Here is a 55,848-nt window from a genome sequence, read left to right on the forward strand (position 1 = left end):
ATTGTGAACCAGATAGATGCCATAGGGCGCATTGACAAAAAATGGCTGCGCCTCAGAGGCGCTGAGCGAACCTGCCGTGGGGTAGCGGACATGGCCGATGCCAACCTTGCCGCGCAGGGTTTCCGCGTCGCTGGCGCTAAAGACATCCTTGACCAGACCATTGGCCTTGCGTTCGCGAAAGAACTCGCCCGTGTAGGTCACAATGCCAGAGGCGTCTTGTCCACGATGTTGCAGCATCAGCAACCCGTCATAAAGTTCCGCAAAAACCTCGTCCTGTCGGCTCGCGATCCCCAAAATCCCGCACATTGAATGGCTCCAATTTCACTGTAGCGTTGCTGTCGGTTGCTTAAGCACCAGATCGCTCTGGCCTCTTCAGGGGCTTCCTAGCTTGGATGGCCAGTGGAATACAGAAGAAAGCTGGGTTTTTCCTGCGTCATTTTTTGTTCTGCCCCGTCGGCTGCAGCCTAGGCGCGAAAATCGGGCTGTTTTCTCACCAAACCGAGCTTTGCAGCAGGTGAAATACACGAGGGGCAGGGGATGCCAAGGCAGAGAACCAAAGAGCCGGGTTGAACCTATGGAATCAGGCGGCCTTGGGGCCTTCGAGCAGCTCTTTCAGCAGATCAGGATAGCGGGCGTCCTCGTCCTCAATGGCGGTCAGCGCTAGGGCACGGCCCTCTTCGCTGGCCAGAATTTGACGGGTTTCAGACAGGGAAAGCTCTTTGAAGGCACCATCAGGGCCGCCGGTCTCGGCCTGCATCAGCATGCCGCTTTCAGCCCAGATCAGCTCTTCTTCTTCGCATTCGATGTGAATGCGACCCAGACGTTCGGGGCTCAGGGCTTTAATGCCATTGTGACCGGCCAAAGAAATCAGTTTAACCACAACCAGGGGCAGGCCAAACAGGCGCTCAACCGCGTCGAGTTCCAGCGCGACCATCTGATCTGCGGGAAGCTGTAGATCGCAATCATTGCCAAGGGCACCAGCAGGCACATGCATCATAGTGGTCAGGCGTGGCACCGCGTGACGAACGGTTTTTACTTCCTGGCAGCCGCCATCAAAGGTGTAGACCATGTCACCGGGCTTGACGTCACGGGCCTGAACAAAGCCGCGATCGGTTTCCACCAGGGTCTGGGGCAAAAAGCCACCAGTCTTGCTGCGCTGTGGGGTGGGCTGAACAGGCTCAGGGCGCGCCATGGGGAAGTCCAACAGAAGGCCCACCGGCTGAAAATCGGCGAAAGTGTTGAAATGATCCAGGAGCATGATGTCGATCCTTCTGAGCGAGAGTGCCTGTTCGTCTTTGTTGATCCTATGTGGCCCCCGAATTGGGACGGAAATGGGGCAGGGGTGCGGCCAATTCCGAGCCTGGGCACATTTTTGGCGACAAAAGTGGATTTTTCGGGGGTTTGTTAACCTTTGCAGCGGGCTGCTTGAGGATTTTTTTTATAATCGGGCGCAAATTCCGAGTCGCGGCAGGCCAGCTCAGAGAAATGATTCTTAATGGTTAACAGAGTGTTAAGAGTTAACCTGGCGCGTTAAGATATCGTAAGTTACCCTGTGGATAAATCTGTGAAGCCTTTGCAGATCCATAGAAAAAGGGCGCCATTAAGGCGCCCTGTAAAACTCTGTCTTGGTTTACCTTGGTAAACAGATGGCGGATCAGTTGCCGCAGGCGCCAATCAGCGCTTCATATTGCTGCGTAACCCAGCCCAGAGCCTGCTCTGGGTTGCGGTCTTCGATCTTGCCAATCATCCGCTCAAACACCACCGAAGAGCGGCTCTCGTCAACGATTGTAAAGTTCTGGCCGGTCATCACCACATTATAAAGGAAGAAGGCGATCGCCACGAGCAGGATGCCGCGTAGCACTCCAAAGAAGAAGCCAGCCCCCTGGTCCAGCCCTCCCAGTGCAGAACGTTGCACCAGGGATGAAAACAGCGGGGTGAAGAAGGAGACCACAATCAGCGCCAGCGCAAAGACTGCGGCAAAGGCGGCAATGATCGACAATTCACAGCTGTCAGAAATGAATTCCCCAATCACGGGGATCTCTGCCATCAGCGGCTCAACCTGAGGCGCAAACATAAAGGCCAGGATGCCAGCGGCGATCCAGCCGGCAATGGCCATGGCCTCGCGGACAAAACCACGCGAATAGGCCAGAAGCGCCGATAATACGATGACCAGGGCCACAACCCCGTCAATAATAGTGAAACCTTCCATGACCCTCGCCCGTTAACCCGCGATAAAATTTCGGCAACTCTAGCCGGCTCCAAAGAATTCGCCAACAAATCCCGCAAGATCGGAGGTTTGGCGCAGGCCAAGACCTTTGATCGAAACAGATTTGCCACCGCTTGGAGCTATTGCAGAGGTGAAACCAAGTTTTTGCGCTTCTTTCAACCGGTTTTCTGTCTGCGGGGCGGGTCGCAGGGCACCAGAGAGCGATATTTCTCCAAAAACTGCGGTATCTGCCGGCAGAGCGACGTCTTCGCGGGCGCTGAGCAGGGCTGCGGCCACGGCCAGGTCGGCGGCCGGTTCGGTGATTTTCATGCCACCGGCCACGTTGAGGTAGACGTCGAGCCCGGCAAAGGGGATGCCACAGCGCGCTTCCAGCACCGCAAGAATCATCGCCAAGCGCGAACTATCCCAGCCCACCACGGCTCGGCGCGGCTGGGAATGCGGTGAGGGCGCGACCAGCGCCTGCATCTCCACCAGCACCGGGCGGGTGCCTTCGATACCGGCAAAGACCACGGAGCCGGGCGAGGGTTCGCCCCGGTCCGACAGGAACAGAGCAGAGGGGTTGGTGACCTCAGATAGGCCTGCACCGGTCATCTCAAAGACGCCAATCTCATCAGCAGGGCCAAAACGGTTCTTCACCGCGCGCAGAATGCGGAACTGATGGCCGCGCTCGCCTTCAAAATAGAGCACAGTATCCACCATATGTTCGACCACCCGCGGCCCGGCGATCTGGCCCTCCTTGGTGACATGGCCGACCATGATGATCGAAATGCCCTGTGCCTTGGCAAAGGTTGTCAGCTCATGGGCGGCAGCGCGCACCTGACTGACCGATCCTGGCGCACTGTCCACATGATCCGCCCACATGGTTTGGATCGAATCGATAATGGCGAGCTGCGGCTTTTCCGCCTCCAGCGTGGTGAGGATATCGCGCAGATTGGTCTCGGCCGCCAGTTTAACCGGCGCCTGCGCCAGCCCGAGGCGTTGGGCCCGCATCCGCACCTGGGCCGAGGCCTCTTCGCCGCTGACATAGATGGTTTTTACCCCTGCTTCGGCAAAACGTGCCGCAGCCTGCAGCAGCAGCGTTGATTTGCCGATGCCGGGGTCGCCGCCCACCAAAATTGCTGAGGCGGCCACCAACCCGCCGCCCAGCACCCGGTCCAGTTCACCCACACCACAGGTGGCGCGCGGTGGCGGCGTCTCTTCGGTGGACAGATCTGACAGTGGAATTGTTTTGCCACGCCGGGTGCCAAGAGACTTTTTTGCAGGACCAGCCGAGGACAGCCCTTTGTCTTCGACAATAGTGTTCCATTCACCGCAGCCTTCGCAGCGCCCGGACCATTTGGAAAAGCTCGCACCACAGGCCGAGCAGGAGAATGTGTTTGATTTAGCCATGGGGTCTTTTGCCCCATGTTCTCACTTTGTTCAAGAGATGCAAGCCTCTGCCTCGCGCACCGGGATGTTTTTAGCCAAATGAAGAGGGCAGTTGGGTTTCATTTGGCCACAAATATCCTGGGGGTGAACGCCAAAGGCGTGAGGGGGCAAAGCCACCTCAGTCTGTGCGAATTAGGGAGCGCTCAGTGATCAGGCTGAGGATCAGGGAGGCAATGATACAGGTGGTGAACAAATAGAGGCCCCAAGCCACCTCGATCGTGGCATAGCCGATGCCCTTGGCCAGGGTGATGTAGAGGGCGATGAGAAAGACATCTGCCATGGCGAGTTTGCCCAAGACTTGTAGGACAGGCTGTGCGCGCGGATCCAGCAGGTTCCATTGCACCAGGGCGAGGCCGATGGTTTTGAGGGTGGGGGCAAAGATGGCAAACAAGGTGACCGTGAGGGCGAGGATGACATCGCTGCCCCAGAGGCTTTGCAACCCGGTGATCACAGAAATTTCGCTCAGACCAAAGATTGGCAGCAGCCCTGCACGCATCAGGGGTGCAAACCAGGCGATGGGATAGAGGATCAAAAGCGAAAGGGTGAGGAGGCGAAGGATCATAGCGGCTTGTTCCCGTGGGTAAGCAAATACTTGTGCATTGCGAACCGGATTTGAAAGGGGGAAACGATAGGTCTTGTCAACATGACAGGGCACTTGCGGTTCGGCCGGGGCCCGTTTTGCTCCTAGGGAAGACGCTCTGCAGCAACACGGCCACCTGAGCCGGTCTGATACGGGAAGGGTAAATCAGAGATGTTGCAGGAAACAGGAGAGGAATGTGACACTTCGTCAGGAATTAGGTGTTTTATCGACGGCCTGCTTCCAGAATGGGAATATTTGCCTCCGTCGGGACATAGATCACTTGGTGAATGGAACCATCTTTAAGAGCGTCCGCAAAGGCACCGATGAACTCCTGATTGCGATATTCCGGGAAATCTTTGGCGGCTTGACCAATAATACGGATGGCTTCAGCCCTGATTTTTGATGCCTCGCGTTCGCCTTCCGCTTTTAGAATTGCTACTTGCCGCTGTGCTTCGGCTTGCTCCACTAGGATCTGCCTGTTTTGCTGGGCTTCTCTCAGGTCGGCAATGCCGCGTCTTTCTTGTGTCCAAGGCCCCATGACCGGAGTCCAAAGGAGGGCCAGTGTGATCAAGCCCAGTGCGATTGTTCCCAAAAATACGCCTGCGAATAGTCGATCCATGAAATCACCTTAGTGCAAAGTTGGAAGTGTAAATCTGCGTTTCTTTTTGGCTTACCTAACAGCCTCGATCGGCCCCTCGGCGCGGCCGTGGATGAATTGATCCAGATAGGGATCACCGGATTGATCCATGTCGGCCACCGGGCCGGTCCATTGGATCACACCGTCGTGCAGCATGGCGACGTTGTCGGCGATGGCGCGCACAGATGACATGTCATGGGTGATGGTCATGGCGGTGGCGCCCATTTCGACGACGATCTCGCGGATCAGGTCGTTGATAACCCCAGACATGATTGGGTCCAGACCCGTGGTGGGTTCGTCAAAAAAGATGATCTCGGGCTCGGCGGCGATGGCACGGGCGAGGCCAACGCGTTTTTGCATGCCACCAGAGAGCTCGGCCGGCAGGCGGTCTGCCACATCCGGTTTCAAGCCGACGCGGCGGAGTTTTTCGATAGCGATCTCGCGCGCTTCATGAGCGGGGCGTTTCAGGGCGCCGCGCATCAGGCGAAAGGCGACATTCTGCCAGACCGGCAGGGAATCAAACAGGGCACCGCCCTGAAACAACATGCCAAAGCGGGCGAGGAATTTGTCGCGGTCGCCAGAGCCTGCAGGCTTACCATCGACATAGATCTCGCCACTGTCCGGCGTGATCAGCCCCAGCACGCTTTTGAGCGCGACGGATTTGCCGGTGCCGGAGCCGCCAATGATCACCATGGAGGAGCCCTTTGGGATCTCTAGATCCATGCCGCGCAGCACGCGGTTGTTGCCAAAGGCCTTATGGACATTGTCCAGCTTAATCATCGGTCACCTCAAAATCATAGGGGCGAAAGCCGCGGTGCCAGGGCACGTCTCCGTCAAAATGACGGGCATCGGCATAGATTTGGTCGGGGCTCTCGATCACCTCGGCAACCAGCGAGAGGGAGAAGCTGTTCTTGTTGGCGCGCCGGTCGGCAAAGACCTTGTCCTGCGGTGAGGCAGTACCAAAGAGGATATCAGCGGTGCTTTGTTTGGTCTGATTGAAATAGACGCAGGTGATGCCCTGGCAGTCAAAGCCGTCAGCCTGCAGATAGGACAGGGCTTGGCTGCGGGACATGCCGTGGATCCGGGCAAAGGTCACGGTTTGCAGCCGCTCATCCGGTGTCTCTTCGGGGCCACTATGAGCGTAATAGGCCTGGAGGACCTCATAGGGTGCGGGCTGAGCACAAGAGGCGAGCGCAGCGCAGATGACTATGGCCCAGATCGCCCTCATAGCGAAAAGAACACCCCGGTGAGGAGGAAATTGGTGGCCAGGATCTGAACAGCTGCGGCCTCGACCGAGGATTTGGTGGCGCGGCCCACGCCCTGGGCGCCGCGGCCGGATTGCATGCCGTAGTAGCAGCCCATGGTGGCGGCGATGACACCAAAGAAGGCGCCTTTGACCAGTGAGGAAATCACATCCAGCGGCTCCAGAAAATCGACGGTGTTTTTCAGATAGGCGGCGGAGTTGAAATCGAGATTGTGCACGGAGACGGTATAGCCACCGGCAATGCCGATGATATCACCAATGCCGACCAGCAAGGGTACGGTCACCAGAGCGGCCAGCACCCGCGGGGCCACCAAGTATTGCATCGGATTGGTGGAGAGCGTCACCAGCGCGTCGATCTGTTCGGTCACCTTCATGGTGGCAATCTCGGCTGCAATCGACGAGGTCACGCGGGCGGCAATCATCAGCCCGACCAGCACGGGCCCCAGTTCGCGCACCATGCCAATGGCAACAATCTGCGGCACCACGGCCTCGGCATTGAAACGTGCGCCGCCTGCGTAGATCTGCAGCGCCAAAGCGCCGCCGGTAAACACCGCCGTCAGGCCCACAACCGGCAGCGACAGCCAGCCGATCTGCAGCAGCGCCAGGAAAAACTCACGCGGGTAATAGGGCGGTCGCAGCATATGAGTGAAGGCGCTGACCGTGAACAGGGCAACCCGGCCAACGGAGGCCAAGGCCTGCATTGCCATACGCCCCAGCGGGGCTAATAAAGCAAATGGCGTCATCCGTGATAGGTCCGTGCATAGCGATGGCCCAGCGAGGTGAGGATCTCGTAGCCGATGGTGCCGGCGGCCTCGGCCAGGTGGTCAACCCTCTGTGTCTCATTGAGCAGCGACAGGCTGGCAGGCGCCTCGGTCAGGCCGGTAACGTCAACGGTAATCAGATCCATCGAGACACGGCCCACAACCGGACAGCGGGTCTCACCGGCAAAAAGATCAATGCCGCCATTCATCAGGGCGCGCAACAACCCGTCGGCATAGCCGGCGGCCACGGTGGCGATACGGCTGGGCTGCTGCGCCACCCAGGCATTGCCATAGCCGACGCTTTCGCCGGTATCGACATCGCGGGTCTGGATCACGGGCAGATCCAGCTGCACCACTGGCAGCGCGTCCGAGTAAGGCGCGCCACCATAAAGACCAACGCCCGGACGGCAGAGGTCAAAATGGTAATCGCGTCCCAGCAGGATCCCCCCGGTGGCCGAGAGCGAACGCGGCACGTCGAGGCCATCGGTCATCGCATGGAAGGTCTTGAGCTGCTGCGCATTCATCGCATGGCCGGGCTCATCGCTACAGGCCAGATGCGACATCAGTAGCACAGGGCGTTGCCCCAGAGCGATCTCGCGGACTGCGGCCCATTCGGCGGGCTCCATACCTAGACGGTTCATGCCTGAATCCAGCTGCACCCCAAAGGTATGGCCGGGTAGGGTCTCAAAATGGCGCAGCATCTGATCCAACGAGTTCAGCATCGGCGCCAGCTGGAATTCCTTCAGCAGCCTGGTGTCGCCTTCCATATGGCCAGAGAACACTGAAATGCCGGGGCCGGGGCCGAGGGCGCGGCGCAGGGCGACGCCTTCCTCGGCGGCTGCCACAAAGAAATTGCGCGCGCCGCCCTTGGCCAGCGCCTTGGCCACACGGCCTGCATCCAGCCCATAGCCGTTTGCCTTGACCACAGCTGCGGTTTCGCAGTTGGTCATGGCGTTCAGATTCTGCCAGTTGGTCACCAGCGCATCGAGATTGATTGTCAGTCTAGCCGTGCTCATGCGCTGTTCATGACATGCGCGGGGCAGGGGTCAAGCAAAATTCGCGGGGAATTTTGCAGGCTGGTGGAGGGATTGGCATCAATTGGCCGGTTTGGGCATTTTGTAATCTGCCAGACCAGCACAGGGGGCTTTGTCAAAGGGCCCTCATCCGGGGGAGGTGTTCAAGCGCGGCCATGTTATGACGGCTCAAGATCCCGAAGTGGCCCTGGCAGGTGCCAAGCCTGGTCTTTGTTTGCGAAATAGAGGATTATTTCTTTAGGGCTGCTCTCTTCTGTGATCGCCACGTCGCGCTGGATATTGCGCCCAAGGCTGGCACAGAATTCCAGTACAGGGTCGAGATCTTCTTGCGAGTTGATTTCGCTGGGATCAAGAGACAATTCAATTTCATCGACAACAAAAAAACTCGCGTAGATGACTGGGCCACCAAGGTTGGTCTTCATGCAATGCGTATGCTTGCTGTGATCAAAAAGCGAGTTGGTTTTGGAAGGGAAAGGGGCTTTTTCACTGTCGCAAAGATATGTGACCTGACCAAGCGCATGTGACAAAGAGATCAGCCGATCCCAATCCGAAAGCGTTGTGTTTGATACGAAGATGTCACGATGCGAGCCTTCTTCTTCAAAGTATGCGGAAGCATTATTCCATCGCATGGGAAATCCTCTTGGCAGATGCCTTCAAAACGTAGCACCTCCGCCGGGTGGATGCCTATCCAGTTTGCAGCTCTGGGTAAGTTTAACGTGAAGGGGAGGTCTGCAGTGGCTTGGTTTAGGGTGGCTGCTCTGCCGACACATAGGTCTTGCCCGTGATGGGGCCAGGTGCTGTTTTGGCGACCTGATACGGTTTGATCCAATTAGCTGCTCTTATCAGCGACCAATCTTTCACCGCCAGTGAGGCGCAGGAGCGCAAAGGCGAGAAACCCGGCAGGACCGAAGAGAAAGGTCAGTGGCAGGCAGGGGATGACCAGCCAAAACCGAACACCTTCACGCCTGGCTGTTCGGCAGATCCAGGCCCCGATCACGAGATCAAATGCCAGGAAATGAACCCAGCCGGCCAGCATCGCCGCAGGCTGCGAGAAGAGGGTGATGACGGCATCAAGGCTCTCAAACCCGCCATCGCCAGGCGCGGGAAAGACCACAATGAGCAGAACATATCCGGCAGAGAGAACCGAGGGAAGAATGAACCCGGCAATCCGGTCAGACCAGAGCGGCATGAGGGGAGAGGCAAGCAGGGTAAGCCACCCCGCCATGGCCAGGATCCCGGCGGCCGAGAAAATCAGTTCATAATCCATGTCCACATCCTTTGCAGGCCAAGAGAATAGGTTGTCTATTGCAAGAAGCTTGCATCTGCAAGTGATTCGGATACAATACCCCTATGGAAGACCTATGCCTCAAAACCACCCTGCGCCTTTTGCAATCTGCGGATCAGATCAGAGCCCGCCTCTCTGGAGACTTCTCCTCGGTTCATGGGCTCTCCGTGAACGAGGTCTTCCTGTTGATGCATCTGGAGCGGGCGCCGCTGCACCGGTTGTCGCGGATCGAGCTTGCCCGGCGCATGCATATAAGTGCCTCCACGATAACCCGCATGGCGGCTCCGCTTGAAAAAATTGGCGTTGTCTCCCGACAGGTTGATAGCCGCGACGCCAGGCTGGCCTTTGTCGTGCTGACCGAGGTGGGGCTCGAAAAGCTTGGAGAGGCGCGGGCCACTTTTGCCAAGCAGTCTGGCTATGTGTTTCGGGATCGTTGGACAGAAGGCGAGTTGGAACAGCTTTCCGATTTGCTGCACAGATTGACCGCCGATGCCCCTGGGGATCTGACCTGAGGGAGGAAGTTTAGTTGATTTGTTAGGGCATTGCGCCATCACTGCAACGCGGAATATCAGGTCGGATATCGATGCCTTTAGTGTTCCTTGGCCCCCTTCGCCCCAAGCGGCAAAATGCTCAGCTCTATTGGATCTGGTCGACAGAGCCTAAAATGGTGACTTCTGGCTGGTTTGGATCACCAAAGCTATCCAATGTCCAAGATAAGGGCCAAAATGCCATTGAACCGCTTCAGGAAACCACCGCCTCCGAACCGAGGAACCACCGCGTCCGAACCGAGGGGGGAAGCGAAGCGCCCGCCCCGTGGGGGCGGTTCGGGCGATGCTTTGGCAGTACACAGGTTATTTGGATCAGCCCGAATGGCAGCTTAGCGGACGAAGCTGCCATTCATAGAGCCTCGGCTCTGGTGAAACCGTGTAGAGTGTTGATAGGATTGAGGGTATCATTGACTGGGTTGAAATGCACCATGATTACGGAACGGATCACAGATCCCACCACAATCGAAACTGCGGAAATTGAGACGATACTAGAGTCCGGACGTTCGGCGACGATATAGTTCTCTAAGGCAGATTATTCGCCAGAGCTGCTTACGGCAGTGAATGAGCTTTGTCGAGCTCTCGGCCCACGCATTGAAGTACGTTTCTTCGGCCACTACTCTGAATGCTTTGACGCGTCTGTTGTCTCGTATCTTCCAAATGTCAGATGGTTGGCAATCGATAGCTTGACACATGTCCGCAATGAAGACGCACTTTGGCGGCTACCGTTGCTGGAACGCCTTTCATTTGGCGTGTTTGAATTCGATAACCCGAATTTCTTGGACAAAGCACCACTGGAGCAGCTTACACATCTCTCCCTCACCGAGAATAGGAAACGAAATTTCAATCTGGCATCTCTCGGACGCTGCGGGAGCCTTTGCAACTTGTTTGTCCAAGGACACACCAAGGGCATCAGTACCTTAGCCAAAGCACCTCAACTTGAGCACGTTCGCCTCAGCAGCATACCGAAACGACAGGATCTCTCGTTTGTGAATGACATCCAGAAGCTCAAGTCTCTTGAGGTGCTTTTGGGTGGCAGGCAGACCATCGATGAAATTCATCATCCAACCTTGGAGGAACTGCGCATCGTCAGAGTGCGTGGTCTCGAAACCCTGGGGTCTTTGGTGAGGTTCCCTGCGCTGCGTGTACTTCAGATTGAGGATCAATTGCAAATGCACGATATCTCCGTCTTGGGCTCTCAACTGCACGAACTGTGCGCACTGAACTGCAAGAATCTCGAACAGATTATTGGGTTGTCAGAGCAGGACAAATTAATGCGCTTTCGTGCGTACAAAACTCGGCTTGATCTTGACGCGCTGGTGCAGCTCGATTGGCCTTCCTCCTTGGAGGTCTTGGCTCTCTACTCTGGCAACGAGAAATGGAACAAAAAAGCGCGGCAAGAATTGGACAAACGCGGGTATCGCGAGTTTGGCTAGCTCGGCAATAGCGGCTCTTTGGTGCAACGCACGCGATTGGCAGTTTGGGCTCACAGCCGACATTGGTCAAAGGGCAAGTTTAGGAGAGGTGCATCGCTTTTAGTGTGTCAATTGGCAGACAGGAAGGAGAGGTGCGCTCGGGGAATCTCCCCCCCCCGGCGGAACGCCGGGCAGCGCCCGACCCTCCCACTATGCAAACCAGAGGTTTGCCTGCAACTTCGGGGGGGGGCGCTTTGCAACCAGCCAGGGACGGGCGTTGCCTTTTGATTTGTGATCATCCCGGGGCTGATCTGCCTTAATACTCGTCTTCGCGCGGGCCGTTTTGCCACTCCTTGGCGAGGTTGCCAAAGCGGGTGAATTCGGCGGTGAAGGACAGCTCGACCGTGCCGATGGGGCCGTGACGTTGTTTGCCAACGATGACTTCGGCCTTGGCGTGAAGGCGTTCCATCGCGGTTTTCCACTCTTCCATCTTATCCAGCTCGTGATCGCCGGGCTTTTCGCGTTCCTTGTAGTATTCCTCGCGGAACACAAACATCACCACGTCGGCATCCTGTTCGATTGAGCCGGATTCCCGCAAGTCAGACAGTTGTGGGCGTTTGTCGTCTCGGTTTTCCACCTGACGCGACAGCTGTGACAGGGCAATCACCGGGATTTGCAGCTCCTTGGCGATGGCCTTCATCCCCATGGAGATCTCGGCAATCTCGTTCACCCGGTTTTCCGCCATACCCCGGCAGAGCTGCAGGTAGTCGATGACCAGAACATCCAACCCATGGGTCCGCTTCAGGCGGCGCGCACGGGCAGCCAGCTGCGAGATCGGCAGGGCAGGGGTGTCATCGATAAAGAGTGGGCAGCTTTCCAGATCTTTAGCGGCCTGAACAAAGCGGCGGAACTCGCCCTCTGTCATGTCACCCTGACGGATCTTGTGAGAGGAAATCTCGGAAGCCTCAGCCAGAACCCGGCCTGCAAGCTGTTCGGCGGACATCTCGAGTGAGAAAAAGCCAACCACGCCGCCGTCAATGGCGCCCTCGGTGCCATCGGGCTTGGTGCCTTTCTTATAGGCCTTGGCCACATTAAAGGCGATGTTGGTGGCCAGGGAGGTTTTCCCCATCGAGGGACGCCCAGCAAGGATCAGCAAATCCGAGGGGTGCAAGCCGCCAAGCTGTTTGTCGAGATCGGCCAGGCCGGTGGAGACACCCGCCATGCCGCCGCCCCGCTGATAGGCCTCGTTGGTGACATTGACCGCTTCGGTCACGGCCTTGAGGAAGGACTTAAAACCGCTTTCGGTCTGGCCTTGCTCGGCCAGCTGATAGAGCGATTGTTCGGCCTCGACGATTTGCTCCTTGGGTTCCGAGGCGACATCGACGCGACGGGCCTTGTCGGCGATGCTTTGGCCGAGCGCAATGAGCTCGCGCCGGATCGCCAGATCATAAATCATCTGTGCGTAGTCGCGTACCGCAAAGGCAGAAATAGACGCGCCCGCCAGTTTGGCCAGATAGGCGGGACCACCGAGTTCTTTGAGGCCTTCGTCATCCTCCATAAAGGCCTTGAGCGTCACTGGGGAGGCCAGGGCGTTTTTGGAGATCCGCGCCGCAGCGATTTCGTAGATGCGGGTATGGACCGGATCATAGAAATGAGTGGCATTGATGATCGAGGCAATGCGGTCATAGACGTCATTGTTAGTCAGAATCGCACCCAAAAGCTGCTGTTCGGCCTCAACCGAATGGGGCAGCTCGATCGCGGCTTCCGTCGTCGTGGCAGTGGCCACCGCCATGCCGCCCTGCGCAACCGGCGCCAGGGCCTGGCCCACCGGGACAGAATCCGCAGCCATGTCATGGCCCATCTCATCCGGCATTTCGCTGGAGATATGGTCTGGCATTTCATCCGGCAGGGGCGCGCTGGGGGGAATATCGTTCATTGCTGCTCTCTTTGGTTTGAGCGCAAGTTGTAAAGCGCTTTGCCCGGTTTTGGTATCGGGAAATTTTGTGGATAAAGCGGTGCTGCCTGTGGGTGGTTTGCGGGATCTTTGCGCAAGCGGCGCTGCTGTCACAAAAAAGGCCGCCCATCGGTGTGGGCGACCTGAGATAACCCAATCAAGGGATCGGCGGATTTTTGCGGCCTAGGTCTTTTTGTTGGCCTCTTGCCAGGCGCGAGGGTCTTTGAGGAAGCTTTCCACCTCTGCCAGGGTTTCTGCGTCAAAGGATTTTTGTGCCTTGGCCTCGGCCAGAACATCCCACCAGGTGCAGAGGTAGTGCAGCTCTACCCCGTGATCACCGAGGCGTTTGGTGGTTTCGGGGAAGATGTCATAAAAGAAGATCACCGCCGTGTGGCCGCAACTGGCGCCGGTCTCGCGGATGGCATCGACAAACGACAGTTTGGAACCTCCATCGGTGGTCATGTCTTCCACCAGAAGCACCCGCTGGTCCTCAGTCATCGCGCCTTCGATGCGGGCATTGCGACCGTAGCCTTTGGGCTTTTTGCGCACATAGGTCATGGGCAGGGCCATGCGCTCGGCCACCAGGGCGCCAAAGGGAATGCCGGCGGTTTCACCTCCGGCGATATTGTCAAAGGCCTCAAAGCCTGCGTTGCGCATCACGGTGACGGTGAGGAAATCCATCAGGGTGGTGCGGATGCGCGGGAAGGAAATTAGTTTACGGCAGTCGACGTAGCTCGGCGAGGGCAGGCCGGAGGCCAGGGTATAGGGCTCTCGTGCGTTGAAGTTCACGGCGCCGATTTCCAACAGCATCCGGGCCGAGAGGCGGGCGATTTCTTGGGCGGTGGGGTAGGAGGTCGGGATCATGGTCTGTCCTTCGTGAGCCTGGGCGCTGGAGGCAGGGGCAGATGCCTCCGGCGGGAATATTTGGGGAAAGATGATATCAGGCAGCTGCGCCCCTCAGGCCGTGGACCAGTAGATGGGGAAGCCGGGGTCAAAGACCGTGACCGGTCCTTCGTCGCTGTGGATTTTGGAGGGGAAACTGCTGGGCTGGTCAGATTTGACCAGAGTGAGTTTGGCCTGGTTTTCCGGCAGGCCGTAGAATGCCGGGCCGTTTTTGCTGGCAAAACCTTCGAGCTGGTCCAGGGCGCCTTCTTCTTCAAAGACATGGGCCAGCAGCGCCATCGTGTTGGTGGCAGTGAAACAGCCGGCGCAGCCGCAGCCGCTTTCTTTGTTGGGGTCGGCATGGGGCGCAGAATCGGTGCCGAGGAAAAACCGGGCATCACCGGAGGTGGCGGCAGCACGCAGGGCCAGGCGGTGCTCTTCGCGTTTCGCCACTGGCAGGCAGTAATAATGCGGCTTGATGCCACCGACCAGGATATGGTTGCGATTGATGATCAAGTGATGGGTGGTGATGGTGGCGCCCAGATCCTGAGGGTTGGATTTCACATAGTCGACACCGTCGCGGGTGGTGATGTGCTCCATCACCACTTTTAGGCCAGGGGTGGCCCGGCGGATCGGATCCAGCACCCGATCGATGAAGACAGCTTCGCGGTCGAAGATGTCGATATCGGCATCGGTGACTTCGCCGTGGACGCAGAGCGGCAGGCCAATCTCGGCCATTTTCTCTAGCACTGGGCGGACATTGTCAAAATTGCTGACACCGCTGCTGGAATTGGTGGTGGCACCGGCGGGGTAGAGTTTAACTGCTTTGACCAGACCGGAAGCATGGGCGGCTGCCACATCTGCCGGATCGGTGTCTTCGGTGAGGTAGAGGGTCATCAGCGGGTCAAAATCCATGCCTGTGGGCAGGGCGGCGAGGATGCGATCCCGGTATTCTGCTGCCTGAGCGCCGGTCAAAACCGGGGGTACCAGGTTGGGCATGATGATGGCGCGGCCAAAATCACGGGCAGTTTCGGGCAATACGGCCTTGAGCATTGCGCCATCGCGCAGGTGCAGATGCCAGTCATCGGGGCGGGTCAGGGTCAGCGTCTGGGTCATGGCGCCGCGTTAGCACAGCTGCACCAAAAGGGAAAGCAGCCGGGGGGAGCGACAAATGGTTGCTTTGGAGTCCTTGCCGCCGACCGAGACCTAAGCAGGGACCTCGCCTAGAGCGCGGAGGGCAGTTCGAACTCGCCCTCAGCGGCCCGTTGCTCCAGGTTTTGCAGCCGACGGCGGAACCGCGGCGCGCGCCCTTGAGCCAGGACATAGCGGCACAGCAAGACCTGCAGAAAGGGGCGATCCAGCTGATCCAGCCGTGCCATCAATGCCCACAGATAAGAAGAATCGTGGCGTCTGGCCCGAAACATCTGGGCGAATTCCGCATCGGTTAATGTGCCATTTGCGGCCTGTTTCAGGATCTTGGAGAGGATGTTCATTTCGATCATCCGGGTCTGCACAGCGGCGCCGAGGTTGGGCACCCGGAGACGGGAGACGTTGTTGCGACTGAACAGAGCGGCATGCATGGCATCGAGGCGTTCATAGGGGTCGTAGAATACGAAAGCCTGCTTGGCGGCATCCAGCATATCGGGGGCATAGCCATAGCGATCAGTAAAGGACGTCCGGCGCATTTCAACAAAGCGGTCATCCCATTCGGTCATCCGCGGGTCCAGGGTGGCCTGGGGCTGGATGGCAACCACAGTGGCACCGGGGGCGGCGACGGAAAAGGCTGAGGCGGCATAGCCGCAGGGGCCAGCGCCGTAGAAGATCACATTGTCGAATTCGTCAAAGAAACCATCGTCGATCAGCTGGTCAAAGAAGCCAAAGACCCGGTCGTTGCGAAACCAGGTGTCTCCGCTGGAGAGCAGGCCCAGATGCGACCAGCCTTCACTTTTGACCATTTCAAAGCCAAGTGGCTGCGCCAGTTTGGACAGATTATGGATGCCCTGGACGGTCTCAAAGGTGACCAAAAGCGTATTGCCCTGATCCAGAAAGGTGGCGCAGTGCTTTGGCCCCAGTGGCTGGAACATGCCGAGTTCTTCGGTGATGGCGGCAAGACGGGTCTGCCACTGGGCAGGTTTCAGACCGGAGAGGTCTTCGTCCAAGATCTCGAGGTTCTCTTGCATCGCCAAAAATCCTTACACAGGCCAGAACAGCGGCCGATAAGGCTAAGATTTAGGCAAGGAATAAGGCCAAAATAGGAAAAACTCGGGCCGCTTTGCTGGCCCTTCTGCGTGGGAAATGGGCCGGGTTGGGCGGGGTGGGGGGGGCGATGCTGGCCCGGCTCAGCGGATCAGTCCGGGCTGTCTGGGGCTGCTGCTGATCTGGCGGCGGCTTTTTCTGCAGCACGACCCAGGTTGGCAAAGGTGGTCAGGGTCTGGGCGGTGACGGCATTGATAGGGCGCGAGGGTGGCGTCATCAAAAGACGTGCAAACAGTGCCCGGTAGGGTTCTTGCTGCATCAAATCTCGAAACATTTGGTGGCGCCAGGTGACGGATTTGGCGATGAGCTTTTCTAACTTCTTGTCCTGCAATAGCTCCTGTTCCAGCGCTTTGCGTGCAGCAGCATAGCGGTCGATTGAGCTGTCCTTATCGGTGTTGAAGTTGCGCTCTACCCAGTAATCTGTGCCCAGCATATGGTCCGAATGCACCGCGCGGCCCCGCGCTGCCTTGAGGATATAGCTCTCCATCGCGCCCAATGGGTAGTGGTTGAGCTGCGCCAACCCGTAGTTTTCCCGCCCATAGTTGGAAAACAGCCGCTTTGTTTTGAAGGCCTCGCCCAGCTCGCGCCCTTCGCAGTCAAACCAGCGGAAGCTTTCCAGCAGGGACGCGTCCTTGACGTCGCGGGGGCGATGCACGCCGACTTTGCCATAGGTGCCATTGTTGCGATAAAGCGTCTTGAACATCGAGGCGCGCCAGGGCCAGTGGATCACTTCGGGCGCGCAGCGCCTGAAGGTCTCGATCACCGGGGCGTCTTCAAAGCGCAGGATGTCGGCATTGCCAAACAATCGCCAGGTCAGGGTCACGGCATCGGCCTCGGGCAGGGCCGCCAGCAGATCGCACAGGGAGCCCGCGCCGGTTTTGATATTGACGAATTCGTCCACATCCAGCGCCATGACCCAATCGGCCTGTTTCATCAGCGGGTGTTTGTCGGCCTGTTTCAGCGCGGTGAACTGGATGCCGCCCTTGCCGTAGGGGCCATCGTTGCGGATATGGGTGAGCTGGCCGAGCCCCTCAAGCTGATCAAGAATGGCATCAGTGCCATCCTGGCAATCATTGGAAAACACCAGGAAATCGGTAAACCCCACGGCGCGGTGATGGGCCAGCCATTCCAGCAGGAAGGCGCCTTCGTTGCGAACAGTGAGGATTGCCAGAAAGCGCATCACTTACCAATCAGAGCGGAACACGGCGACCTTACCATGGGACCAGCGCGGAAAAAACACCAGACCGGCGGCATCCAGACAGCGAAAGACCTTTTGCATGCCTTCCTTGCCGATCCATTGCGGGTGGGTCTCGATCACCACGGCGCGCAGGCCCGACAGGTTCATCTTGGGAAGAAGATCCGCCTCGGCGCCTTCGATATCGCAGATCAGAACCGTGGGCTGCAGCTCTTTGATTACCGCATTGACGTCACGGGTGGGCACCTCGACCTGCGTACAATCGGCGGCGTCTTCCATCGGATCCAAAGATGAGGCGAGGAAGTTCTTGCGGATGTAGAAGGGCGCGGTGCCGTCCTTGTCGCCCAGAACCGCATTGGTGACATGGGCGTTGGTGACACCGTTTTCAGCATGAACCCGCGCGATATAGGGCATCAGCTGCGGGTTGGCCTCAAAGGAATGCACCGATTTGGCAGGGGTTTTTGTTGCCACCAGGGTGGACATAAAGCCAATGCCAGCGCCCAGCTCCATCACCACATCCTCGGCCTTCACCAGCTTTCTGACGGCGCTGGCTTCTTTGGCTTCATAGGCGCCTTCACGCAGCAGCAGGCGGATGCGGCGGGGCAGGATCTCCCGGTCCAGCGGAAACCGCATGCCACGGCACTTCAACATCTTCTGAACTTCGGTGGTCTCGGTCATTGCTTAGCTCTCCACATCAAGCGCCAGCGCATAGGCGACGCGTTCGGTTGCGGTCAGTTTAAGGGTCAGCGCCTGTTGGTACAGGGTTTCAAATTCATCCATGCCATGCAGCTCATCCGCCTTGGCGCGGTGCCAGTCCAGCCCCTTTTGGTGCCAATCTCGCAGGGCGTTGTCCTGCATCAGCCGGTCATATTCAGCCTGCAGGCGTGGCAAGTTGCGCTGCACGGTGACATCGCGGTGGTCGTTCCAGTCCATGCGGATCCAGTAGTTGATCCCGATTGAACGATCCACATGCAGGGCACGGCCGCGCTGGCGCTTGACCAGAAAGCTCTCAGCCGAGCGCAGGGCATAGTGGTTCAGCTGGATCAGGTCATAGCCGATGGATTTGCGCGAATTGCGCCAGCCGTTGTCGGCGGCCTCGCCTGTCATATCCTTGCCGGAACCATTGACCCATTTGACCTGGTCACGGTGACTCTCTTCCAGTTTGTTGGGGCGGTGGCAGCTGATCTTTTGATAGGCGCCAATGTTTTTGAACATGGTCTTAAAGCCCCAGACCGTATGCGGTTTCGGGCAATGCTTTGGCGCGCAGGCATCAAACTGGGCAGTGACAAATTCATCCTTCAGCTGGGTCACCCCATTGGAGCCGAACAGCCGCCAGGTCATGGCGATATTGCTGGCATCCGGCACCCGTTCAAACAGATCCTGTAGGGTGCCATTGCCGCAGCGCACATTCATGAACTCATCCACGTCGATATGGATGATCCAGTCGGCGTCTCTGATCACCGGTTCTTTGAGCGACTGGTTGAGCGCGTGTTGCTGTGGAGAGTTGCCCTTCCAGTCGTCATTGTTGCGGTGCTGCAGGATGCCCATTTCTTGCAGCCGGTCCAAGAGCTCGCTGGTGCCGTCTTCGCAGCCATTGGTGTAGATCAGGAAGCTATCCACCCCCATGGCGCGGTGATAGGCGACCCATTCCAGAATGTAGGGCGCTTCGTTTTTCATACAGCCAACAATGACATTGCCGCTGCTGCCTGCGGGCAACGCGCGGGGCGGTAGAGTGGTATAGGGCGGCTGCGGCAGGTCTTCGCCCTTTTGACCGATATGGTTATGCGGCTTAAACGGGGAGTTCTGCAACATCTCGAAGTTTTCCAGCGCCAGCGGTGTCATCACTGCAAGGGCGTCTTTGGTCGGCGCATCGCCCTTTTTGGGGGCGGCAATGGCGCGGCCCTGCAGATCAACGCCTTTGGTCTGCATCTCTTCCTTGGTCGCCTTGTTGATGCGGCGCATGAAGGTCAGCAGATACTGTGAAGCGCGAAACCCGCGGGTGGTTTCGGCCTCTTTCCAGGGAGAGGCATCGCTCTTTGACACGGCAGTAGCACCAAAGCCTGCGGCTCCCAAGGCCGGGTGCTGCGCGGCCAGCGCTTGATTGGCACCGGCAAAGTGGTCAGAGATTGCCACCAGCTCGGCGGGGTCGATGGCCGCGCCTTTTATGGCAATTTCATTGAGGAAACTGCGCCAGAGTTGACGCGGCAGAATCTTGCTGCGCTGGGCGAGAAGTTGCAGCAACAGGGCGTTCAGCTGGCGACCACGTGCCAGCCAGGCCGCCGAAGGCTGCTGCGGCAGCTTTCCCGGCTGGCTGCGCCCGATCTGTGAGGCAATGCCAAAGGCGGCGCAGATCTCGGCTGGAGCCTCGGCACCGTAGATGGAGGCTTCGTCATAGGGGCGAAAGACAAAAGAGCCGGGGCCAAAGACGCCCTCCCAGTGGGATTGCAGCGCTGCGTAGTCGAGCCAAAAGGGTGCGCATTGGGTTTCCTCAAACTGGCCTGCCTGCGGATCAACCCGCGGGCCGGTTTGCACGGCGGCCTGCCACCAGCTGTTGCTTCGGGTCAGGGCGAGCTCTTGGGTTAGCGGGCGGTCGCGTCCCTCCAGGATCTGCGCGCCATAGTGGCGGGCCAGGGCGCGCGCTGGGGTGTCGATATGGGTCACCACCTGAATGTTGTCCGACAGCGGCGTCAAAAGGGATTTGAGCCGCTCCAGCTCGCTTTTGCGATGCAGTTTGGTCCCCAGCTGAGCAGCCGACAGGATCAGGATCTCCGGCTCGGCTTGATCCACCTCTCGGCGCAGCTCTTCTGACAGAACCTGGCGCAGGCGGTCCTGTTTTTCGGCGGTGATGAAGCCGCGATTGTAGCGCAGCGGGTCGATATGGTCGGGATCGGTCACCGCCATGAACAGGCGGGTGTGGTTCTTGTTGCCGGGCGCGCGGGGGAACAAGACGCCCTTGCTGCGCAGCTGGTCGCGTTTGTCTGCCATAATCTGTTGCAGCCGGTCCGCGCCAGTGTGTTCCAGGCCGATATGAAGATAGATCCGCATCAGTCGTTCTGTGCCTTCCGATTGACATTGGCCTTGCCCCACCAGGGCAGATCGCGCCCCAGGTGCTGGCTGATTTTTGCCTGCGCATCCAGGTCCGCCACATTGATCTCCAGATAGCGGGCATCGTCGCGGAACCAGTGTTTCAGCGCCTCGTAGTGGCCGTCGATCCACAGCATCTGCTGGTCTGCGGTCTTGCCATAGCCAATGGGCAACCCGGGCACGGTGCTGGCGGGCAACCGGGTGGTGCCAAGGTTGTTCCAGGCCATGATCGATTTGCAGTGGCTTTCGGCATCACGCCGGGTGGCGATGAAGCGCAGGTCAGGATAGAGATCCTGCAGGGTCTTGATCAGGGCAAAATCAAACTGCGGCCAGACCGAGAACTTGCCATGGATAAAGCTGATCTCAGAGACCGCATCATAATCCTTCATATAGGCCATTGGATCGCCGGTTTCATACAAACCCTTGTAGAGCATGGAGCCGACAAAAACCCGACGCTTGCCGGGGCGGTCCTCTTCGCGCTCTTTCAGGCGGTGGTCGGCCACGGTGTAGCCCGCCTGTGTCAGCGCCTTGTTCAGCGTTGTGGTGCCCGATTTGGGCAGGCCGAGGTTGATGACTTTGAGGTCCATGGTCACCGCCTCACCCCTGTTTGCCCGGCGCAAGGCCGAGGTCTTCCAGCAGCGCCTCTTCCTGGGGCGGCAGGGTCGATGTGGCCAGCAGCTGGGACCGCATGTCTTGATAACTGGGCTGTGCCAAAAGCTGATCGCGCTTTTCCTGGTGCAGGGAGACGCAGGCCTCGTGCAGGGCGGCAATTCCGGGGTCGGATTTCAGATCGTCCAATGCGGCCATCAGATCCGGCAGGTAGCGCTGGATTGACAGGTCTTCAAAAGCGGGATCATTGCGCTCGCGCCAATAGCTGTCGTCAAAGGCGCGGTGCTCGCGGTTGACATCGCCACGATCGTTTTTGACCAGGTAGCTGTCGAGCGAGCGCAGCGCATAGTGATTGAGTGTCGCCAGATCGCGGCTGCCCTTGGCCGGGAATTTGCGAATGCGCCGCGGATTGTCTGCCACCAGGAATTTATGCGGCACATCCCGGCCCGCCCCATTGCTCCAACGGGGGTATTTGCGCGGCGGCAGGTTTTTTTTGAAAAAGGGGCGATGGGCGCCATAGTATTTCAGTGGAAAATCCTGCCGTACCAGAGTTTTGACCTCAATCGCCGTCTCGGCGCACCAGATATCGGGGTTATGCGAGCGGGTGAATTGGGAAATCACTGGTTCATCTACAAACGCCTCGATGCCGTCATTGGCAAAAAACTGAAAACTGACCGAAATCGCCTGCGGGTCATTGCAGGCCGCGATCAAGGCCGGGATTGTGTGATCGCCGGTATGGATATTGAGGAACTCATCCACATCCGCCACCCAGATCCAGTCGGCCTCTTGCACCACGGGCTGATGGGCGGCATCCTTTAGGGCCTCCATCTGGTAATTGCGCCCAAGGGCCGGGTTGGGCAGATGGGTGAGCCCGCCACGAGCTGCCAATGCGTCCAGCAACTCAGCAGTGCCATCGGTGCAATCGTTTGAATAAAATAGAAAATCCGTGACGCCAATCAAGCGGTTGAAGGCAATCCATTCCAACAGGAACGGGCCTTCGTTTTTCACGCAGGTCACTGCGGTGATGCGCATCTCGCATCCCCTCTCATATGCTCACGCTCCCTGCAGGTTCTGCCCGGAACGTCTGAATTTTGGGACCAAGCCCAGCTGCCTCACTGCGCCACATTGATGGACGCTTATTTGTTGACGGCAGTTTTGCATTGCCACAGCAGCGCGTCAATCGCCGCGCGTGGGGTGTGGCGCGGTAGGGAAAGAGTGTTGCCTCTGGGACGTCATGGGGAGGCAGCGCTTGCGAGAGCGGAGCAGATCGACGCTGGCGACGCAACGGCAGGTGACACTGACTTGACCCAAACCGCGCCACATGGCCTGTTGCAACACAAGCAAGGCGAAGATTTTGACGCCAAGCTAGGGATGAGCAGAGGAAAATCCAGTTATGATTGAGGCAAAGTCGATAGATCACGTGCAGCAGATGCTGACAGAGCAGGGCTATGTCTGTGGTCGCGCCCTGGCGACGGTGGTGTTCCTGTCGCTCAAACTGGGGCGGCCGCTGTTTTTGGAAGGCGAGGCCGGGGTCGGCAAGACCGAAATCGCCAAGGCACTGGCAGCGGCTTTTGGGCGACGGTTGATCCGGCTGCAATGCTACGAAGGGCTGGATGCCTCTTCTGCGGTCTACGAATGGAACTTTGCCGCTCAGATGGTTGCCATTCGCACCGCCGAGGCCGCAGGCGGGGCGGATCGCTCTACCCTGCAGGCCGAACTGTTTTCGGATGAGTTCTTGGTGGAACGCCCGCTGCTGGAAGCGATGCGCCCGGATGAAAACGGCCCGCCTGTTTTGTTGATCGATGAACTGGACCGCACAGATGAACCCTTTGAAGCCTTCCTGCTTGAGGCGCTGTCGGATTTTCAGGTGACGATTCCGGAACTTGGCACCATCAAAGCGCCCGAACCACCCATCGTGGTGCTGACCTCGAACCGCACCCGTGAGGTGCATGACGCGCTGAAACGGCGCTGTCTCTATCACTGGGTGGATTACCCTGATTTTGACCGCGAGGTAGAGATCCTCAAGGCCCGCGCGCCGCAGACTTCAGAAAAGCTGAGCCGCGAGGTGGTGGCTTTTGTACAGAGATTGCGCACCGAGGATCTGTTCAAAAAACCCGGCGTGGCCGAAACTATCGATTGGGCCAATTGCCTGTTGGCACTGGATGTTATCAACCTGTCGCCAGAAGTGATTGCCGATACTTTGGGGGCAATCCTGAAATACCAGGACGACATCGCGCAGCTGCAGGGGTCAGAGGCCAAGCGCATACTGGATCAGGCCCGCGACAGCCTGGACGCGGATTAAATGGTCGAACTGCCGGACCTCTCGCTGCCGGAAGATCCAAAACTGGCGCAGAACATCACCCATTTTGCCCGCGCCCTGCGCAAGGCGGGGCTGCCTATTGGGCCGGGGCGGGTGATCGACGCGGTTGAGGCCGTGGCGGCCGCCGGTTTTACCTCGCGACAGGATTTTTATTGGGCGCTGCATGCCTGTTTTGTTTCCAAGCCAGAGCACAGAGTGGTCTTTGCCCAGATCTTCCGACTCTATTGGCGCGATCCGCGGTTTTTGGAGCGGATGATGGCGGCGCTCTTGCCGGCCATCAAGGGCGTGCAGGAAGAACATGCCGCCAAGCCGGGCGAAAAACGCGCCGCTGAAGCCCTGCTGGAGGGCGCCAATCAAGATGTGGATGCGCCCGAGGCACCCAATGACGAGGGCACCGAGATCGAGGTGGACGCCACCCTGACCATTTCCTCGGAAGAGCGGCTGCGGTCGCTGGATTTTGAGCAGATGAGCACCGATGAGGTGGCGCGGGCCAAACGCATACTGGCGCAGATCAACCTGCCGGTGAAGCCGATGCAGTCCCGCCGCCTGATGGCCGCCAATCAGGGTGATCGCGTCGATTGGCGGCGGAGCTTCCGAGAGGCAGCGCGCCGGGGGGGGGATCTGCAAACATTCGCCCGGGCCAAGCGCCGCACTCGCTGGCCCAATCTGGTGGTGATCTGCGATATTTCCGGCTCGATGAGCCAATACAGCCGCATCGTGCTGCATTTCTTGCACGCGGTGGCCAATGCTAAGGGGGCGGGCTGGGCCAAGGTGCATGGATTTACCTTTGGCACCCGGCTGACCAATATCACCCGCCATCTGGCCACCCGTGATGTGGATGCGGCGCTGGCGGCAGCTGGCGCCGAGGCGCAAGACTGGGAGGGCGGCACCCGCGTAGGCGACTGTCTGCATGATTTTAATCGCGACTGGTCACGCCGGGTTATGGGACAGGGCGCTGTTGTTTTGCTGATCACCGATGGGCTGGATCGAGGCGATCCGAAGGCTTTGGCCCATGAAATGCAGCGCCTACATCTGTCGGCGCGCCGCCTTATCTGGCTCAATCCTCTGCTGCGCTGGGATGGATTTGCAGCCAAGGCACAGGGCATCCGCGCTATGCTGCCCCATGTGGACAGCTTTCGCGCTGGTCACTCCATCGCCTCGCTCGAAGATCTGGTGCGGGTCATCAGCGATGAACGCGACACGGGCGAGAAGACCCGCCTGATGATGCAGGTTCGCAACGAGGCCTAGGGGTGGCAGTTCGCCAGCGGCGCCCGGTGCAGCATAAACACCTTGTCGTCTGGAGCACGCTCCAGAATGCGGGGCTTTGACTCGCAATCAGAGAAAAACAGATCCGTGCCGCCGGTAATCAAAATGGATGAGGCGTTTTTCACCACCACGTCAAACCGCCCGCCGTCACATTCGATGCCACAAAACAACGCGTTGCCCTTCGGGGCGCATAGCACCGGTGTCTGCCAGGTGTTATACCCCAGCAGCCGTACCGTGAGGCGCAGGGTCAGTTCATTCCCCGGCATGCCCAGGCTCTCTTGTGGGGCATGGGACAGCTGAATGGTCGCCACTTTTTGAGTGGGATGTTTTGCCAGATGGCTGGCGGAGTATTCGCGCTGGTAGCAGCTGCCAGTGGCTTTGCTGAAGTGCTGCGAAATGGATTGGGCATTGGCAGGCAGGGCAACAGCCAGAGCAATAGGCAGGGCTGTGAGCAGGGAGAGGCAGGTCTTGCGGGCTGTTCTAAACATAATAGACTTCTCATCAATGGACTGAACAATGGTAGGGCCTGCCCGGCAAAAGCCAAGGGGGCGCGCCCAGATCGACACATGTTAGTGGTTTGGAGCGGTGCCGCTTGCCTGAAGCACAGTGGTGCAAAGCTGTGGCAAGGGTGAAGAGCACCAAAAGCACAGCGAATACTGCCCATGGACATAGATCACGTGGCCATCTGTACCCTGCTTTGAGCGGGTGCTGCCGTTATGTTTCTTGACCCTCACGGTTTTGCGGCTTGAAACCCGGCAGCGCGATGCGCAAGCTTGTAGGGACAGGGGCGATGGAGCGCCTGACCGGAGGATAAATGACCCAGAGCCAAGGTAACCCGAACAACAAAGCAATCCCCGCAAGTGCAGCACAGATTGCATTGGACTGGCACCGGGCCGGATATGGTGCGGCCTTGGCAACCGTTGTGCAGACTTGGGGCTCGGCGCCACGTCGGGTCGGGGCGCAGCTGGTGGTCAGTGGTGATGGGCGGCTCGAAGGGTCAGTTTCTGGCGGTTGCGTTGAAGGCGCTGTGGTGATGGAGGCGCAGGAGGCCTTGGCCGATGGTAAACACCGGGTGCTGGAATATGGTGTCAGTGATGGCGATGCCTTTGCCGTTGGACTGGCCTGCGGTGGAACCATCCGCATCTTGGTCGAACCCGTGGGAGGCTCGCTGGCGATTGCCCTGCTCGAGGAGCTGGTGGCGGCACAGAGTGCCCGCCAGCAGGTGGCCTATGAAGTGAAGCTCAGCACCGGTGTTGGGGCCTTGCTACAGGGCGTATACGAAGACCGGATGCGGCTGGATCGCTCCGGTGTAGAGGAAGACGGCGAGACCTTTGTCGCGGTTCACAACCCGCCGCTTCGGCTGGTGGTGGTCGGGGCGGTGCACATTGCCCAGGCCCTTGTGCCGATGGCGCAGTTGGCGGGCTATGACCCGGCAGTGATTGATCCGCGCGCCGCCTTTGCTTCGCCCGAGCGCTTTCCCGGCGTGACCCTGCTGGAGGATTGGCCGGATGAGGCCGTGGCCACGTTGGGCCTGGATGCGCGCACGGCGCTGGTATTGCTGACCCATGATCCCAAACTGGATGATCCGGCTTTGGAGGCGGGGCTACGAGAGAACTGTTTCTATATCGGCGCCCTGGGCTCCAAACGCACCCATGCCAGCCGGATCGAGCGCATGCTGACAGCAGGGTTTAGCAAACAGGATCTTGACCGCATTCACGGACCGGTGGGGCTGGACATCGGTGCCGCAGGCCCGGCAGAAATCGCGGTGGCGATTCTGGCCGAGATGACTGCCGTTTTGCGGGGCAAGACCGCATGAAGTTTGGTGCGGTCAAGACCGCCGAGGGGGAAGGCGCTATCCTGGCCCATTCCATGCAGGCCAGCCAGCCGCCCTATGATATCGGGCTTTGCTACCGCATTGCCAAAGGCACCGCGTTAACGGCGCAGCATCTGGCGGACCTTACCGCCGAAGGCCATGGTCAAATCACCGTGGCGTGGCTCGAAGCGGGCGATCTGCACGAGGATGCCGCAGCGCTGGACTTGGCGCAGGCGCTGGTACCGGACGAGGAGGGGCAGGGTATTCGCATCTCTGGGGCCGGGGCAGGGCGGGTTAATCTCTACGCGCTGGGCGCCGGGCTGGTCAGGCTGGACTGCGCCGCCCTCGAGGCGCTGAACGCGGTGGATCCGATGATCACCATCGCCACGGTGCCGGATTATCACCGGGTGGACGGTGATGGCATGATCGCCACCATCAAGATCATTTCCTACGGCGTTTCGGCTGAGGTCCTGGCCCGCGCCGGGGCTGCTGCGGAAGGCGCGCTGCGGATCCTGCCGCCGGTTTTTACCTCTGCCAGCCTGATTGAAACCCGCGTCAGCCGCGAGGTGCCACCGGACAAAGGGCGGCGATCGATGGCGGGACGTCTGCACCGTATGGGGCTGAGCCTGAGCGAGCGCGTTGTTGTCCGCCACGACGAGGCTGAATTGGCGACAGCACTTTCGGCGGCGCCGGGAGAGGTGCTGCTGATCCTCACCGGTTCTGCCACCTCCGACCCCTTGGATGTGGCGCCGCAGGCGCTGCGTCGGGCGGGGGGCAGTGTCACCCGTTTTGGCATGCCGGTGGATCCGGGCAATCTGCTCTTTTTGGGCGAGTACCAGGCGCGGCCGGTGATTGGCCTGCCGGGATGCGCGCGCTCCCCCGCCCTAAATGGGGCTGACTGGGTTTTGGAACGGGTTCTCTGTGGCTGCCCTGTTTCTAGCAGTGATATTGCCGCTATGGGCATTGGTGGGCTGCTGAAAGAGATTCCCACACGACCGATGCCTCGGCGCTCGGACTAGGCTGCTCCGACAAGAGTGCCTGGGTTTGGTCAATCCGATTAATTTTTTATCATCAGCCCTTTTCTTAGGCAGTCGCCCGCATGTCTCTGATAGGGAGGCGCCAGCACCTCTGTCCTACCGGCCCCTGTTTTCCCCTGCGGCAGGGCGAGATTTTGCCAAGCGGTAAAATTGTTTGTGACGGAGCGTTTAAAGGGGTTCGCGTTAGCGCAATCCCGTGCTTAACTTCTCCCAGCCAAAAAAAGTAGCAAATGGGAGGAATACATGACCAAGGTCTCAATGACCGTGAACGGCAAACCCGCGCGCGGTGAAGCAGAAGGGCGGACGCTGTTGTCGTCGTTCCTGCGCGAGGAACTCGGGTTTACCGGAACACATGTGGGCTGTGACACCAGCCAATGCGGTGCCTGCGTTGTGCATGTAAACGGCGTCGCGGTGAAATCCTGCACCATGCTGGCCGTCGAAGCCGAAGGTGCTGAAGTGGCCACTATCGAAGGTCAGGCAGCGCCAGATGGCACGCTCAACACCATCCAACAGGCATTTCAAGACCACCACGGGTTGCAGTGTGGATTCTGCACGCCAGGCATGGTGATGTCTGCGGCTGCGCTGCTCAAGGATAATCCAAAGCCAAGCGAGCAAGAGATCCGTGAGTATCTCGAGGGCAATATCTGCCGCTGCACCGGCTACCACAATATTATCAAGGCGATCATGGCCGCATCCGGTCAGGACGTTTCTGCCATCGCCGCAGAATAAGACGCACCTCCTGGGCCTCATTGGGAGGTGTGGCCCCTGTAGATATCAAAAAGCAAAGATCAAACTGCATAACCAAGAGGTGCGCCCTACGGCTGCACCCTCCAGGGAGGAGATTTGAATATGCCTAAAGATTCTGGCATTGGCGCCAGCCCAAAGCGGCGCGAGGACGTCAGGTTCCTGACAGGAACCGGTAATTACACAGATGATATTAATCTGCGCGGCCAAGCCTATGTGCATTTCCTGCGCTCTGATATGGCGCACGGCCGGATCAATTCGATCGACACAACAGCCGCCTCGGAAATGCCCGGCGTGGTGCGGATTTTCACCGGCGCCGATTTTGAAGGTGTCGGCGGTATTCCCTGCGGCTGGCAGATCACCGATAAACATGGCGAACCCATGCAGGAACCGGCGCATCCGGTTCTGGCCCAGGGCAAGGCGCGCTATGTGGGTGATGCAATCGCTGCGGTGGTTGCCGATACAGCCGAACAGGCGCGCGACGCCGCCGAGGCGATCGAGCTGGACATGGAAGAGCTTCCTGCCGTCATCGACATGAAGGCTGCGGTTCAGGATGGCTCCCCCAAGGTGCATGACGATCTGACCTCAAACCTGTGCTATGACTGGGGATTTGTTGAGGAAAACAAACCCGCGGTCGAGGAAGCCTTTGCCAACGCGGCCCATGTGACAACGCTGGAGCTGGTCAACAACCGGCTGATCGCCAATCCGATGGAGCCCCGCGTTGCGGTGGGCGATTTCAACCGCGCCACCGGCGACAGCACGCTTTATACCACCAGCCAGAATCCGCATGTGATCCGGCTGTTGATGGGTGCCTTTGTGCTCGGCATCCCCGAGCATAAGCTGCGCGTCATTGCCCCGGATGTGGGCGGTGGCTTTGGCACCAAGATCTTCCACTACGCCGAAGAGGCATTCTGTACATTCGCCGCCAAGGCATTGAACCGGGCGGTGAAATGGACCTCCTCGCGCTCGGAAGCCTTTATCTCGGATGCTCATGGCCGCGATCATGTCTCCACCATTCAGCTGGCGCTGGATGCGGATAACAACTTTACCGCGCTGCGCACCGATACCTATGCCAATATGGGTGCCTATCTGTCGACCTTTGCGCCTTCGGTTCCGACCTGGCTGCATGGCACCTTGATGGCGGGCAACTACAAGACGCCGCTGATCTATATCAACGTCAAGGCTGTCTTCACCAATACGGTGCCAGTGGATGCCTATCGTGGTGCGGGCCGACCCGAAGCGACTTATCAGTTGGAGCGGGTCATTGATAAGGCGGCGCGTGAGCTGGGTGTGGATCCGGTGGCTCTGCGGCGGCAGAACTTCATCACCGAATTTCCCTATGCCACGCCGGTGGCGGTGGAATATGACACTGGCGACTACAATGCCACCATGGATAAGCTGGAAGAGATTGCCGATCTGTCTGGTTTTGCCGCGCGCCGTACGGCCAGCGAGGCCAAGGGCAAGGTGCGTGGTCTGGGTGTGAACTGCTACATTGAGGCCTGCGGCATTGCCCCTAGTAACCTCGTCGGGCAGCTGGGCGCTCGGGCTGGTCTCTATGAAAGTGCAACCGTGCGGGTCAATGCCACCGGTGGTCTGGTGGTGATGACCGGTTCGCACAGTCATGGACAGGGGCACGAGACGTCCTTTCCGCAGGTCATTGCCGATATGATTGGCATCGATGAGAGCATGGTGGAAATTGTGCATGGCGACACTGCCAATACACCAATGGGCATGGGCACTTATGGCTCCCGCTCGCTGGCAGTTGGCGGATCGGCCATGGTGCGCGCCACCGAGAAGATCATCGCCAAGGCCAAGAAGATCGCCGCTCATCTGATGGAGGCCGCGGAGGCCGATGTCGAGTTGAAGGATGGGGCGTTTAGCGTTGCTGGTACGGACAAGAGCGTGGCCTGGGGCGATGTGACCCTGGCGGCCTATGTGCCGCATAACTACCCGCTGGAAGACATTGAGCCCGGTCTGGAAGAGACAGCCTTTTACGATCCGGCCAATTTCACCTATCCCTCGGGTGCCTATGCCTGTGAGGTGGAGCTGGACCCGGAGACCGGCAAGGTCAGCATCGAACGCTTTGCCGCTGCCGATGACTTTGGCAATATTGTTAACCCAATGATTGTCGATGGTCAGGTACATGGCGGCATTGGCCAGGGCATTGGCCAGGCGCTGCTGGAAGGTGCGGTCTATAATGAAGATGGCCAGCTCTTGTCGGCCTCTTACATGGATTACGCCATGCCGCGCGCGGATGATCTGCCGTTTTATCAGGTCGATCATTCCTGCCAGACACCTTGTACCCATAACCCCTTGGGGGTGAAGGGCTGCGGTGAGGCCGGGGCCATTGGCTCCCCCCCTGCGGTGGTCAATGCGGTGGTCGATGCGCTGCAGTCCATGGGCAAGGATATCACCCATGTGGATATGCCTTTGAGCCCCTCGCGGGTCTGGTCGGCGATGAATGCGTAGCAAAACCTTGGGGAGCTTAACCGGCGAGGGGCTCTGCCCCTCGCGCTCCCCGGAATATTTTGGGAAAGATGATAGGGCCGGTCTTTCCGGTTCTGGGAAGGAAAAGCGAAATGTATAATTTCGAGGTTGAACACCCCGGCAACATCGCAGATGCGGTGGCAGCGCTGGGCAGCGATGATGAAGCCCAGGCGCTGGGGGGCGGGCAAACCCTGATCCCGACACTGAAGCAGCGGCTGGCCAGCCCCTCTAAGCTGGTCTGCCTGGGCGGCATTGCGGAAATGCAGGGGGTGAGCGCGGCGGCGGGTACTGTCAGCATTGGCGGTGCCACAACCCATGGCACCGTTGCCGCAGAGGCTGCGAGCAGCTATCCGGCCTTGGCGGCACTTGCGGGCAATATTGGCGACCCAGCAGTGCGCAACCGGGGCACCATTGGGGGGTCCTTGGCTAATAATGACCCGGCGGCCTGCTATCCGGCGGCGGCCCTGGCCAGCGGCGCGACAATTGTCACCAATGCGCGCGAAATCGCAGCGGATGACTATTTTGACGGGCTGTTCACCACTGCGCTGGAAGAGGGGGAGATTGTCATCCAGGTGCGTCTGCCGGTGCCTGAAGCGGCGAATTACCAGAAGTTTGTCCAGCCCGCCTCGCGCTTTGCGCTCGTGGGGGTGTTTGTGGCGAAATATGCAGATGGTGTGCGTGTGGCGGTGACGGGTGCCTCGGAAGAGGGCGTGTTCCGCTGGAGCGAAGCCGAAGCTGCGCTGAGTGCAGATTTCAGTGCTGATGCCCTGGATGGTCTGTCGGTTGCGGCGGATGGCATGATGGCGGATATCCATGGCTCCAAGGCCTATCGCGCCCATCTGATTGGTGTTCTGACCAAGCGTGCGGTTGCTGCCGCTGCCTGATCAAATGGGTTGAAAGTAAAACAACAGGGCTGGGCGGGGGAACCTGTCCGGCCCTTTTTGGTGCCGTGGGAGCAGGTCGGCGACCCTGAGTTGACACAAAAAAACCGCCCCTCCGCGAAGGATGAGGCGGCTTGGTCCAAACTGGGTTTGGAATTATTTCTGTGGCAGCGGGCCGATCATCATGACCATTTGGCGGCCTTCCATCTTGGGCATGTTTTCAACCTTGCCCAGATCTTTGACGTCTTCGGCGACGCGTTCCAGCAATTGACGGCCCAGGTTCTGGTGCGCCATCTCGCGGCCGCGGAAACGTAGGGTGATCTTCACCTTGTCGCCGGTCTCCAGAAACTTGAACACGTTGCGCATTTTGACTTCATAGTCATTGGTGTCAGTATTGGGCCGGAACTTGACCTCTTTGACCTCAATGATCTTTTGCTTTTTGCGCGCTTCGCTTTCCCGTTTCTGCTGTTCGTACTTGAACTTACCAAAGTCCATGATCTTGCAGACCGGGGGCGTTGCGTTTGGCGAAATTTCAACCAGATCAAGACCGGCCTCATTTGCCATGTCCATAGCCTTGGCAGGGTGCACGACCCCGACATTTTCGCCATCAGCGCCAATCAGGCGAATTTCAGAGGCGCGAATTTTTTCGTTCGTGCGCGGGCCGGTGTCACGTTGCGGCGGCGCATTATGAGGTCTGCGGGCTATGGCTTTGATCCTTTGATTATTGCCGATTTTCGAGCACGGAACTTAGACGGAACGGTTGGATGTTTCAAGGCGCAACCGGTGCTACTGGGGGGGATTCGGCGCGGATTGTGCTTTTTTTGAAGGCGGAAACGCGGATTTTCCTGAATGGAGGCCTGTTCTGTCACCATATGGTTAATGTCGTCGGTTTAGTCGATGGAAAAGGCGGCAGCCGGAATTTGCCGATCTGGGTCGAGTCTGGCGGCGGGGTTCGGCTGATGAGGCGGTACTTGGGATATTCCCCCTTGTGAAGGCCCGCGCCAAGGCGCACCTGCCAGACATCAAGACTGCGTGTGTGCAGGATGTAAAAGGAGACAGGTTATGAAGCCGATTTTTGTCGTTTTGGGAGTGGGTGTTGTTGCGGCTGGCGGGTATTTTTACCTGCAGGGGCAAAAGACTGAGGCGCCTATTGTTGTCGAAGAGCAGGCGCCTGCTGCTGTAGAACCGGTAGTTGAGGCGGCGCCAGAGGAAACCGTAACCGAACAGGCAGAAGAGGCGGTAGAGGCTGCGGGTACTGCGGTGGAAGAGGCAGTGGAGACTGCAACTGAAAGTGCTGCAGCGGCGGGTACGCAGGCAAGTGAAGCGGCTGTTGAGGCTGCCAGTGAAGCGGTTGAGGCCGGTGAGAACGCTGCAGAGGCCGCCGCGACCGCCGCTCAGGCTGCTGCAGAGGCGGCCAGCTCGGCCGCTTCCGAAGCCGCTGAGACCGCCAGTGAAGCTGCAACAGAAGCCGCCAGTGCCGCAACCGAGGCTGTGACAGAAACCGTCACCGAGACCGTTGCCGGATCTGCCGAAACACTGGAAGGTATGGGGGAGTACCTCAGCCTTGACGGGTTTGATTTCGACAAAGTGATTGAAATGATCAACGGCTCAGAGCTGGACAGCGTCAAGAAAACCATGCTGAGTACCGCGCTGACCAGTGCCAAGGACAATCCAGAACTGCTGTCTGGTGTGCTTGACCAGGTGAAGGTGGCTCTGGGTCTATAAGACCGGCCCTCTAAAACTCTACTGAAAACAAAAAGGGCAGTCTCAAATCTGAGGCTGCCCTTTGTTTTTCAAGTGCCGACAGGGCTGACCCGCGTCAGTCGAGGAAGGCTTTTTCCACCACGTATTGCGCAGGTTTGGAATTAGCGCCTTCTTCGAGGCCCGCCTGTTCCAGCATCTCTTTGAGTTCGAGGTTAAAGGCCATGTTGCCGCAGATCATTGCCCGGTCATTGTCGGGGCATAGCGGCGTTACATCGAGATCCTCATAGGCCTCGCCCGAGTTGATCAGATCAGTGATCCGGCCCACCTTGGGGCTCTCTTCGCGGGTGGTAGTGGGGTAGTATTTGATCTTCTTCCAGAAGCCTTCACCGATGACTTCGTTCAACAGCTCGTCGTCCTTCAGCCCTTCGATCAGCTCGCGGCCATAGGTCAGCTCTCCAGCGGTGCGGCAGGTATGGGTGATGATGACCTCATCGTAATCCTCATAGGTCTGAGGCTCGCGCAGCAGCGAGGCAAAGGGGGCAAAGCCGGTGCCGGTGGCAAAAAACCAGATGCGTTTGCCGGGGATCAACGCATCATGCACCAGGGTGCCGACAGGTTTGGGCCGCAGGATGATCTCGTCGCCGGGCTGGATGTGCTGCAGCCGCGAGGTCAATGGGCCGTTTTCGACCTTGATCGAATAGAACTCCATTTCTTCGTCCCAAGAGGGGGAGGCGATGGAATAGGCCCGCAGCAGCGGCTTTTGTTTGCCTGTCTTCTCATTGACCTCGCCCATCAGGCCGATCATAACAAATTCACCCGAGCGGAACCGCAGCGAGGCAGGCCGGGTCACGCGGAAGGAGAAAAGCTTGTCCGTCCAGTGTTTGACTTGCGTCACTGTCTGGGCGTCGGGCAGGGTTGGTACGGCCTTTGCGGGCGCAGCACTTGTGGCAGAATCGGTCACAGGAGTAATCTCGTTCATCGGTTGCACTGCCAGTTGGTATAACCGGCACCTCTGATTAATCTTTGATGTAGGTCAGGGGAAGCCCCGGAATCTGCAATCCCGCAGCGTCGTGGGCGCAGGGCTGTTACTGTCCGGGGCAGGACTGACGGGATGAGGGCTGGCGTTAGGAGGCAGCAGAGCTGCCACGCAGGCGGGCTTGGTAGTTATGCGCTCCCCAATGGGAGCGGGCAAGCCATTGCTCCTGGGGTTGGCGGGCGGCGAGTTCATCGCTGATCTCCACCTCGTCAAAACCGGTGCGCCGTGCCATGGCGTATTGATCGGCCAGCACATGGCCCTTGGCACGCAACCGGCCAGTATAGCCCATCAGCCGCAGCTGACGCGCCAGGGTAAAGCCCCGGCCATCGGCAAAGCTGGGGAAATCGATGCGGATCATTTCCACACCTTCGGTTTGCCCGGTCAGGCTGGCGGGATCGGTGTCTGAATTGAGATCCAGAACGGTTTTGCCTTCAAAGCCTGTGTTCCAGGTTTCGGGGCCAAAGCCCGCGTCGCTTACGATAACAGTCATCTCACTCATGCTCCTGTGCGGATGAATTTGCCATTCACCACGTGAATGCCGCATTCTTCCTTGGTCTGGTCACGCCAGCGTCCGGCGCGGGGATCTTCGCCTGCGGCCACCGGCGAGGTGCAGGGGGCGCAGCCAATCGACGGATAGCCCTTGGCCACCAGCGGGTGACGCGGCAGACGGTTCTCATCCATATAGGCGCGCACATCTTCCGGCGCCCAATGAGCCAGCGGGTTGATTTTGATGCGGCCTGTTGCCCCGGTAGCGTTGGTCTCGACCTCAAAGAAATCAAGCGCCGCGCGGCTGCCGGCCTGAAAGCGTTTGCGCCCGGTGATCCAGCCGTCAAACCCATCCAGCGCCACCTGCAGAGGCGCGGTTTTGCGCAGGGCGCAGCAGGCGTCAGTGTCGCTGAAACGCAGGGCGCCATAGGGGTCCTTGGTGGCAATATCGGCCGCCTTGACGATCTGCACATTGCGCAGCCCCAAACGTTCGCTCACCTCTTGCTGGTAAACCAGCGTTTCGGTGAACAGAAGTTCGGTGTCGACAAAGAGCACCGGCACCATGGGGTCAATCACCGCTGCCATATGCAAGAGCACCACCGATTCAGCGCCAAAGCTGGAGACCAGAGCAATATGACCTGCATCATTCAGGGCGCCCTGCATCACCGCAGTGGCAGAATGGTGGCGGTAGCGGGCATTCAACTCCGCCACCTTGGTGGTCAGGGCGCTTTGCGTGGCAGCCGCAGCCCTGTCCTGTTCAGAAGTATCGGGTTCAAGGTTCACCATGGGGCTATGCCACCTTTTTCTGAGCCTCGGGGTAGAGCGCAGCTTTGAAAGGCTCCATGCCGAGACGGCGATAGGTTTCCAGGAAGGTCTCATTCTCATCGGTGCGGATGGCCAGATAGGCCTCGACCAGACGTTCCACGGCGGGAACGATCTCGTCATAGGCAAAGCCCGGCCCGGTGCGTTTGCCGATCTCTGCGGTCTCGGTTGCGTCGCCACCCAGGGTGATCTGGTAGTTCTCCACCCCGGCACGATCCAGGCCGAGAATACCGATATGGGCCACGTGGTGGTGGCCACAGGCATTGATGCAGCCGGAGATCTTGATCTGCAGATGGCCGATGTCATGCTCCAGTTTCAGATCTTCAAACCGGGTGGCGATCTCTTGCGCGACCGGGATCGACCGGGCGGTTGCCAGGGCGCAATAGTCCATACCGGGGCAGGCGATGATGTCCGAGATCAGCCCGATATTTGCGGTGGCGAGCGCGTGCTCCTTCAGCCGGGCATGGATCGCGGGCAGGTCGTTTTTATGCACATGCGGCAGGATCACGTTCTGCTGGTGGCTGATGCGCAGCTCGTCATAGCCGAGCTCTTCGGCCAGATCCGCCATCACCCGCATCTGATCGGCAGTGGCGTCGCCGGGGGTGTCACCGTGCTTTTTGATCGAGATGGTGACAATGGCGTGGTCCGCGTTGCGGTGGGTGGCCAGATTGGTATCGGCCCAGGCCCGGAACACAGGATCCGCATCATAGGCGACCTGATAGGCATCCGTGTCGCCGCTGCGCAGGGCGGGCGGGGTGAAGTGGGTCTTGATCTCGGCCAAAAGCGCCTGATCGGTGCCATCGAACTCGGGGCGACGCTCGGCAAACCGGGCTTCGACCAGCTCGCGGATCTTCTCGATGCCGTTCTCCTGCACGGTAATCTTGATGCGGGCTTTGTATTTATTGTCGCGGCGCCCGAGCACGTTGTAGACGCTGAGCACGGCCTCGAGATAAGGCAGCAGATCCGCCTGGGGCAGGAAATCGCGAATGATCTTGCCCACCATCGGCGTGCGGCCCAGGCCGCCACCGACGATAACCTCAAAACCGATCTCGCCATCCTGCTGCACCATGCGCAGGCCCACATCATGGGCTTTGACCACAGCGCGGTCATTGGGGCTGCCGGTGATGCCGATCTTGAATTTACGGCCCAGGAACTGGAACTCTGGGTGGTCAGTCGACCACTGGCGGATGAGTTCGGCATAGGGGCGCGGATCTGTCAGCTCATCTGCGGCAGCCCCGGCAAAATGATCAGCCGTGGTGTTGCGGATGGTATTGCCGGAGGTCTGGATCGCGTGCAGACCAACCTCGCCCAAGGCATCCAGCATGTCAGGAATATCGTTGAGCTTGGGCCAGTTGTATTGGATGTTCTGCCGGGTGGTGAAATGGCCGTAGCCCTTGTCCCACTTCTCTGCCAGCAGCGCCAGGGCGCGCATCTGAGCAGAGTTCAGCGTGCCATAGGGGATCGCGACCCGCAGCATATAGGCATGCAGCTGCAGGTAGACGCCATTCATCAGGCGCAGGGGCTTGAATTCATCCTCGGTGAGCGAGCCATCGATGCGGCGGGCGACCTGGGCACGAAACTGCGCATTGCGTTCTGCCAGGAAGGCCTCGTCAAAAGCGTTGTACTTATACATGGGCTTCGGCCTCCTGTTTGCCGTGGCTGTAGTTGGATGGGCCTTTGCGGCGGAAATCTTCGCGGAAATGCACCGGTTCCGGGCCGTTATCGCCGGCCTTGGCGTCGGCCAGATAGGCGCCGACGATCTTGATGTTCTGGCGTTCTGCATCCAGCAGACGCAGCTGCGCCTCGGCCTCGTTCAGGATCAGCTCGGCCTGGGCGAGATCACGGGTCCAGCTGTCGTCGGATTTGAAGTAGATCACATCGCCCTCGAGCAGGTCGTTGGCGGTGATGACTTTGGGAGTGAAAGGGCGGGCCATTATGCAAGCTCCATGTTCAATTCAGCAAGGGCGGCCGCGCTTTGGCGCGGGGCAAGCCCCAGAAAGGTGAGGGCAGGGCCGTCAAAGGCGGCCTCTGCTAGATCGGTTGGCAAGCGCTCCAACGTGGTCTCCAACACCCGCTGATCAGCGCGTGAGGCGTTTTCAACCACGGTCACAGGGGTGGCGCGATTGGCGCCATGCATGATCATGCGACCCTGGACAAAGCGGGCGGATTTCTTGCCCATGTAGACGGCAGCGACTTCGCTAGGACGCGCCAGCGCAGCCCAGTCCTGGTCGGCAAAACCCTTCATGTCGTGGCCTGTGAGAAACCGCACAGAGGAATTGCGGCCCCGCTGGGTTAGGCTCTGACCGATGCCCGCCACAGCCGCCGAGGCGGCCGTGATGCCGGGCATGATCTGATAGGCCACGCCAGCCTCTTCGCAGGCGGTGAGCTCTTCATCCAGGCGGCCAAAAATGGTCGGATCCCCGGATTTCAGCCGCAGCACCTTTTTGCCGGCCTTCGCATGGGTCACCAAGCGGGCGCAGATTTCTTCCTGGCTCATTGAGGGGCCAAACCCCTCTTTGCCGACATCTTCCAATTGGCTGTGATCGCCAGCGAGGGCCAAAACCTCGGCGCTGACCAGGCGGTCGAACAGGACGACCTCGGCCTCTTGCAGGGCTTTCAGCACCTTGACGGTCAGCAGGTCCGGATCACCGGGACCAGAGCCGGCAAAGGCGACCTGGCCGCTGACAAGGCAACACATGCCACTGCCGGAGCGCGTGGTATCTGTGGTGATCTGTGTCATTGGTCCGGACATATCGGGCCTCTTTGCTGTTGTTTGACTTAGCAGTAGATATAGGAAATATTCCCGCTATTACGCTATATGTCGGAACAAATAAGATGATTTGTTCCATCTGGCGGTAGGAGCGGATAGAATGGTCCTGAAACAGAGGGGAAACGAGAATGACAGTGCGGATCGATGCGACGGACCGGAAAATTCTGGCAGAGCTGCAGCGCGATGCCGGGCAATCGCTGGACGAAATTGCCCGGCAAGTGGGCAGTTCCAAGACGCCGGTGTGGAATCGGATCCGTAAATTGCGCGAGGCGGGGGTGATTGGCCAGCAGACCATGGTGCTGGATGCCGAGGCCTTGGGATTTGAGGCTTGTTTCTTTGTGCTCATTCGCACCTCCGAGCATGAGGCGGATTGGCAGCAGGCTTTTCTAAAAGCACTGAACGACCGCCCCGAAGTGCAAGAGGCGCATCGCCTGGCCGGGGATATCGACTATATCCTGAAAGTGCGGGTGCAGAATGCGCGGGCCTATGACAAATTCTACCAGGCGCTGATTTCGGAGGTGCGGGTGCACAATGTAACGGCGCTTTTGTCGATGGAAGAGATCAAATCCACCACCATGCTGCCCCTAGAGGTCTGAGGCGTTGTGAGCGAAGACCTGATAAAAAAACCTGATCAAACGGAGCGCTTCCGCGCGCTGATTTGAGCCTGTTGCAAGGCGACGCAGAACAGGGGCTGCACTGGCTTTGCCATCTGGTCGCTTTGGCTGAGAAGCGCTTTAGGGGCCGGGCTGCCCCTAAAGGCGCCATTTGAGTGTAAAAAGGACCTGCGCGTCAAGGACAAGCCGCGCGGCGCGCGGGGGCCTTTGGCCTTCCTTGACCCGCGGTGCGGGCCTAGCGAGCAACCATCAGTTGGCAGAGCCCGTGGAAATGATAGCTGTTGCTATACTGCGGTGTGGCCGCGAGTTGCAGATCCGGGCAGCGATCAAACAGGATGGGCAGGGCGATCTGCATTTCCAACCGGGCCAGAGGCGCGCCGACGCAGAAATGCAGGCCGCCACCAAAGGACATATTGGTGCGGGCTGGGCGGGTTGGGTCAAAGATCTCTGCGTCTTCCTCGGCCGCCGGGTCGCGATTGGCGGAGGCCAGGAGCAGCGCCACCTGATCGCCGCGCTGGAAGCGATGGCCCATGACCTCCACCTCTTCATAGGCGTAGCGGGTGAACATGTGCAGCGGAGGATCAAAGCGCAGGATTTCCTCGACCAGATTATCGATGCCTGCGGGGGCAAGCCAGGAGGGATCCCAGCCCTGTTGCAGCATGGTTTTAACCCCATTGCCTAGAGCATGCACGGTTGCCTCATGCCCGGCGTTGAGCAAGAGGATACAGGTGCCGATCAGCTCATCGGTGCTGAGACTGTCACCTTCTTCTTCGGCGGCGATCAACCGGGTGAGCAGATCATCGCTCGGATCCGTGCGGCGCTGCTCCACATAGGCGGCCAAGAACGCGCTGAAGTCTTGCGCAGCGCGGGCGGCGGCAATTTCGGTCTCCTGGGTTCGGCTGGCCTGATAGATGGCCACCATGGCATGGGACCAGTCCAGCAATTGGGGCGCCATTTTGATGGGCACGCCGAGCAGGCGACAAATGGTGATCACCGGCACCTGGGTGCAATAGGTCGCGAGCAGATCAAAGGGCTGGCCAGGATCGGGGAAGGCATCAATCAGCTGGTGACTAAGGCTGGCAATTCCCTCCTCCTGCGCCTTGATTTCGCGGGAGGTAAAGGCGCGCATCACCAGTTTGCGCAACCGGGTATGGCGGGGCGGCTCGGCTTCGAGCATCGAATGGGCCTCTACCGCCATAAAGGGCGCCAGATGGTCGGGCGTTGGTTTGGCAAGCTCGGGCGGGATTTCACGGCCAAAACGGCGGTCCCGCAGGATCGCATGCACCGCTGCGCGACGAAAGGCCGCTGGCATGGCGTAGTCCTGCCAATAGTTCAGCCCAGCTTGGTCACGGCCCCTTTGGTAAAAGGGGTAAGGGTCTTGCACAAAGGCGGGATCGGTGGGGGGTTGGCGCACTGTCTTCATGCCCTGTCATTGCGCTGATGGCTGGCCTTTGCAAGCCTTGTCTTGTTACACTGCCTTGGAACGGTGGGTCACGAGAGGGCCGCAAGAATATGCAGAGATGGGTCGTGTTTCTGGGGTTTGCCCTGGTGGTGTCTGGGATCGGGGCAGCGACCTGGGTCTATGGCTATCGGCAGGCGCTGGACTCTTTGGCCGAGCGCAGTGCCGCAGACCTGGCGCTGGCCTCTGACCGGGTCAGCACCCAGTTGCAGATCTACCAGGAACTGACAGTTCTGGTGGTGGACCACCCGGCCTTGGAAAGCTTGGAGAGCCAGGCTGAACGGGCGGCGGCCCAAGAGTTGCTGCGGGAGGTGGCGGACAAGACGGCTGCTATGGATGTGTTTTACGCCGATGCGACTGGCCAGGTACTGGCCGCCGCGGAGGGGGTAACACAGGGGGATGTTTCGGATCAGTTCTTTTTTCAGCGCGCTATGCGGGGCTCTTTGGGAACGGGATCCGCAGTACTGGGGGAAAAGGCGCGGCGGGCCTATTTCTATGCAGCGCCAAATTTCACCACCGACGGTGGCATTTCAGGGGTTTTGGTGGTGGTCGCTGATGTCGAGGACGTGGAACAGACCTGGCGCGGCTCTTTGCCTGCGGTGTTCTTTACCAATGCCGAAGGCGAGGTCTTTATCTCCAACCGGCGAGAATTGCTGTTTTGGCGGCAGGGCGGAGATCAGTCCAAGGGTGCGCTACCTGTTGAGCCAGAGCTTGCCTATGAGGTTTCAGCCGCTGGCGGACATCAGATCTGGGCATTGTCTGGCAGCCAGTACCTGCCAAAACGTGCCCTGCATCTGACAGTGGGCCTGCCGGTGATCGGCCTGACCGGACAGATCTTGGTGGATGTTGCCCCGGCCCGCCGATTGGCGACCCTGCAGGCGGCGGCATTGGCTGCGCTTTGTCTGGCTTTTGGCACCTTTTTGTTTCTGACCATGGAGCGGCGGCGTACCCTGGCCGAGGCCAATGCGGTGCTGGAAAGTCGGGTGGAGACCCGCACCCGCGCGCTGCAATCGACCAACAGCCAGTTGCGCCGCGAAGTCAGTGAACGCGAAGATGCCGAGGCCGCGCTCAAGAAGGCGCAGGAGGAATTGGTGCAGGCGGGCAAACTCTCGGCTCTGGGGCAGATGTCGGCGGGGATCAGTCATGAGCTCAACCAGCCTTTGATGGCGATCCAGCAATATGCAGAAAACGGCGATGCGTTTTTGCAGCGCGGGCAGGTCGACCGGGTGGGAGAAAACCTCACCCGGATTGCAAGCATGTCAGCGCGCATGGCACGGATCATCAAGAACCTGCGCGCCTTTGCCCGCAACGAGAATGAACCCATGGCGCGGGTGGAACTGGTGCATGTGGTCAACACGGCCGTGGAGCTGACAGCCTCGCGGCTGGAAACTGATGCGGTGACGCTGGACTGGCACCCGCCCAATGGGGGGCAGCCGGTCTATGCCTGGGGGGGGGAAGTGCGTCTGACACAGGTTTTTGTCAATCTTATCAACAATGCCGCGGACGCCATGCTGGACCAGAACAATCGGGCCATCACCATTTCCCTGGCGGCGGAGAAGCGGCTTTCGGTTTCGGTGAGCGACATCGGTCCAGGCATCAAAGAGCCGGAAAAGATGTTTGATCCCTTCTATTCCACCAAGGTGGTCAGCAGTTCCGAAGGCATGGGGCTGGGGCTGTCGATCTCTTATGGGTTGCTGCAAAGCTTTGGCGGCAAAATCCGGGGGGTGAATAGCCCGCAGGGCGCGGTTTTTACCGTCGAGCTGGAACGCTGGAATGAGGACGCCGAGAGATGACACGCAAGGTCCTGGTGGTGGATGATGATGCCGCTCTGCGCGAAGCGCTGGCGCAGACGCTGGAGCTGAACGATTTGCAGCCGTTGACGGCAGGGTCTTTTGTGGCGGCCAAGGATCTGATCATCGCTGAGTTTGACGGCGTGATCCTGTCTGATATCCGGATGCCGGGGCGGGATGGGTTTCACCTGTTGGACTACGTGCAGGGGATAGACGAGGACCTGCCAGTAATCTTGCTGACTGGCGAGGGAGACATCCCCATGGCGGTTAAGGCGATGTCGCGCGGGGCTTTTGGCTTTCTGGAAAAACCCTGCGTGACGGCAGACCTGTTGACGGCGCTGCAGCGGGCGCTCAAAACACGCCATCTGGTGCTGGAAAATCGCGATTTCAAACAGCAATTGGAAGAGGGTGATCCGGCCGCTCGCCTGCTGTTTGGTACCTCTCAGCAGGCAAATGAGCTGCGGGCCCGGGTGCGCGCCGTGGCACCAACTATGGCCGAAGTTTTGGTGGCCGGACCTGCCGGCAGTGGCATCTCCAAAGTGGCCGAGGTCATTCACCTGATGTCTCCGCGGGCGCAGGGGCCATTTGTGAAATCTGCCTCGGCGGGGCTGAGCACGGCCGATCTGGAGGATCTGCTGCATCAGGCTGCCGGGGGGTCGCTGTTTCTGGATGAGATCTCTGCCCTTTCTGAACCGCTGCAATATGCGGTTCTGGAGCGCATTGAGCAGGGCGGTGAAACACGGCTGATTGCGGGCAGCACCACCGATCTGGCCGGGCTGGTTGCAGCGGGCAGTTTTGGCGCTGATCTCTTTTACCGGCTGGAAGGGGTACGGGTGCGTATTCCCTCGCTGGCCGAGCGTCCGGGAGATATCCCGGTGCTGTTCCGGCTCTATGTGGCGCAGGCGGCGGAGCAGGCCGGTATCGAAGCGCCAGAGATCAGCCAGGAACATCTGGCCGGGTTGATGGCGCAGGATTGGCCGGGCAATGCGCGTTCGTTGATGTCAGCCGCCATGCGGTTTGTGCTAGGGATGCCGGATGAGGTCAGCGGCGCCACCGATCTTGGTCTGGCCGAACAGATGGCCCAGGTGGAACGCTCTTTGCTGATTGCCGCCTTAGGGCGGCAGAATGGTCGGGCAGCAGCGGCGGCTGAGGCACTGAAACTGCCGCGTAAAACCTTCTATGACAAGCTCGCCCGCTATGGCATTCGCCCCGAAGACTACCGGCGTTCCTGAACCAAATTGGAAAAGCCCATCCGCGGCTCTTGGCCAGACTTGTCGGCGATTCCTTGCCTCTGCGGGCGGCTACTGCGCTGTGCGGAAATCCGCACAAGCTCCATAAACCCTGTGCGGATTTTCGCACAGCCAGTCTTTTCCGCCATGGGGGCGCTATGGGGTATTTCAAGTAACCATTTGTAAATTATTTCAAAAATGTCCAAGTATCATGAATTTGAAACAAAACTTGAGCAATGCCGCGCAACTGGCAATCCTAAAGAAGAGGCTCCCGCCTGTGGTGGGAGATATGGAGAACTTTGGGAGGATCCAAAATGAAATTTGTAACTGCTGCTGCCACTGCGATGGCACTGACTGTAACCGCTGGCGCTGCCAGCGCGGCCTGTGATGATGGCGAAATTGTCGTCAAGTTCAGCCATGTGACCAACACCGACAAGCACCCCAAGGGGATTGCGGCCTCGCTGCTGGAACAGCGGATCAACGACGAGATGAATGGCACCATGTGCCTGGAAGTCTACCCAAACTCGACGCTCTACAATGACAACAAAGTGCTTGAAGCCATGTTGCAGGGTGACGTTCAGCTGGCCGCGCCTTCGCTGTCGAAGTTTGAAAAATTCACCAAAGAGTTCCGTCTCTTTGACCTGCCCTTCATGTTCAAGAACATCAACGCGGTTGATGCCTTCCAGGCTTCCCCCGATGGGCAGGCACTGCTGGACAGTATGCAGCGCCGTGGTTTGCAGGGTCTGGCCTACTGGCACAATGGCATGAAGCAGATGTCGGCCAATGTACCTCTTATGGCGCCCACTGATGCCAATGGCCTGAAGTTCCGGGTACAGTCCTCGGATGTGCTGGTTGCCCAGATGGAAGCCATCGGTGGTTCGCCGCAGAAAATGGCCTTCTCGGAAGTCTATGGCGCGCTGCAGCAGGGCGTTGTGGATGGTCAGGAAAACACCTGGTCCAACATCTACGGCAAAAAGTTCTTTGAGGTTCAGGATGGTATCACTGAAACCAACCACGGCATCATTGACTATCTGGTGGTGACCAATGTGGACTGGTTGGAAAGCCTGGACGCGCCCGTGCGCGAGCAGTTCCTGCAGATCCTTGGCGAAGTGACCACAACCCGAAATGCCGAATCCGCTCAGGTGAACCAGGAGGCCAAAGAGGCCATCGTGGCTGCCGGTGGTGAAGTGCGTAGCCTGGACGCAACTCAGCGTCAGGCCTGGGTTGAAACCATGATGCCTGTTTGGGAGCAGTTCGCAGGCGACGTTGGTCAGGACAAGATCGACGCCGCACAGGCGATCAACGCAGGTTTCTGAACCAGTTAAACCATCGCCGACCTGGTCCTTGAGGCCAGTCACAGCCGGGGCGCTGATCCAACGAGATCATGCCGCCCCGGAATTCCAGGCGGCGCGGGGATCCGCCGCCTGACCTTTTCTCTCTTAAATCATCGGGGTGACCATTATGTCGGTGTCAAAAACCGGCCCGTCTGGGTTTATCAACTCGTTGGAAGAAACGCTTATTGCTCTGCTCTTGGGGCTAATGACTTTGATCACATTTGCCAATGTGATCGCGCGTTTTGCCTTTAATTCCAATATTCTATGGGCGCTGGAACTGACAGTGTTCCTGTTTGCCTGGCTGGTCCTTTTGGGGGCCGCCTATGCGGTAAAGACCCATAGCCACCTTGGCGTAGATGCGATCGTCAACACTCTGGGGCCGGGGCCGCGTAAAGTGGTCGCTCTGATCGCGGCGGGCGCCTGTTTGCTGTTTTCGCTGCTGCTGCTGAAAGGCGCCTATGACTATTGGGCGGTCTTTGCAGATCTGCCGCCCACATCAGGGCGCTGGTTTCCAACCGGTTTTGACATGAAGGCCCGCAGCCAGAGCTTTTACGAGGTGCAGGATGTGCCGATGATCGGCGCCTTCCGGTTTCTGGAAGATCTGATCAACTACGGCGATTCCTACGAAAAACTGCCCAAAGTGGTGCCCTATATAGTTTTGCCCCTATCGATGCTCTTGCTGGTTTTCCGCTTTGCACAGGCAGCCCTGCAGGTGTTGCGCGGCGATGCCGATCGGCTGGTGGCCAGCCATGAAGTCGAAGATGAACTGGACGAAGCCCGGGCGCGCGCGACCGAGGGAGAAAAATAATGGACGTGATTTTCCTCTTTGCCATGGTGATTGGCCTTATGCTGATTGGGGTGCCAATCGCGGTCTCACTAGGGCTCAGCTCGGTTTTGTTCCTGCTGATCTATTCCGACAGTTCGCTGGCCTCTGTGGCAGGCACCCTGTTTGAGGCCTTTGAGGGGCATTTCACCCTGCTGGCCATTCCCTTTTTCATCCTTGCCTCGACCTTCATGTCGACGGGGGGCGTGGCGCAGCGGATCATTCGCTTCTCCATCGCCTGTGTCGGCCATTTCCAGGGCGGCCTGGCCATTGCCGGCGTCTTTGCCTGCATGATGTTTGCTGCCCTTTCCGGGTCTTCGCCTGCCACAGTTGTGGCGATTGGCTCCATCGTCATCGCGGCGATGCGTCAGGCTGGGTACACCAAGGAATTCGCCGCCGGGGTGATCTGTAACGCCGGCACATTGGGCATTTTGATCCCGCCGTCGATCGTCATGGTGGTCTATGCGGCCTCGGTGGATGTCTCGGTTGGGCGGATGTTCCTTGCGGGGATTATTCCGGGCCTTTTGGCCGGCTTGATGCTGATGGTGACCATCTATGTGATCGCCCGGATCAAGAATATGCCCAAGGGCAAATGGGCCGGCTGGGGCGAGGTTGGGGCCTCCTTCCGTGAGGCTTTCTGGGGGCTGTTCCTGATCGTGATCATCATGGTCGGCATCTATGGTTACCCCTGGTTCTCGGCAGAGCTGGGTCTGTACAAAGAAGATGCCATCTTTACCCCGACAGAAGCCGCGGCTGTGGCCTCGGTCTATGCCTTCTTTGTTGCGACTTTTGTCTACCGGGATATGGGCCCATTGGCGGAAACCGAAGAGCGCCCACGCCGCTCGGTCTTCCAGGCCCCGATGGCGCTGCTTTCGGTCTGGGCCCATCCGGACACCAAGCAGGCGCTGTTTGATGCGGGCAAACTGACGGTCACTTTGATGTTTGTGATCGCCAATGCGCTGATCCTCAAACATGTGCTGACAGATGAGCAGGTGCCGCAGCATATTGCCAATGCCATGCTCTCGGCCGGGTTCGGTCCGGTGATGTTCCTGGTGGTGGTCAATGTCATCCTTTTGATCGGTGGCCAGTTCATGGAACCTTCCGGCCTGCTGGTGATCGTGGCGCCGCTGGTCTTCCCCATTGCCATCGAGCTGGGCATTGATCCCATTCACCTTGGCATCATCATGGTGGTCAATATGGAGATTGGGATGATCACGCCGCCGGTTGGGCTGAACCTCTTTGTCACCTCTGGGGTTGCCGGCATGCCAATGATGGCCGTTGTCCGTGCGGCCCTGCCGTTCCTGGCGGTGCTTTTTGTCTTCCTGATCATGGTGACCTACATTCCATGGCTCAGCACTATGATCCCCAATGCCCTGATGGGACCGGAGATCATAACCAATTAGCGATAGGCTATGTGAGAAATGAAAACGCCCCAGATAAAACCGGGGCGTTTTTCTTTTGGGAGAAGGAACGAGGGGGCGCTGCCCCCGCGCCCCAGAGGCGCTCCCCCGGGATATTTTGGGCCAAATGAAAGCAGCGGTGTTTAACTGGCGTCCAGGGCTTGGATGATGGGGGAGAAATCTGCAGATTTGAGGCTGGCACCGCCGACGAGGGCACCGTCGACATTGGAGGTGGCAAAGATTTCTGCGGCATTGCCGGGTTTGACCGAGCCGCCATAGAGCAGGCGCATGGCATTGGCGACCTCAGCTCCAAAGCGGGTGGTCAGTTCGGCGCGCAGGAAATCATGGACTTCAGCAATCTGTGCCAAGCTTGGCACCTTGCCGGTGCCGATGGCCCAGACCGGCTCATAGGCGATGACGGTGTTTTCTCCAGTGGCCCCTTTGGGCAGGGAGGCGGCGAGTTGGTTGCCGATGACTTTAAGGGTGCTGCCATCCTCACGCTCTGCCAGGGTTTCGCCAAGGCAAACAATTGCGGTCAGCTGCTCTGCCCAAGCGGCAGTGGTTTTGGCGGCCACGATCGCGCTGGTTTCCCCGTGGTCGGCGCGGCGTTCTGAATGGCCAAGGATCACAGTGCTGGCACCGGCCTCTTTCAGCATCACAGCGGCTAGATCGCCAGTATGGGCGCCGGAATTGGCGGCGTGGCAGTCCTGCGCCCCCAATGAGACTGCACTATCCCTAGTGAGTTCAGCGGCGCGTGACAGCAGGGTTGCGGGGGGGCAGATCAGGATCTCTGACTTTGCTGTGCTTTGCGCCTTGGCCAAAGCCTTGAGTTCGACCAAGTCTGCGCCTGTGCCGTTCATCTTCCAATTGCCCGCTGCCAGTTTCTGCCGCATCTGTCGCTCCCGTCTTGCTGTGTCGGAGCAAGTGGTAGCACCGGGGGCAGGGCGGGGCAATGAGACAAAGAAAAGGCGTTTGGTCCTGGTCTTTGCTGTGAGAGCAATCAGCCGCGGCTACAGGCTGGGCACATCTTTGAAGCTGATGGATTCGCCACAGCCGCAGGCCTCTGAGACATTGGGGTTGTTGAACTTGAAACCGCTTTCCAGGAGCGAGGTCTCGTAATCGATTTCGGTGCCAAAGAGGAACATCTGCGCCATCGGGGCAATCAACACTCTTGCACCGTCCTGCTCGACCACCTCGTCGTTTTTGTCCGGGTCGTCGACATATTCCATGGTATATTCCATGCCGGCACAGCCGCCCTTTTTGACGCCAATGCGCAGGCCAGCATGGCCGCCGCTGGTCATCAGCTTGCTGATCTGGGCCGCAGCCCGCGGGGTGATTGTCACAGCCTGTTTGCCGGGAATGCCGAACATGAGTGTCTCCGATACGCGCGTTATACCTTATCTAGGCCCGTGAGGGCGCAGGCTCAAGGGGCAGTGCATGGCAAAACGGGCCACAAGGGGGATGTGGCCCGCTTAAAATCCTAGAAGTTTCAGGTTTAAGCTGGCTTAAAGCCCCATGCAATTGGCGTAATAGGTCACCGTGGCGGGCCAGTCCGAGAAGATGCCTTCGATCTCCACATCCTGTGCCAGAACATCGAGAATTTCATAGTAGCTGGCGGCATTGTGGACGGCGGGCTGCACGGTCTGGAAGTACCAGCCGCCACCAGTGGTCAGCGGGCCAGAACGTTCCAAGGTCCAGGTGATCAGCTTGAGCCCGGCGGCCCTGGCTTCCTTGGCATAGGCGGAGGGCACCATCTTGCTATCTTCCAGTGTGACCAGGAACCACATCGGCGGCGCGATGTAGTTTACGCCCATATCTGCTAGCTCCTGCATGCTTGGGCTGAAGCTGTCGGGGCTGTTGGGATCCAGCGGTGCCGCGCCGCTGTAGCGCCCATCCAGATAGACCGCCTGTTTGCCAAACTCCGGCTCGGCTTCGATCCAGTATTTCACCACATCAAGGTCAAAGCTCTGTACCCAGACATCCGAGGCGGGGACGCCTGCGGATTTATACTCGTCGATCATTTTCTGAGCGTAGTCTTCCATCGAGAAGCCGTTGAAGGGCATTTCGACTGCCGGGGATTTCAGCTCAGGGGTGAATTTGGCGCCCAGGGATTTGAACAGGGCGATGCTTTCGGCGTGGGTCATGGAGGTGGCACCATCCGCGTATTGGGTGCTGCGCCAGGAAGCGACGCCGCCCTGCGAGGCTGCTGCGGTGGTGGCCGTCTTGTCAAAGCTGTCCATTTTGGGTGCCAGAGTACGGAATTCGGCCAGAGTGATTTCTGAACTGCGGCATTCGGCTGTGGCCGGGGTGTCGCCGGTAGCAGGAGAGAAAGGCGTGATGCAGGTCTCGGCGAGATCGGTAGTCAGGATATTTGTGGTGGTATGCAGGTCGTTTTGCGCGTGGCGGCAGATCAGCTCCAGATCCTTGGTGAAGGTCACGTCACATTCCAGAATGCCAGCTCCCATCTGCGCGGCAGCCACATTGGACTGTACGGTATGTTCGGGGAACAGCAGCGGTGCGCCGCGATGGCCGATGGAGAAGGTGCTGCGGGCAGGCTCCTGGGCGGCGCAGGACTGCAGCTTGGATTTCAAATCACCCTCCGGCAGCAGGCTGATCAGATAGGCCGGGCGGGGGCCATAGCTGAGGCCAGCCTCAGAGGCGGCGGCAATACCCGCAAAGGCCGCTGGGGCAAGGGTGAGGACGGTGAACGTGAGAGCAAGGGTGGTGCGCAAAAGATCTCTCCAAAGAAGTTGATTTTCAAAAGAGAAATCGCGGCGAAAGGTAAAACCTTTGCCGCGATCCGGTGAAGCTTTTGTGACCTCTTTGGGGCGCTGGCGCCCGTCCGGTCTTACATGAAGCCCAGCTCGAGCCGGGCTTCGTCCGACATCATTTCCATGCCCCAGGGCGGCTCCCAGGTGATTTCAACATCGACATCCTTGACGCCCTGCACAGGGGAGACCGCATCGACGATCCAGCCGGGCATTTCACCGGCAACGGGACAGCCCGGCGCGGTGAGGGTCATGATGATGCGCACCTCGTTCTCGGCGTTGATATCGATGGTGTAGATCAGGCCGAGCTCATAGATATTGACCGGAATTTCAGGGTCATAGACCGATTTGCAGGCCTCGGTCACCTGATCAAAAAGAGGGTGTTCAACGGAAGACGGCGCAATCAGCGGCGTGCCTTCGAGCGGTTCGGAAGCGTTGGTCATGTCGATCCCTGACAGTTAATCCGACTGTTTATATAGGGAAACTGTGAAGGGAGGTCCAGAGGGATAGGCAGAACCTGTCTGCCTGTAGAAGGATATGCGCTGAATCTTCTTCTCGCTGTTTTCCTGGCTCCGTCTTTTCGCTGCACTGAAGTGTCTCATGCAAAATGGGTAAGGCGAAACGGCAGAAAACTACTCAAAAAAGCTGTAGTTGATGTAACCAATGATCGTGGCCACGCCAAGTACAGCCACGATCAAAACAATTGGTGCCAACAAGCCGCCTAGCAATCCGACCACTTCAAACCGTCCAACTGCACGGTTGAACCCTTTCTCTTGTGGTAAAGAGACATCTGTAACATCATCTGAGTTTTCTTCTGCCGGGTATAGCCAGTGTTTTGCGGCTTCAGGGACCCACAGCCAAGCATAGGCAAGGAGTGCGATCCCCATGATTGCAAGCTCTATGGTGCTGGGTGACCCCGATCCATGGTTCAGGATGATCCACCAAAACCCCAAAGCCAGCCCGCCGACAGTTATGTCCACTCCGATAGATGCTTTAGGTTTTAGCTGAACAGCGCTGTCACAGCTGTTGCAAGAATAACAATAGATAGAAGAGTAGACTCCCATCTTCCGTTCCCTGAACGCCATTGTTGGTGTTTTGCAGGTAGCGCAAATATGGTGCGATTTCATATCAGGTCCTCAGCCCAGGGTTCAGCTTCACCAGTTTGCTCCAAGACCACAGGTTTCACGAAGAAGCTGAACTCCAGCCGAGGTGCCTTTGGCCGGGAAAACGTAGATCAACTCCCTATCTGTGTTCAGTATTGAAACTGTTTGGGCATTAGCCAAGGCCGAAAGTGCTTCATCTGTGGAGCCAAGCTCTCCTATCCATGCCTGATCTCCCAAACCGCCGTCGAAATAGTAGACCTGCCATTCTCGGGTGTGGGCTCCCTCATCAAAGCTCAGCAGAAGGGTTTCTTCTTGACCGTCTCGGCCATAAAGGCGAGGCAAAGCCGGACCCGAGAAAAGAAGTCGAAGAATTCGGGTCACTTGCGCGGTTTCATCACAGTTGATAGCCAATCCAAATTCATTTTTTTGAACAGAGATCGATGCCGAGTGCAGACCACGCGGTGAACGCCAATCCGTGCCCGACCAGGATTGTGCTTGTGCAGGTTGCACTGTCAGCGGCAGGAGCATAAGGGCAAATAAAGCGGTTTTCATTGGTGAAACTGTCCTGTGTGAAGGTGAGAACCAGCGAAAGAAAACGACCCCAAAATAGGTTCACTTTGAGGGTGCGCAAAGAGAAGACCCGGTTTTGACTGGCAAGATTTCAAGAAACCAAACATTTATTAGAAACTTTTCCTGAAAAGCATCCCCCTTCTAAGCCGCGTAGTCAATGGTGCCAGATTGCAAGGGGGGGCAGACCTGACCGGTTTGAGGCTTAGAAACGTAGGCGAGATTTGACACCGAAGACTCCCAAGAGTTCACTGGAGTACCAGCGACGTCTTCGTGACAGCCAAATAAGTACCAACACTGCCTCTATCTGAGGGCATTGTTCCGACTTTGTGGTGCTTGCCGAAGTGATAGATCAAAGCGAGACAGGCAGAGCAGGTTCCCCACTTCCGAGCAATCGCCCTCTGGCCTTGCAAAGCCACCCCTTTCAGGCCGTTCGGGCTCAGCGTGGGGTGGCAGCATTAATGCTTTATGCAAAGCGCATTAGTCGTTGATGTCGTGATCGAAGTTTTTCACCTGCCCTGTGGGTAGGGCAAAAAAGCGACGCATCAGCAGCCAGGAGATCAGCGACAAAGCCGCAAAGAGGAAGAGCAGCGCCGGAAGGCCCAGGGCACCGCTGCCAAGCACAGCCAGCAGCAGGCCGCAGGCCACAGCGCCTAAGGCAAAGCCGAGGAAGACAAAGCCGGGGGCCAGAACCTCGAGTATGGCGAGCACCAGTGCGGCGGCGCACCAGACCCACCAGAGCTCCCAATAGGCGGTGAACTGTTCCATTATTTGCCACCTTTCAGCAGCTTGAAGGCATCGCCAAAGGCTTCAATTGCATGGGCCGGCAGCACGATGGTCTGTTTGCCTTCGCCATTGCCAAGCGCATTCAGCGCCTCGACCTGTTTCAGAGCGACCTGATACTGCGCCGCCTCGATGCCGTTTTCGCGGATCGCCTTGGCGACGACCTCGGTGGCATAGGCTTCGGCATCGGCCTGAATGCGGCGGGCCTTGGCGATCTGTTCGGCGGCATAAAGCTCGCCCTCAGCGGAAAGCTCTACCGAACGTTTACTGCCCTCGGCTTCGGTCACCTGGGCGCGCCGCGCCCGTTCGGCGTTGAGCTGCTGCAGCATGGCGTCACGGGTGGCCTGATCGAGGTTCACGTCGAGGATCTCGGCGCGGGTCACTTCGATGCCCCAGTCATCCACGGCATCCTCAACAGCAGTTTGGATTTGCCCGATCAGCTGTGAGCGGTTGGATTGTACCTCATCGAGGTCCATCTTGCCGATCTCAGCCCGCACAATGCCAGCCACAGTGGTGGCAATGGCGGCATCAACGTCGCGGATCCGGTAGACGGTCTTTTCCGGCTCAAGGATGCGGTAGAACACCGAGGTGTCGATCTGCACCAGCACATTGTCCTTGGTGATGGCGTCCTGGGTGGCATTGGGCAGCTGGCGTTCCAGCACCGAAATGCGATGCGCTACGCTATCCAGCAGAGGCACGATAAAGTTGATACCGGGCCCGAGCACCGAATGCAGGCGGCCAAAACGCTCAACCACAAATTTCTCGGATTGGGGAACGATGTGGACACCTTTGAAGATGATGACGATCAGGAAGATCGCCCCAAGCAGGTAGATTGCATTTTGTGAAATTAGACCAATGAGGATCTCTTCGTTCATCGGGGTCTCCTAAATAACTGTGTACTATTGCATACATATGGGATCCCGCCTGCGGGACTTCAAGATTGTGTCTTATGTTATGTATGGTCTGCCCGTGGCGGGCTGGCAAGATGGCTTGAGGCTTGTCAAAGGCGACGCAATCAGGCACACGCGCCGGGTTCTGCTGTCGAAGGAGATGAAAATGGCGTCGAAAATCAGCTTTGATCTGCAAGCCCGCGATGGCAAGGCCCGCACCGGGGTGATCTCCACCCCACGCGGCGACATCCGCACCCCGGCCTTTATGCCGGTTGGCACCGCTGCGACTGTCAAGGCGATGATGCCGGAAAGCGTGCGCGAGACCGGCGCCGATATCCTGCTGGGCAATACCTATCATCTGATGCTGCGCCCTACGGCGGAACGGATCGACCGGCTGGGCGGTTTGCATAAGTTCATGAACTGGGACCGTCCGATCCTGACGGACTCGGGCGGGTTTCAGGTGATGTCCCTCGCTGGGCTGCGCAAGCTCACTGAGAAAGGCGTGACCTTCAAAAGCCATATTGACGGCTCCAAACACGAGCTGACGCCGGAACGCTCGATGGAGATCCAAAAGCTCTTGGGCTCTGACATCGTCATGTGTTTTGACGAATGCCCGGCACTGCCTGCCGACCGCGACCGCATTGCCGAGAGCATGCGCCTGTCGATGCGTTGGGCAGAACGCTCCAAAGAGGCCTTTGGCGATCGCCCTGGTCACGCTTTGTTTGGCATCATGCAGGGCGGGTTGGAGCAAGATCTTCGCGAAGAGAGCGCTGAGGCGCTCAAAAATATCGGTTTTGATGGTTATGCCGTTGGCGGCCTGGCTGTGGGCGAAGGGCAGGAGGCGATGTTTGACTGTCTGAACTATGCGCCCGATATGCTGCCAGAGGACAAGCCGCGCTATCTGATGGGCGTGGGCAAGCCCGATGACATCGTTGGCGCCGTGGCGCGTGGTATTGACATGATGGACTGCGTGCTGCCCTCGCGTTCGGGACGCACCGGCCAGGCCTTTACCCGGCACGGGGTGGTCAATATCAAAAACGCCCGCCATGCAGACGATCCGCGCCCCTTGGATGAAGGGTGCAGCTGCCCGGCCTGCTCAAAATACAGTCGCGCCTATCTGCACCATGTGTTCCGCAGCAACGAGATGATCTCTGGCATGCTGCTGACCTGGCACAATCTGCATTACTTCCAGGACATCATGGCAGGCATGCGCGAAGCCATCGCGGCAGGGACATTTGAGGCCTGGCAGCAGGACTTCCACGCCATGCGTGCTGAAGGCGATATCGCGCCGCTTTGAGGCGGCAGCAGGCCTCTTTTTGCACGGAGGTTTCTGTGTCGCATTTTACCAAATTCGGACATCCAATCTTGCTGTTGAACGGTTCATGAACCGGCGAAGATTTGTCTCGGTGAACTTAGGTCCCGGCTGCGGGCCATATTTTGCACGCAAACCGGTGCAGGCTTGGCTGGAGGCGGGGAAGAGCATTTGCTGCTGATTTGCCAAAACGGCTCTTGTGGTTCGCCGATGTGACGGGCAATGTATCCCCCAACTTTGAGGCACGGTGGTTGAAATATGTTAACTGCTGCACCAGATAATGACTTCCGAAGAGGAGACTGCCGCGACTGCCAAAAATTGGGGTCTGGCGGTCTTGCCAAGTAAAGGACCGAGTATGAAAGAGCCGCTTAATTCCTCCTATCCCGTACTGCCGTTGCGCGACATCGTGGTCTTTCCACATATGATCGTGCCGCTGTTTGTGGGTCGGGAGAAATCTGTGCGCGCCCTCGAAGAGGTGATGGCCGATGACAAGCAGATCCTGCTGTCCAGCCAGATGGATCCTGCCGAGGACGAACCGCAAACCGATGGCATTTACCCCACAGGCGTTCTGGCGAATGTGCTGCAGCTGCTGAAGCTTCCCGATGGCACCGTAAAGGTGCTGGTCGAAGGCCATGCACGGGTGAAGATCACCGAGTTTCTGGAAAACGAAAATTATTTTGAAGCCAGCGCCGAATATCTCACTGAGATTCCTGGTGATGCCACCACAATCGAAGCGTTGGTGCGCACCGTGGGCGACGAGTTCGAGCGCTATGCCAAGGTGCGCAAGAACATCCCCGAAGAGGCGCTGTCGGCTGTTGGTGAAACCGCCGAGCCTGCCAAACTGGCAGATCTGGTGGCCGGCCACCTCGGCATTGAGGTCGACCGCAAGCAGGAGCTGCTGGAAACCCTGTCGATCTCTGAGCGGCTGGAGAAGGTCTATGGGCTGATGCAGGGCGAAATGTCCGTTCTGCAAGTCGAGAAAAAGATCAAGACTCGGGTCAAGAGCCAGATGGAGAAGACCCAGCGCGAATACTATCTGAATGAGCAGATGAAGGCCATTCAGAAGGAGCTGGGTGACGGCGAAGAAGGGGCTGGCGAAATTGCCGAACTGGAAGAAAAAATCGCTGCCATCAAGCTCTCGAAAGAAGCCCGTGAAAAGGCCGATGCCGAGCTGAAAAAGCTCAAGAACATGTCGCCGATGTCGGCGGAGGCCACTGTTGTACGCAATTACCTCGACTGGATGCTGGGCATTCC

Annotated in this window: 56 protein-coding genes (1 of these 56 only partly in view); 18 read left to right on the forward strand and 38 right to left on the reverse strand. The window is 58.7% G+C overall.

The genetic code is table 11. The features are described from left to right. The 12 genes from ABJP42_RS10665 to ABJP42_RS10720 form a co-directional block, all read right to left on the reverse strand. Nucleotides 1–306: class II glutamine amidotransferase domain-containing protein (locus ABJP42_RS10665; RefSeq protein WP_490363211.1), on the reverse strand; the 306-nt coding region annotated here is incomplete at its 3' end. A 274-nt stretch (nt 307–580) separates the two neighbouring features. After that, entirely contained in the window at nt 581–1,258 is a 678-nt protein-coding gene (locus ABJP42_RS10670) for a Hint domain-containing protein (RefSeq protein WP_348340290.1), read from the reverse strand. A 396-nt stretch (nt 1,259–1,654) separates the two neighbouring features. After that, complete coding sequence (locus tag ABJP42_RS10675; protein WP_348340291.1) at nt 1,655–2,209, reverse strand: CvpA family protein; 555 nt, start codon at nt 2,207–2,209, stop codon at nt 1,655–1,657. A gap of 39 nt (nt 2,210–2,248) precedes the next feature. After that, nucleotides 2,249–3,616, reverse strand: coding sequence for a DNA repair protein RadA (gene radA / locus ABJP42_RS10680; RefSeq protein ID WP_348340292.1), 1,368 nt, complete (start codon nt 3,614–3,616; stop codon nt 2,249–2,251). Between the two features lie 157 nt (nt 3,617–3,773). After that, nucleotides 3,774–4,217, reverse strand: coding sequence for a paraquat-inducible protein A (locus ABJP42_RS10685; RefSeq protein WP_348340293.1), 444 nt, complete (start codon nt 4,215–4,217; stop codon nt 3,774–3,776). 241 nt (nt 4,218–4,458) lie between these two features. Further along, on the reverse strand, nt 4,459–4,854 hold the full coding sequence (locus ABJP42_RS10690; RefSeq protein ID WP_348340294.1) for an SPFH domain-containing protein: 396 nt from the start codon (nt 4,852–4,854) through the stop codon (nt 4,459–4,461). 51 nt (nt 4,855–4,905) lie between these two features. Beyond that, the gene (locus ABJP42_RS10695; RefSeq protein WP_348340295.1) at nt 4,906–5,652 is read right to left on the reverse strand and encodes an ABC transporter ATP-binding protein; all 747 of its coding nucleotides are present in this window, start codon (nt 5,650–5,652) and stop codon (nt 4,906–4,908) included. Further along, entirely contained in the window at nt 5,645–6,100 is a 456-nt protein-coding gene (locus ABJP42_RS10700) for a hypothetical protein (RefSeq protein WP_348340296.1), read from the reverse strand. Before ABJP42_RS10700 ends, ABJP42_RS10695 begins: the two co-directional genes overlap by 8 nt. Beyond that, entirely contained in the window at nt 6,097–6,879 is a 783-nt protein-coding gene (locus tag ABJP42_RS10705) for an MlaE family ABC transporter permease (RefSeq protein ID WP_348340297.1), read from the reverse strand. Before ABJP42_RS10705 ends, ABJP42_RS10700 begins: the two co-directional genes overlap by 4 nt. Next, nucleotides 6,876–7,913, reverse strand: a complete 1,038-nt coding sequence (gene alr / locus ABJP42_RS10710; RefSeq protein WP_348340298.1) for an alanine racemase — start codon at nt 7,911–7,913, stop codon at nt 6,876–6,878. The genes ABJP42_RS10705 and alr overlap by 4 nt, the downstream gene beginning before the upstream one ends. Before the next feature lie 176 nt (nt 7,914–8,089). Then, nucleotides 8,090–8,560, reverse strand: coding sequence for a hypothetical protein (locus ABJP42_RS10715; protein WP_348340299.1), 471 nt, complete (start codon nt 8,558–8,560; stop codon nt 8,090–8,092). Between the two features lie 200 nt (nt 8,561–8,760). Continuing rightward, nucleotides 8,761–9,198, reverse strand: a complete 438-nt coding sequence (locus ABJP42_RS10720; RefSeq protein WP_348340300.1) for an ABA4-like family protein — start codon at nt 9,196–9,198, stop codon at nt 8,761–8,763. Nucleotides 9,199–9,281: 83 nt separating this feature from the next. On the opposite strand from ABJP42_RS10720, the gene ABJP42_RS10725 reads away from it, so the two are divergent. After that, nucleotides 9,282–9,728, forward strand: a complete 447-nt coding sequence (locus tag ABJP42_RS10725; protein WP_348340301.1) for a MarR family winged helix-turn-helix transcriptional regulator — start codon at nt 9,282–9,284, stop codon at nt 9,726–9,728. A 719-nt stretch (nt 9,729–10,447) separates the two neighbouring features. After that, complete coding sequence (locus tag ABJP42_RS10730; RefSeq protein ID WP_348340302.1) at nt 10,448–11,197, forward strand: hypothetical protein; 750 nt, start codon at nt 10,448–10,450, stop codon at nt 11,195–11,197. Between the two features lie 295 nt (nt 11,198–11,492). On the opposite strand, the gene ABJP42_RS10735 is transcribed toward ABJP42_RS10730, so the two are convergent. The 9 genes from ABJP42_RS10735 to ABJP42_RS10775 form a co-directional block, all read right to left on the reverse strand. Beyond that, complete coding sequence (locus ABJP42_RS10735) at nt 11,493–12,968, reverse strand: replicative DNA helicase (RefSeq protein ID WP_490363212.1); 1,476 nt, start codon at nt 12,966–12,968, stop codon at nt 11,493–11,495. A gap of 345 nt (nt 12,969–13,313) precedes the next feature. After that, complete coding sequence (locus ABJP42_RS10740) at nt 13,314–13,994, reverse strand: orotate phosphoribosyltransferase (RefSeq protein ID WP_348340304.1); 681 nt, start codon at nt 13,992–13,994, stop codon at nt 13,314–13,316. Between the two features lie 93 nt (nt 13,995–14,087). Then, a complete protein-coding gene (gene pyrC, locus ABJP42_RS10745; RefSeq protein ID WP_348340305.1) occupies nt 14,088–15,128 on the reverse strand; it encodes a dihydroorotase in 1,041 nt (346 codons plus the stop codon). Between the two features lie 107 nt (nt 15,129–15,235). After that, nucleotides 15,236–16,192 carry a phosphoadenosine phosphosulfate reductase gene (locus ABJP42_RS10750; protein ID WP_348340306.1) on the reverse strand — a complete coding sequence of 319 codons (957 nt, stop codon included), beginning with the start codon at nt 16,190–16,192 and terminating at the stop codon, nt 15,236–15,238. A gap of 167 nt (nt 16,193–16,359) precedes the next feature. Next, complete coding sequence (locus tag ABJP42_RS10755) at nt 16,360–17,448, reverse strand: glycosyltransferase family 2 protein (protein WP_348340307.1); 1,089 nt, start codon at nt 17,446–17,448, stop codon at nt 16,360–16,362. A gap of 3 nt (nt 17,449–17,451) precedes the next feature. Continuing rightward, entirely contained in the window at nt 17,452–18,141 is a 690-nt protein-coding gene (locus tag ABJP42_RS10760) for an FkbM family methyltransferase (protein ID WP_348340308.1), read from the reverse strand. 3 nt (nt 18,142–18,144) lie between these two features. Further along, nucleotides 18,145–20,508 (reverse strand): glycosyltransferase family 2 protein, encoded by a 2,364-nt coding sequence (locus ABJP42_RS10765; RefSeq protein ID WP_348340309.1) that lies wholly within the window; start codon nt 20,506–20,508, stop codon nt 18,145–18,147. Next, the gene (locus ABJP42_RS10770) at nt 20,508–21,134 is read right to left on the reverse strand and encodes a sulfotransferase (protein ID WP_348340310.1); all 627 of its coding nucleotides are present in this window, start codon (nt 21,132–21,134) and stop codon (nt 20,508–20,510) included. Before ABJP42_RS10770 ends, ABJP42_RS10765 begins: the two co-directional genes overlap by 1 nt. Nucleotides 21,135–21,144: 10 nt before the next feature. Then, the gene (locus ABJP42_RS10775) at nt 21,145–22,188 is read right to left on the reverse strand and encodes a glycosyltransferase family 2 protein (RefSeq protein WP_348340311.1); all 1,044 of its coding nucleotides are present in this window, start codon (nt 22,186–22,188) and stop codon (nt 21,145–21,147) included. Between the two features lie 361 nt (nt 22,189–22,549). On the opposite strand from ABJP42_RS10775, the gene ABJP42_RS10780 reads away from it, so the two are divergent. Continuing rightward, nucleotides 22,550–23,458 carry an AAA family ATPase gene (locus ABJP42_RS10780; RefSeq protein WP_348340312.1) on the forward strand — a complete coding sequence of 303 codons (909 nt, stop codon included), beginning with the start codon at nt 22,550–22,552 and terminating at the stop codon, nt 23,456–23,458. After that, nucleotides 23,459–24,724 (forward strand): vWA domain-containing protein, encoded by a 1,266-nt coding sequence (locus ABJP42_RS10785; RefSeq protein WP_348340313.1) that lies wholly within the window; start codon nt 23,459–23,461, stop codon nt 24,722–24,724. It abuts the gene before it with no gap. Here ABJP42_RS10785 and ABJP42_RS10790 read toward each other — a convergent pair. Beyond that, on the reverse strand, nt 24,721–25,230 hold the full coding sequence (locus ABJP42_RS10790; protein ID WP_348340314.1) for a hypothetical protein: 510 nt from the start codon (nt 25,228–25,230) through the stop codon (nt 24,721–24,723). The genes ABJP42_RS10785 and ABJP42_RS10790 overlap by 4 nt on opposite strands. 326 nt (nt 25,231–25,556) lie before the next feature. Between ABJP42_RS10790 and ABJP42_RS10795 the strand changes: the two genes are divergently transcribed. From ABJP42_RS10795 to ABJP42_RS10815, 5 genes are all read left to right on the forward strand, one after another. Then, entirely contained in the window at nt 25,557–26,558 is a 1,002-nt protein-coding gene (locus tag ABJP42_RS10795) for an XdhC family protein (RefSeq protein ID WP_348340315.1), read from the forward strand. Continuing rightward, entirely contained in the window at nt 26,555–27,574 is a 1,020-nt protein-coding gene (locus ABJP42_RS10800; protein WP_348340316.1) for a molybdopterin-binding protein, read from the forward strand. Before ABJP42_RS10795 ends, ABJP42_RS10800 begins: the two co-directional genes overlap by 4 nt. Nucleotides 27,575–27,835: 261 nt before the next feature. Continuing rightward, complete coding sequence (locus ABJP42_RS10805) at nt 27,836–28,321, forward strand: (2Fe-2S)-binding protein (RefSeq protein ID WP_348340317.1); 486 nt, start codon at nt 27,836–27,838, stop codon at nt 28,319–28,321. A gap of 120 nt (nt 28,322–28,441) precedes the next feature. Further along, a complete protein-coding gene (locus ABJP42_RS10810) occupies nt 28,442–30,805 on the forward strand; it encodes a xanthine dehydrogenase family protein molybdopterin-binding subunit (RefSeq protein ID WP_348340318.1) in 2,364 nt (787 codons plus the stop codon). Nucleotides 30,806–30,915: 110 nt separating this feature from the next. Then, entirely contained in the window at nt 30,916–31,707 is a 792-nt protein-coding gene (locus ABJP42_RS10815; RefSeq protein ID WP_348340319.1) for an FAD binding domain-containing protein, read from the forward strand. A 153-nt stretch (nt 31,708–31,860) separates the two neighbouring features. Here ABJP42_RS10815 and infC read toward each other — a convergent pair whose 3' ends face one another. Next, the gene (gene infC / locus ABJP42_RS10820) at nt 31,861–32,436 is read right to left on the reverse strand and encodes a translation initiation factor IF-3 (RefSeq protein WP_490363213.1); all 576 of its coding nucleotides are present in this window, start codon (nt 32,434–32,436) and stop codon (nt 31,861–31,863) included. Nucleotides 32,437–32,766: 330 nt separating this feature from the next. Here infC and ABJP42_RS10825 point away from each other — a divergent pair, with 330 nt between their 5' ends. Then, nucleotides 32,767–33,429 carry a translation initiation factor 3 gene (locus ABJP42_RS10825; protein WP_348340320.1) on the forward strand — a complete coding sequence of 221 codons (663 nt, stop codon included), beginning with the start codon at nt 32,767–32,769 and terminating at the stop codon, nt 33,427–33,429. Nucleotides 33,430–33,523: 94 nt separating this feature from the next. On the opposite strand, the gene ABJP42_RS10830 is transcribed toward ABJP42_RS10825, so the two are convergent. The 6 genes from ABJP42_RS10830 to cobA form a co-directional block, all read right to left on the reverse strand. Further along, nucleotides 33,524–34,387: a ferredoxin--NADP reductase gene (locus tag ABJP42_RS10830; RefSeq protein WP_348340321.1), complete on the reverse strand. Its 864-nt coding sequence runs from the start codon at nt 34,385–34,387 to the stop codon at nt 33,524–33,526. Between the two features lie 145 nt (nt 34,388–34,532). Next, nucleotides 34,533–34,934, reverse strand: a complete 402-nt coding sequence (locus ABJP42_RS10835; RefSeq protein ID WP_348340322.1) for a DUF934 domain-containing protein — start codon at nt 34,932–34,934, stop codon at nt 34,533–34,535. Between the two features lie 5 nt (nt 34,935–34,939). Beyond that, the gene (locus ABJP42_RS10840) at nt 34,940–35,716 is read right to left on the reverse strand and encodes a phosphoadenylyl-sulfate reductase (RefSeq protein WP_348340323.1); all 777 of its coding nucleotides are present in this window, start codon (nt 35,714–35,716) and stop codon (nt 34,940–34,942) included. Between the two features lie 4 nt (nt 35,717–35,720). After that, a complete protein-coding gene (locus tag ABJP42_RS10845) occupies nt 35,721–37,385 on the reverse strand; it encodes a nitrite/sulfite reductase (RefSeq protein ID WP_348340324.1) in 1,665 nt (554 codons plus the stop codon). Then, a complete protein-coding gene (locus tag ABJP42_RS10850) occupies nt 37,378–37,686 on the reverse strand; it encodes a DUF2849 domain-containing protein (protein ID WP_348340325.1) in 309 nt (102 codons plus the stop codon). The genes ABJP42_RS10845 and ABJP42_RS10850 overlap by 8 nt, the downstream gene beginning before the upstream one ends. Next, on the reverse strand, nt 37,686–38,492 hold the full coding sequence (gene cobA / locus ABJP42_RS10855; RefSeq protein WP_348340360.1) for a uroporphyrinogen-III C-methyltransferase: 807 nt from the start codon (nt 38,490–38,492) through the stop codon (nt 37,686–37,688). The genes ABJP42_RS10850 and cobA overlap by 1 nt, the downstream gene beginning before the upstream one ends. Before the next feature lie 158 nt (nt 38,493–38,650). Between cobA and ABJP42_RS10860 the strand changes: the two genes are divergently transcribed. Further along, the gene (locus tag ABJP42_RS10860; protein ID WP_348340326.1) at nt 38,651–39,118 is read left to right on the forward strand and encodes an Lrp/AsnC family transcriptional regulator; all 468 of its coding nucleotides are present in this window, start codon (nt 38,651–38,653) and stop codon (nt 39,116–39,118) included. 253 nt (nt 39,119–39,371) lie between these two features. Here ABJP42_RS10860 and ABJP42_RS10865 read toward each other — a convergent pair whose 3' ends face one another. Then, complete coding sequence (locus ABJP42_RS10865; RefSeq protein WP_348340327.1) at nt 39,372–40,559, reverse strand: cytochrome P450; 1,188 nt, start codon at nt 40,557–40,559, stop codon at nt 39,372–39,374. 89 nt (nt 40,560–40,648) lie between these two features. Between ABJP42_RS10865 and ABJP42_RS10870 the strand changes: the two genes are divergently transcribed. The 5 genes from ABJP42_RS10870 to ABJP42_RS10890 all read left to right on the forward strand — a co-directional run bounded on the left by ABJP42_RS10870 (nt 40,649) and on the right by ABJP42_RS10890 (nt 47,174). Beyond that, on the forward strand, nt 40,649–42,388 hold the full coding sequence (locus tag ABJP42_RS10870) for an ATP-binding protein (protein ID WP_348340328.1): 1,740 nt from the start codon (nt 40,649–40,651) through the stop codon (nt 42,386–42,388). Next, nucleotides 42,385–43,617 carry a sigma-54-dependent transcriptional regulator gene (locus ABJP42_RS10875; protein WP_348340329.1) on the forward strand — a complete coding sequence of 411 codons (1,233 nt, stop codon included), beginning with the start codon at nt 42,385–42,387 and terminating at the stop codon, nt 43,615–43,617. Before ABJP42_RS10870 ends, ABJP42_RS10875 begins: the two co-directional genes overlap by 4 nt. A gap of 311 nt (nt 43,618–43,928) precedes the next feature. Beyond that, the gene (locus ABJP42_RS10880) at nt 43,929–44,930 is read left to right on the forward strand and encodes a DctP family TRAP transporter solute-binding subunit (RefSeq protein WP_348340330.1); all 1,002 of its coding nucleotides are present in this window, start codon (nt 43,929–43,931) and stop codon (nt 44,928–44,930) included. A 145-nt stretch (nt 44,931–45,075) separates the two neighbouring features. After that, a complete protein-coding gene (locus ABJP42_RS10885) occupies nt 45,076–45,756 on the forward strand; it encodes a TRAP transporter small permease (protein ID WP_348340331.1) in 681 nt (226 codons plus the stop codon). Next, nucleotides 45,756–47,174 carry a TRAP transporter large permease gene (locus ABJP42_RS10890; protein WP_348340332.1) on the forward strand — a complete coding sequence of 473 codons (1,419 nt, stop codon included), beginning with the start codon at nt 45,756–45,758 and terminating at the stop codon, nt 47,172–47,174. The genes ABJP42_RS10885 and ABJP42_RS10890 overlap by 1 nt, the downstream gene beginning before the upstream one ends. 140 nt (nt 47,175–47,314) lie before the next feature. On the opposite strand, the gene tpiA is transcribed toward ABJP42_RS10890, so the two are convergent. From tpiA to ABJP42_RS10930, 8 genes are all read right to left on the reverse strand, one after another. Then, complete coding sequence (tpiA, locus tag ABJP42_RS10895; protein ID WP_348340333.1) at nt 47,315–48,064, reverse strand: triose-phosphate isomerase; 750 nt, start codon at nt 48,062–48,064, stop codon at nt 47,315–47,317. 117 nt (nt 48,065–48,181) lie between these two features. After that, nucleotides 48,182–48,541, reverse strand: coding sequence for a HesB/IscA family protein (locus ABJP42_RS10900; RefSeq protein ID WP_348340334.1), 360 nt, complete (start codon nt 48,539–48,541; stop codon nt 48,182–48,184). A 135-nt stretch (nt 48,542–48,676) separates the two neighbouring features. After that, on the reverse strand, nt 48,677–49,903 hold the full coding sequence (locus ABJP42_RS10905) for a glycerophosphodiester phosphodiesterase family protein (protein WP_348340335.1): 1,227 nt from the start codon (nt 49,901–49,903) through the stop codon (nt 48,677–48,679). A 116-nt stretch (nt 49,904–50,019) separates the two neighbouring features. Beyond that, the gene (locus ABJP42_RS10910; RefSeq protein WP_348340336.1) at nt 50,020–50,382 is read right to left on the reverse strand and encodes an SUF system Fe-S cluster assembly protein; all 363 of its coding nucleotides are present in this window, start codon (nt 50,380–50,382) and stop codon (nt 50,020–50,022) included. A gap of 189 nt (nt 50,383–50,571) precedes the next feature. Further along, nucleotides 50,572–51,066, reverse strand: a complete 495-nt coding sequence (locus ABJP42_RS10915) for a hypothetical protein (RefSeq protein WP_348340337.1) — start codon at nt 51,064–51,066, stop codon at nt 50,572–50,574. Between the two features lie 27 nt (nt 51,067–51,093). Continuing rightward, on the reverse strand, nt 51,094–51,594 hold the full coding sequence (locus tag ABJP42_RS10920; RefSeq protein ID WP_348340338.1) for a hypothetical protein: 501 nt from the start codon (nt 51,592–51,594) through the stop codon (nt 51,094–51,096). Between the two features lie 495 nt (nt 51,595–52,089). Then, entirely contained in the window at nt 52,090–52,377 is a 288-nt protein-coding gene (locus ABJP42_RS10925; protein ID WP_348340339.1) for an NfeD family protein, read from the reverse strand. Beyond that, a complete protein-coding gene (locus ABJP42_RS10930; protein WP_348340340.1) occupies nt 52,377–53,267 on the reverse strand; it encodes an SPFH domain-containing protein in 891 nt (296 codons plus the stop codon). The genes ABJP42_RS10925 and ABJP42_RS10930 overlap by 1 nt, the downstream gene beginning before the upstream one ends. A 181-nt stretch (nt 53,268–53,448) precedes the next feature. On the opposite strand from ABJP42_RS10930, the gene tgt reads away from it, so the two are divergent. Both tgt and lon read left to right on the forward strand, forming a co-directional pair. Next, nucleotides 53,449–54,579 carry a tRNA guanosine(34) transglycosylase Tgt gene (gene tgt, locus ABJP42_RS10935; RefSeq protein ID WP_348340341.1) on the forward strand — a complete coding sequence of 377 codons (1,131 nt, stop codon included), beginning with the start codon at nt 53,449–53,451 and terminating at the stop codon, nt 54,577–54,579. A 370-nt stretch (nt 54,580–54,949) separates the two neighbouring features. Then, nucleotides 54,950–55,848, forward strand: the start of a protein-coding gene (gene lon, locus ABJP42_RS10940) for an endopeptidase La (protein WP_348340342.1). The gene runs 1,516 nt beyond the window's last position; only the first 899 of its 2,415 coding nucleotides appear in the window; the start codon lies at nt 54,950–54,952; the stop codon falls past the right edge of the window.

The sequence above is a fragment of the Pseudophaeobacter sp. genome, assembly GCF_039971195.1.
Taxonomy (GTDB): domain Bacteria; phylum Pseudomonadota; class Alphaproteobacteria; order Rhodobacterales; family Rhodobacteraceae; genus Pseudophaeobacter.

Excerpts from the sequence above, each read along its gene's own strand:
- ABJP42_RS10725 (WP_348340301.1), top strand. The coding sequence starts at position 9,282 with ATGGAAGACCTATGCCTCAAAACCACCCTGCGCCTTTTGCAATCTGCG.
- ABJP42_RS10695 (WP_348340295.1), bottom strand. The coding sequence starts at position 5,652 with ATGATTAAGCTGGACAATGTCCATAAGGCCTTTGGCAACAACCGCGTG.
- radA (WP_348340292.1), bottom strand. The coding sequence starts at position 3,616 with ATGGCTAAATCAAACACATTCTCCTGCTCGGCCTGTGGTGCGAGCTTT.
- ABJP42_RS10860 (WP_348340326.1), top strand. The coding sequence starts at position 38,651 with ATGACAGTGCGGATCGATGCGACGGACCGGAAAATTCTGGCAGAGCTG.
- ABJP42_RS10885 (WP_348340331.1), top strand. The coding sequence starts at position 45,076 with ATGTCGGTGTCAAAAACCGGCCCGTCTGGGTTTATCAACTCGTTGGAA.
- ABJP42_RS10870 (WP_348340328.1), top strand. The coding sequence starts at position 40,649 with ATGCAGAGATGGGTCGTGTTTCTGGGGTTTGCCCTGGTGGTGTCTGGG.
- ABJP42_RS10720 (WP_348340300.1), bottom strand. The coding sequence starts at position 9,198 with ATGGATTATGAACTGATTTTCTCGGCCGCCGGGATCCTGGCCATGGCG.
- alr (WP_348340298.1), bottom strand. The coding sequence starts at position 7,913 with ATGAGCACGGCTAGACTGACAATCAATCTCGATGCGCTGGTGACCAAC.
- ABJP42_RS10780 (WP_348340312.1), top strand. The coding sequence starts at position 22,550 with ATGATTGAGGCAAAGTCGATAGATCACGTGCAGCAGATGCTGACAGAG.
- ABJP42_RS10705 (WP_348340297.1), bottom strand. The coding sequence starts at position 6,879 with ATGACGCCATTTGCTTTATTAGCCCCGCTGGGGCGTATGGCAATGCAG.
- ABJP42_RS10805 (WP_348340317.1), top strand. The coding sequence starts at position 27,836 with ATGACCAAGGTCTCAATGACCGTGAACGGCAAACCCGCGCGCGGTGAA.
- ABJP42_RS10825 (WP_348340320.1), top strand. The coding sequence starts at position 32,767 with ATGAAGCCGATTTTTGTCGTTTTGGGAGTGGGTGTTGTTGCGGCTGGC.
- ABJP42_RS10875 (WP_348340329.1), top strand. The coding sequence starts at position 42,385 with ATGACACGCAAGGTCCTGGTGGTGGATGATGATGCCGCTCTGCGCGAA.
- ABJP42_RS10865 (WP_348340327.1), bottom strand. The coding sequence starts at position 40,559 with ATGAAGACAGTGCGCCAACCCCCCACCGATCCCGCCTTTGTGCAAGAC.
- ABJP42_RS10815 (WP_348340319.1), top strand. The coding sequence starts at position 30,916 with ATGTATAATTTCGAGGTTGAACACCCCGGCAACATCGCAGATGCGGTG.
- ABJP42_RS10920 (WP_348340338.1), bottom strand. The coding sequence starts at position 51,594 with ATGAAAACCGCTTTATTTGCCCTTATGCTCCTGCCGCTGACAGTGCAA.
- ABJP42_RS10880 (WP_348340330.1), top strand. The coding sequence starts at position 43,929 with ATGAAATTTGTAACTGCTGCTGCCACTGCGATGGCACTGACTGTAACC.
- ABJP42_RS10890 (WP_348340332.1), top strand. The coding sequence starts at position 45,756 with ATGGACGTGATTTTCCTCTTTGCCATGGTGATTGGCCTTATGCTGATT.
- ABJP42_RS10845 (WP_348340324.1), bottom strand. The coding sequence starts at position 37,385 with ATGTATAAGTACAACGCTTTTGACGAGGCCTTCCTGGCAGAACGCAAT.
- ABJP42_RS10775 (WP_348340311.1), bottom strand. The coding sequence starts at position 22,188 with ATGCGCATCACCGCAGTGACCTGCGTGAAAAACGAAGGCCCGTTCCTG.
- ABJP42_RS10795 (WP_348340315.1), top strand. The coding sequence starts at position 25,557 with ATGACCCAGAGCCAAGGTAACCCGAACAACAAAGCAATCCCCGCAAGT.
- ABJP42_RS10915 (WP_348340337.1), bottom strand. The coding sequence starts at position 51,066 with ATGAAATCGCACCATATTTGCGCTACCTGCAAAACACCAACAATGGCG.
- ABJP42_RS10765 (WP_348340309.1), bottom strand. The coding sequence starts at position 20,508 with ATGCGGATCTATCTTCATATCGGCCTGGAACACACTGGCGCGGACCGG.
- ABJP42_RS10740 (WP_348340304.1), bottom strand. The coding sequence starts at position 13,994 with ATGATCCCGACCTCCTACCCCACCGCCCAAGAAATCGCCCGCCTCTCG.
- ABJP42_RS10810 (WP_348340318.1), top strand. The coding sequence starts at position 28,442 with ATGCCTAAAGATTCTGGCATTGGCGCCAGCCCAAAGCGGCGCGAGGAC.
- ABJP42_RS10850 (WP_348340325.1), bottom strand. The coding sequence starts at position 37,686 with ATGGCCCGCCCTTTCACTCCCAAAGTCATCACCGCCAACGACCTGCTC.
- pyrC (WP_348340305.1), bottom strand. The coding sequence starts at position 15,128 with ATGACCCAGACGCTGACCCTGACCCGCCCCGATGACTGGCATCTGCAC.
- ABJP42_RS10910 (WP_348340336.1), bottom strand. The coding sequence starts at position 50,382 with ATGACCAACGCTTCCGAACCGCTCGAAGGCACGCCGCTGATTGCGCCG.
- ABJP42_RS10830 (WP_348340321.1), bottom strand. The coding sequence starts at position 34,387 with ATGAACGAGATTACTCCTGTGACCGATTCTGCCACAAGTGCTGCGCCC.
- ABJP42_RS10735 (WP_490363212.1), bottom strand. The coding sequence starts at position 12,968 with ATGGCGGTGGCCACTGCCACGACGACGGAAGCCGCGATCGAGCTGCCC.
- ABJP42_RS10800 (WP_348340316.1), top strand. The coding sequence starts at position 26,555 with ATGAAGTTTGGTGCGGTCAAGACCGCCGAGGGGGAAGGCGCTATCCTG.
- ABJP42_RS10760 (WP_348340308.1), bottom strand. The coding sequence starts at position 18,141 with ATGACCGAGACCACCGAAGTTCAGAAGATGTTGAAGTGCCGTGGCATG.
- tgt (WP_348340341.1), top strand. The coding sequence starts at position 53,449 with ATGGCGTCGAAAATCAGCTTTGATCTGCAAGCCCGCGATGGCAAGGCC.
- ABJP42_RS10840 (WP_348340323.1), bottom strand. The coding sequence starts at position 35,716 with ATGGTGAACCTTGAACCCGATACTTCTGAACAGGACAGGGCTGCGGCT.
- ABJP42_RS10900 (WP_348340334.1), bottom strand. The coding sequence starts at position 48,541 with ATGTTCGGCATTCCCGGCAAACAGGCTGTGACAATCACCCCGCGGGCT.
- ABJP42_RS10700 (WP_348340296.1), bottom strand. The coding sequence starts at position 6,100 with ATGAGGGCGATCTGGGCCATAGTCATCTGCGCTGCGCTCGCCTCTTGT.
- cobA (WP_348340360.1), bottom strand. The coding sequence starts at position 38,492 with ATGACACAGATCACCACAGATACCACGCGCTCCGGCAGTGGCATGTGT.
- ABJP42_RS10690 (WP_348340294.1), bottom strand. The coding sequence starts at position 4,854 with ATGGATCGACTATTCGCAGGCGTATTTTTGGGAACAATCGCACTGGGC.
- ABJP42_RS10715 (WP_348340299.1), bottom strand. The coding sequence starts at position 8,560 with ATGCGATGGAATAATGCTTCCGCATACTTTGAAGAAGAAGGCTCGCAT.
- ABJP42_RS10930 (WP_348340340.1), bottom strand. The coding sequence starts at position 53,267 with ATGAACGAAGAGATCCTCATTGGTCTAATTTCACAAAATGCAATCTAC.
- ABJP42_RS10685 (WP_348340293.1), bottom strand. The coding sequence starts at position 4,217 with ATGATCCTTCGCCTCCTCACCCTTTCGCTTTTGATCCTCTATCCCATC.
- ABJP42_RS10770 (WP_348340310.1), bottom strand. The coding sequence starts at position 21,134 with ATGGACCTCAAAGTCATCAACCTCGGCCTGCCCAAATCGGGCACCACA.
- tpiA (WP_348340333.1), bottom strand. The coding sequence starts at position 48,064 with ATGCGGCAGAAACTGGCAGCGGGCAATTGGAAGATGAACGGCACAGGC.
- ABJP42_RS10750 (WP_348340306.1), bottom strand. The coding sequence starts at position 16,192 with ATGCAAGAGAACCTCGAGATCTTGGACGAAGACCTCTCCGGTCTGAAA.
- ABJP42_RS10755 (WP_348340307.1), bottom strand. The coding sequence starts at position 17,448 with ATGCGCTTTCTGGCAATCCTCACTGTTCGCAACGAAGGCGCCTTCCTG.
- ABJP42_RS10675 (WP_348340291.1), bottom strand. The coding sequence starts at position 2,209 with ATGGAAGGTTTCACTATTATTGACGGGGTTGTGGCCCTGGTCATCGTA.
- ABJP42_RS10835 (WP_348340322.1), bottom strand. The coding sequence starts at position 34,934 with ATGACTGTTATCGTAAGCGACGCGGGCTTTGGCCCCGAAACCTGGAAC.
- ABJP42_RS10785 (WP_348340313.1), top strand. The coding sequence starts at position 23,459 with ATGGTCGAACTGCCGGACCTCTCGCTGCCGGAAGATCCAAAACTGGCG.
- ABJP42_RS10670 (WP_348340290.1), bottom strand. The coding sequence starts at position 1,258 with ATGCTCCTGGATCATTTCAACACTTTCGCCGATTTTCAGCCGGTGGGC.
- ABJP42_RS10790 (WP_348340314.1), bottom strand. The coding sequence starts at position 25,230 with ATGTTTAGAACAGCCCGCAAGACCTGCCTCTCCCTGCTCACAGCCCTG.
- ABJP42_RS10925 (WP_348340339.1), bottom strand. The coding sequence starts at position 52,377 with ATGGAACAGTTCACCGCCTATTGGGAGCTCTGGTGGGTCTGGTGCGCC.